A 56226-nucleotide genomic window follows, 5' to 3' on the forward strand; every position below is an offset into this window, starting at 1 on the left:
ACCAGGTTCTTGGTGCCGATCGCGGCGACGACCTCGTCGCGGAAGGCCCGGATGGAAGTGTCCGGTTCCTGCGCGACGTACTGCGTCGCCGGGCGGGACACCGCGTCGGTGACCAGCGGGCGGGCATCCAGCTCCCACTTCTTGCGGCCGCCGTCGAGCAGCTTCACGTCGCCGTGACCGTAGAGCTTGAAGTACCAGTAGGCGTATGCGGCGAACCAGTTGTTGTTGCCGCCGTAGAGGATGACGGTGTCGTCGTTGCTGATGCCCCGCTCGGAGAGCAGCGCCTCGAACTGGGTCTTGTTGACGAAGTCCCGGCGGACCTGGTCCTGCAGGTCGGTCTTCCAGTCAATCTTGATGGCGCCGGCGATGTGGCCGGTGTCGTAGGCCGAGGTGTCCTCGTCGACCTCGACGAAGACGACGCCCGGGGCGTCGAGGTTCTTCTCGGCCCACTCGGCCGAAACGAGTGCGGTGTCGCGACTCATCGAATCACTCCCTGGTGAGGATGGATGGTGAGCCAACGCGCGAGTATCGATGGGTGTGGCTGTCGCACCACGCGCGGGACCCAGCGGAAGGACGGGATCACGGGTTCGTGCGACGGCGCCGCTGCCGGGCGTTCGGTGGGATAACCGGAGGGTGCGAGAACCCTGTGCCGGTGGCCGCCGTCAGGCGGCCGGAGACAGCCCCGCCGTCAGATGACGGGGCGACACAGGCAGGTGGCCACGCGACACAGGTCGACCGCGCGCCGTTTGGTGAGGTGGGTCCCCATGGCCAGGGAGCTTACCAGCCAGTGACCGTGCTGCCACTGATCCGACCACCATCCGGGAATCGCCAACGCCACCGGCGGGTTCGACGTCCCACCGCTGGTCTCGGATCAGCCAGCGGAGTTGATCGGCACGTTCTTCGCGTCGGCGGTGACCGCCAGCCCCTCCGGCAGCGGTCGGACCTCCCGGACAGCGAGCTGGAACGGCAGGTCAGGCAGAGGCACGTCGATGGAGATGCCCTTGGCGTAGTTGCTCAGCAAGGCGCGCGCCAACGGCAGGTTGGGCAGGCCGGCCGCGTCCAGATCGTTGAAGCGGAGGGCGACCGCACCGTTGTCGGCGACGGTGACGTCGGCGGTGCCGCTGACGGTGAGCTTCTGACCGAGGATGTCGACGGGGGCGGTGACGGCGAGCTTGCCGTTCTGCTCGCCGAGAGTGAGCCCCGGCCGCTTCAGCAGCGCGGCCAAACTGTCGTAGCTGATCGTGCCCGTGCCATTGACCGTGTCCGCGACGATGTCCCCCTGCCCGGTGCGCAGGGTGTCCAGCGAGGCTCGCACATTCCGGGCGTCCACATCGAGCACCGGCAGCCGTACGGTGTCACCCTCCACCGGGGCCTGCACGTCCCGCAGGTTGATGGTGATCCGCTGGTAACGGCCATCCAGCACCTGGGTGAGAAACGGAGTTCCGGCCACTTCCACATCGGGCTCGGCGGACTGCGCACCCTGCTTGGCGACCTCCTGACGGACCCGGTCGGCGATGGTCCGCTCAGCCACCCCGACCGCCACCCGGTCGGCGACCACCAGCAACCCGGCTACCAGCAGCAGCAGGACGAACAGGCCGATGAGCAGCTTGCGGCCGCGCCGTCGGGGCCGCGTCCCCTCCGCCGGATAGTCCTGCGCCACCGCCGCCTCCTGTCTTCGCCCGCCGCGCCGCGACGAGTCGTCCTTACCGGGTGCCGCAGGGCGGCGCACCCGTAGGTACCCGACCGGCTCCGGGCTCAACCGTGACTCAGAGGAAGAGCATGCACATGGCGTACGCGGCCGGCGCCGCCAGGGCGAAACCTCCGAGAGGGCCCTGCATGTGCCGGGCCACCCACATGGTGGGCGGTTCGCCGGCCATCAGCCGGCCCGCTTCCGCGTACCCCACGGCGAGGTCGGAGAGGACGGCGGTGACCGCCGCGACCAGACCGATCACGGCGGCCCGGGTCGGCGTGAAGGGAGCCACCAGGTAGCTGCCGAGGAGCCCGCTGGTCAGCGTGCCGACCATCGCGCCGGCGACCACGCCTGCGGCGCCCCGGGGCACCTGCGGGGCCAGCCGCGGCCAGGGCAGCACGGCGTCGGTGAGCCGGGCGACGGTCAGCGCGACCCCGCTCGCGGTCAGGCAGACGGTGATCGCCTGGGTGCCGGCCGGGATCCGGCTGAGCACGATCAGGGTGCCGAAGGCCACCACCCCGACCACGATGAGCAGCGTGGCGCCGAGTGAGTCGGTGACCCGGACCCGGTCGACCCGGCGGACCAACTGGCCGAGCACCGCAGCGAGGAACCCGCCGGCGGCGAGGTAGCCGAGCGGCGCCAGGCCAGCGATGTCGCTCTGCACCGCGGCGATGTCGGCGAGCGCCGCGACCGCGGCGCTGATCCCGGCGACCACCAGCAGCGCGGGCGGGCGCATGGCCATCGTCCAGGCGAGCACGAACAGCAACTGGACGCCGAAGATGATGAAAGCGAACGGCAGCCGGTGACCGGGGCCTGACGTCTGCGCGCCGAGCACCAGGCCGACACCGAGCAGAGCGGCGAAGCCGGCGATGGTCAGCGCCAACTGACGGCGCACCTCGACCGGGGGTATGACCTCCTCTTCCGGCTCGTCGATCTCGTCTTCGGATCGACGGGCCGGCTCGCCGGCGCGACGGGCACGACGCGGCCCACCCCGTTCGCGGCGATCGCCGTCGGTGGTGGCCGGACCGGTACGCGGCGCGGGCGGCTGGCCGCGGGCCGGTGCGGCCGGGCCCGGGTGGGGCCCGGCGGGCCACGATTCGCGGCCGGCCTCGGGCGAGGTGGAGGGAAACACGACCCGATCGTGCCAGACCGACCGCCCGGCGCGGCGGTCAAGGGTTTCAGCAACGTTAAAATCTGCGCCACGATCAGGGGCAAGATGGACAAACGGGAAATGGCCTGACGGTGCGGCCGAGGCGATCCGTTACGCTCGACCCGTTACCCGCCCGTCAGCGACGCCGGGACCACGCAATTTCTCAGCACACTCCGTCGTGAGTGTGACTGGTCGCGTGCGGCCGTGCGCCGCCGGGACGGAGGTGATCGTGGAGATCCTGCTGCTGGTGACTGCGCGCGCAGGGGAACCGTCGGCTGTGCTGCCGGCACTCGACCTGCTGCCGCACTCGGTGCGCACCGCGCCGCGTGACGTCCGCACCCTTGTCGCAGGGCCCAGCCCGGACGCGGTGATGGTGGACGCCCGGTCGGAGTTGAGCGAGGCCCGAGCGACCTGCCGAATGTTGCACGCCACCGGGCTCGGTGTGCCGCTGGTCGCGGTGGTGACCGAGGCCGGCCTGATCGCACTGAACGCCGACTGGGGCGTCGACGACGTCATCCTCGCCTCGGCCGGTCCCGCCGAGGTGGAGGCGCGGCTGCGGCTGGCAGTGGGCCGGCTGAGCAACGCGACCGCCGGTGCGGGCGGCTCGATCCGGGCCGGCGAACTGACCATCGACCCGGACACCTACGCGGCCAAGCTCAAGGGACGCCCGCTCGACCTCACCTACAAGGAGTTCGAGCTGCTGAAGTTCCTGGCCCAGCACCCGGGTCGGGTGTTCACCCGGGACCAGCTCCTGCGCGAGGTCTGGGGCTACGACTACTTCGGCGGCACCCGGACGGTGGACGTGCACGTCCGGCGGCTGCGCGCCAAGCTCGGTTCGGAGTACGAGTCGATGATCGGCACCGTTCGCCAGGTCGGCTACAAGTTCGTCGTTCCGCCGTCGCGGTCGCTGCCCGAGGCGGAGCACGCGCCCCTGCCGGTCTGAAGTATTCCTGTATGCCCTTTTTGCGCAGCTTGGCAGTTCTATTCTGACTGCCGGGTTTGTCGGAGAAAGGGGCGACGGTGCGCGCAGTGACCACGGGGGCGACGGACCGGCCTGACCGGCCAGCCAGGCGGAAGCCGTGACGCGGGGCAGTTCGACCGCGAGGGCGACGGGAATCGTGACGCTGGTGGTGGCGGCGCTGCTGGGCTCGGCGTACGTGCTGGGCCGCAGCCTCGTCCCCGACCAGAGCCAACGGCACGCCACGGGTGCCACCACGAACGCCGACGGGCCGCACTACGCCGACCAACCCAGCGGTGGTGAGCCGACCGCCGTCCCGAGTGCCAGCGGCAGCGCCAGCCCCCAGGCCCGCCCCGCCGAGGCCGGTCAGGACGGGACGGGACGAGACGCCGGAGACGACAAGCTGTTCGGCGCGCACGCCACCACCGGCTCCCCCCGGCTCGCGCTGACCTTCGACGACGGGCCGGACCCCCGGTACACCCCGCAGGTCCTCGCCACGCTGCGCGAATTCGACGTGCGGGCCACGTTCTGCGTGGTCGGTGAGAACGCTCAGGACCACCCCGACCTCATCCAGGCGATCGTCAACGACGGGCACACCCTGTGCAATCACTCCTGGCACCACGACGTCGGCCTGGGTGCCCGATCGGCCGACGCGATCCGCGCCGACCTCCTACGCACCAACGCGGCGATCCGGGCGGCGGTGCCGAACGCGCCGATCGTCTGGTACCGCCAGCCGGGCGGCGCCTGGACGTACCCGGTGGTGTCGGTGGCGCGGCAACTCGGCATGACCCCGCTGCACTGGTCGGTGGACCCGTCGGACTGGGAGCTGCCCGGCGCCGGCAAGATCACCGCGACGGTGCTGACCCAGGCCGAACCGGGTTCGGTGGTGCTGCTGCACGACGCCGGTGGGGACCGGCAGGGCACGGTGGACGCGCTGCGCCGGATCTTGCCCGACCTGATCGCGCGGTTCCAGTTGGAGGCACTGCCCACCGACCCGACCTGAGCCGCGGCTTTACTCGGCGACGGTCCGGGCGTCACGACACGCAGCGGATACGGTGACGGGATGAGCAGCGCGGAGCCGACCAGCGACCAGGTGACCCGGACCGACCGACTGGCGCCGGCGGACATCGCCGACGTGCTGGCCCTCGCCAGCTCCGCGGGCGACACGGACGGCGCGGACCCGCTCGACGAGCACGTCCTGCTCCGACTGCGTGACCCGGGCGCCCCGGCCCTGCACCTGATCGCCCGGGCCGACGACGGCACCCTCACCGGCTACGCGCACCTGGACACCACCGACCCGGTCGGCGGGATCGGGGTCGAGCTGGTGGTGCATCCCGCGTACCGGCGGCGGGGCACTGGTCGTGCGCTGGCCCGGGGCGTGCTCGCCTCGGCCACCGGGCCGCTGCGGGCGTGGGCGCACGGCGACCACCCCTCGGCTGCGGCGCTCGGCGTCGACCTCGGGTTCACTCGGGCGCGGGTGCTCTGGCAGCTGCGTCGGCCACTGGCTGCCCCGCTGGGCGAGCCGCGCCTGCCCGACGGGGTGACGCTGCGGGCGTACCGACCCGGGGCGGACGACGCGGCCTGGCTGACCCTCAACTCGCGCGCCTTCGCCGAGCATCCCGAGCAGGGGCGCTGGACCTCGGACGACCTGCGGGCCCGTCTCGCCGAACCGTGGTTCGACCCGGCCGGCTTCCTGCTCGCCGAGGAGACCGCGACCGGTCGACTGCTCGGCTTCCACTGGACCAAGGTGCACGAGCGGCCCGGGTCGGCCCGGATCGGCGAGGTGTACGTGCTGGGCGTGGAGCCGACCGCGCACGGCGGCGGGCTCGGCCGGGCGCTGACCACCGCCGGGTTGGCGTACCTGCGGGACCGGCGCGGCCTGGACCGGGTGATGCTCTACGTGGACGACTCGAACACCGGGGCGGTCGCGCTCTACGAGCGGCTTGGCTTCGCCCGCTGGTCCGCGCACATCAACTACCACCTCGGCTGAGCGTCGGCCATCGTCGCAGCCGGGTCACCGGCGGGTAACGGGCGGGCTTCGGCGGGATAACGGCGAACCGGAAATATGCCCATACTTCCGACAGGTGTACCCCGGTTCACTTAACGGACAACTCGTCCTCAGCAAGCGGTCACCTCGGCGGCCGTACGTGTTCACCTTGCGTTCACTTGCGACCGGCGAACCGGCTACCTGGCACTTCTAACTTTCGTGTCAGCCGGTCAATGCCGGTCCTCGGGCCCCGGGATCGGGGCGCCAAGTCAGACGCGAAGGGAAACCCCTCAGGTGAAGCTCCAGCGGTACGGCACTATTGCCTGCCTCGCTCTTGCCGCGACGCTCGGCCTCAGTGCATGCGGCTCGGACAACAACGAGCCCGCCACCGGCGCCAGCGCTTCGGGCTCGACCGCCGCGGTCGACTGCGCTACCGGAACGCTGAACGCCCAGGGCTCGTCGGCGCAGAAGAACGCCATGGCCGAGTGGATCAAGGCGTACCAGCAGAAGTGCCAGGGCGTCACGATCAACTACGAGCCCTCGGGCTCCGGCGCCGGCATCCAGGCGTTCACCGCCGGGACCGCCGACTTCGCCGGCTCCGACTCCGCGCTCAAGCCGGAGGAGCAGCCGAAGGCCGACGCCAAGTGCGTCGGTGGCAAGGCCATCCACCTGCCGATGGTGATCGGCCCGGTGGCCGTCGCCTACAACGTCAGCGGCGTGGACAACCTCCAGCTCAAGCCGGCCACCCTGGCGAAGATCTTCGCCGGCAAGGTGACCAAGTGGGACGACGCCACGATCAAGGCTGACAACCCGGACGCCAAGCTCCCGTCGACCACCATCCAGACCGTCCACCGTTCGGACGAGTCGGGCACCACCGACAACTTCACCAAGTTCCTCTCGAAGACCTCCGAGGCGGACTGGACCCTGGGCAACGCCAAGGCCTGGAAGGCCCCGGGAGGCACCGGCGCCAAGGGCTCGGACGGCGTGGCCAGCTCGGTCAAGGGCGCTGACGGCTCCATCGGCTACATGGAGTGGTCGTTCGCCGAGAACGCCGGACTGAAGATGTCCAAGATCGGCAACGGCGCCGGCGAGTTCGCCGCGCTGACCGCCGAGGCTGCCGGCAAGACCATCGCCGGCGCCAAGGTCGAGGGCCAGGGCGACGACCTCAAGCTGTCGATCGACTACAACACCAAGGAGGCCGGGGCCTACCCGATCGTCCTGGCGACGTACGAGATCGTCTGCAGCAAGGGCCTCGCGGCCGACAAGCTCAAGCTGGTCAAGGGTCTGCTGGGCTACGCCGCCAGCGCCGAGGGCCAGAACTCGCTGACCGACCTGGGCTACGCCCCGCTGCCGGAGACGGTTCGCACCAAGGTCGAGACCGCGGTCAAGAACCTTTCCTGACCCGACCCCACCACCTCCGCAACCGAATCGAGCGAGCAGATGGGTGAAACCCCTCACCGCTCGGCCGACGCCGGCACCGGCGGGACGCGCGTGACGCAGAGTCACGAGTGGCCCGCCGGTGCCTCGGCGCGTGTGGCCGAGGCACCAGTCAGCACCCGTTCCCCGGGCGGCACCGGGCTGGGCGGCGGCGGCGCGCTGCCGCGCAGCCGAAAGTTCGGCGCCGAGCGGGCCTTCCGCGGTCTCACACTGGCCGCTGGCACCGCCGTTCTGGTCATCATCGCCGCCATCGCGATCTTCCTGATCGCCAAGGCGGTGCCGGCCCTACGCGCCAACACCGAGAACTTCTGGTCCTACGAAGGCTGGTCCCCCAACGAGACCCAGCCGAAGTTCGGCATCGGCACACTCGCTTTCGGCACCGTGCTCAGCTCGGCGCTGGCGCTGCTCATGGCGGTGCCGGTGGCGCTGGGCATCGCGCTCTACCTCTCGCACTACGCGCCCCGTCGGCTGGGCACCGCGCTCGGCTTCCTGGTCGACCTGCTCGCCGCCGTGCCGAGCGTGGTCTTCGGCCTCTGGGGGCGGGACATCTTCATCAACCCGGTCCGGGACTTCTCGGTCTGGCTGAACGAGTACTTCGGCTGGATCCCGATCTTCGGCGGCGACGGCCCGTTCGGTAAGTCGATCATGCTGGGTGCCCTGGTGCTCGCGATCATGGTGTTGCCGATCATCACCTCGCTCTCCCGCGAGGTGTTCCTCCAGACGCCGACCGCCAACGAGGAGGCCGCCCTCGCCCTGGGCGCCACCCGCTGGGAGATGCTCCGCACCGCAGTGCTCCCCTACGGCCGCCCGGGCGTCATCGCCGCGGTGATGCTCGGCCTCGGCCGGGCGCTCGGCGAGACCATCGCCCTGGCGCTGACCCTCGGCATCACCTTCGGCATCTCGTTCAACCTGATCCAGAACGGCGGCAACACCATCGCCGCCAACATCGCCAACGCGTTCGGCGAGGCGAACGAGACCGGCCGGGGCGCGTTGATCGCCTCCGGCCTGGTGCTGTTCACCATCACGCTGATCGTCAACATCACGGCACGGGCGATCATCTACCGCCGCCGGGAGTTCACGGAGTCGGCCGCATGACCACAACCGTCACCTCCCACCGCACCCGCCCGCCGGCCCAGCCCGCCTCGCTGCGGGCGCGGCGGCTGCCCTGGTACGCCGCACCGGCCATCGCCGTGGCGGCCCTGGCGCTCGCCGCCGTGCTCGTCTACGGCATCGACATCGGCGGCCCGGTCCTCGTGGTCGTCCTCGGCGCGATCCTCTACCTGGTCGGGCTCTTCGTCGCGGCCAACGCGGTCGAGGGTCGCCGTTCGGCCCGCAACCGCACCTGGAGCGCGCTGATCCACTCCGCGCTCGTGCTGGCGGTGCTGCCACTGGTGTCCGTGGTCTGGACGCTGGTCAGCAAAGGCACCGAGCGACTGGACGCCAACTTCTTCCAGACCTCGATGAACAACATCGGGGCCCGAGACGCCAACGGCGGCGCCTACCACGCGATCATCGGCACACTGGAGCAGGTCGGCATCGCCGCCCTGATCACCGTGCCGCTCGGCATCCTGTGCGCCATCTACATCGTCGAGTACGGCCGGGGCAAGTTCGCCTTCGCGATCCGGTTCTTCGTGGACGTGATGACCGGCATCCCGTCGATCGTCTCCGGCCTCTTCGTGCTGGCGTTCTGGGTGCTGGTCGTGTCGCCGTGGTTCAACGACGGTCGGCCGAGCTTCTCCGGCTTCGCCGCCGCGCTCGCGCTGAGCGTGCTCATGCTCCCCACCATCGTCCGGTCCAGCGAGGAGATGCTCCGCCTCGTCCCGGCGCCGCTGCGCGAGGGCGCCTACGCGCTCGGCGTACCCAAGTGGAAGACCATCCTGCGGGTGGTGCTGCCGACGGCGCTGCCCGGCATCGTCACCGGCGTCATGCTCGCTATCGCCCGTGCGGCCGGCGAGACCGCGCCGGTGCTGCTGGTCGCCGGCGGCGGTGCCGCGATCAACACGAACCCCTTCGAGAACAACCAGTCGTCGCTGTCCCTCTTCGTCTACCAGCAGGCCGGTGACGCGTCGAAGTACGCGCCGGCACGGGCGTGGACCGCGGCACTCACCCTGGTCGCCCTCGTGCTCATCCTGACGATCGCGGCGAAGCTGCTGGCCCGTCGCAACAGGCTCAGCCGATGAACCCCGGAGGTACCACCATGGCCAAGCGCGTCGCAGCCTCGAACGTCAACGCCTACTACGGCGGGTTCAAGGCGATCGAGAACATCAACCTGACCGTCGAGCCGAAGACGGTCACCGCCCTCATCGGCCCGTCCGGATGCGGCAAGTCGACGTTCCTGCGGTCGATCAACCGGATGCACGAGGTGCTGCCGGGTGCCCGGGTCGAGGGCAGCCTGACCATCGACGACCAGGACATCTACGACCGGGACGTGGACGTCACCGCGGTCCGGCGCATGATCGGCATGGTCTTCCAGCGGCCGAACCCGTTCCCCACCATGAGCATCTTCGAGAACGTGGTGGCCGGGCTGAAGCTCAACGGGGTCCGCAAGAAGTCGATCCTGGAGGACGCGGCCGAGAAGGCGCTGCGCTCGGCGAACCTGTGGGACGAGGTCAAGGACCGGCTGGGGAAGCCCGGCGCGGGCCTCTCCGGCGGTCAGCAGCAGCGGCTCTGCATTGCCCGGACCATCGCGGTCGAGCCGCAGGTCGTGCTGATGGACGAGCCGTGCTCGGCCCTGGACCCGATCTCCACGCTGGCGATCGAGGACCTGATGTTCCAGCTCAAGGACAAGTTCACGATCATCATCGTGACGCACAACATGCAGCAGGCCGCCCGCGTGTCGGACCGGACCGCCTTCTTCTCGATCGAGAAGACCGGCGACCCGGGCCGGCTGATCGAGTACGACAACACCCAGAAGATCTTCAGCAACCCGAGCGTGAAGAAGACCGAGGACTACATCACGGGCCGCTTCGGCTGAGCCCCTCCCTCCGCCCACCCCCTCCTCCCACCCTCCCCTCCCCTCCTCCCCCTCCTCCCACCCCCACCCGCCGTCGATCTAGGAAAGATCGCTGTGCTCAAAGATCGACTGGCTGCAACAAGCCCTAGATCGACGGGCCGTAGGGGCGGGGAGGGGGCGGGAGGGGCGGGAGGGGCGGGAGGGGGCGGGAGGGGCGGGAGGGGGCGGCGCGGGTTCAGCCGAGCACGAAGCGGGGTTCGCCATCCGGCGGCAGATCCAGGCGCGGGCTGATCGGGCTGGCGGCGTCCCGGTCGGCCGCCGCTCGCGCCACCCCGGCCAGGTCGCCGGCCGCCGCCACCTGAGCCAGCGTGACCAGGGTCGGCGGCAGCATGGTCAGCTCGCCGGCCTGGGCCCGGGCGAGGGCGTCCGCCGGCCGGATCCACAGCGTGTGGTCGGCCTCGCCGGAGACGTCACGGGTCCGCTGCCCCGCCGGCAACAGGGCCACGAAGAAGTACGTGTCGAAGCGGCGCGGCTCGAATTCGGGGGTGATCCACCGGCTCCACGGCAGCAGCAGGTCCGACCGCAGCGTGAGTTGACGGTCGGCGAGAAACGCCGCGAAGCCCAGCCGGCGCCCCTCCAGGTCCTGCCGGGCCGTCTCCCAGTCGTCGCCGCTGACGTCGCCCACCACGGTCGCCGGGTCCGGGCCGGCGAGCAGCACGCCGGCCTCCTCGAAGACCTCCCGGGCGGCGGCGCAGACCACCGCCTGGGCGGCGTCCGGGGCCACCCCGAGGCGGCCCGCCCACTCGGTCGGTGCCGGGCCCGACCAGTCCAGGTGTGCCTCGGAGTCGGAGCGGTCCACCCCGCCGCCGGGGAAGGCGTACATCCCGCCGAAGGTCATGGCGGCGACGCGGCGGATGACGTACACCTCGAAGTCGGCGTCGGTCGGACGCAGCAGCAGCACGGTGGCCGCGACCCGGGGCACCGCCGGGGTGCCGCCCTCGGCCTGGAACCGGCGGGCGTGCTCGACCAGGGCGGCCGGGGCGGCGAAGCCATCGCTGTCGATCGTCATGCCGCGAGCCTAGTTCCCCCGACCGGCCGCACCGACCCGGCTGGTACGGCGATCAACGCGGCTAGCTGGTGTGCCAGACGCCTCCGCCCGACCACTCCCCGCTCTCCCTTTGCTCTGCTTCAACCCAGGCAACGGGAACGTGCGGTAACTGTTGCCTGGGTTGAAGCAGAGCAAAGGACGCGTGCAGGGGGTGGCGGACTACCGAGCGGCACAGGGGGCCGGCGGATGAGCACCGGGCAGCGGGCGGTTCACCTGGCTCGGCTAGCGTTTCGGTATGACTCGTTGGGGCATCCTGGCCACCGGCCACATCGCCAGCCGTTTCGCCGAAGACCTCCGGTTGGTGCCGGACGCCGAGCTGGTCGCGGTCGGCTCCCGTAGCGCGGAGAGCGCGCAGCGCTTCGCCGACACGTACGGCGCGAAGCGCGCGTACGGCTCCTGGGTCGAGTTGGCCGCCGACCCGGAGGTCGACGCGATCTACGTGGCGACCCCGCATTCCGCGCACTACGAGGCGGCGATGACCTGCCTGACCGCCGGACGCGCGGTGCTGCTGGAGAAGCCGTTCACCCTCGACCTGGCCACCAGCACCGAGCTGGTGGACACCGCCCGCGCCGCCGGGGTCTTCCTGATGGAGGCCATGTGGATGCGATTGAATCCGATGATCCTGCGCGTGGCTGAGCTGATCGCGGACGGGGCGATCGGCACGGTGAGCAACGTCCGGGCCGACTTCGGGGTGTCCGGGCCGTTCCCGCCGGAGCACCGGATGCGCAACCCGGCGCTGGGCGGGGGCGCCCTGCTCGACCTGGGGATCTACCCGATCAGCCTGGCTCACCTGCTGCTCGGGGTGCCGCAGCACGTCCGTTCCTGGGCGCAGCTCGGCCCGGAGGGGACGGACGAGAACACCGGCATGCTGTTCGGCTACGACACCGGAGCGCTGGCCACGCTGAGCTGCGGCATGGTCGGGTCGAGTGAGCTGTCCGCCTCGATCACCGGCAGCACCGGCCGGATCGACCTGCCGGAGCCGTTCTTCCGGCCCGGTTCGCTGACCCTGCACCGGGCTGGCGCCGAGCCGGAGACGATCACCGCCGATGGGGTCGGCAACGGCTACCAGTACGAGGCGATCGAGGTGCAGCGCTGCCTGGCCGCCGGGCTGACCGAGAGCCCGCTGGTGCCGCACGCCGCGACCCTCGAGGTGATGGCGCTGCTGGACACGGTCCGCGAGCAGATCGGCGTCCGCTACGTCTGAACAGAGAAGGCCCCTTGTCAAGGCGAGACCTTGACAAGGGGCCTTTCACGAAACGGCGGTCAGCCGAAGAGCGGCCGGACCAGCAGGTAGGCGACGCAGGCGATCAGCGCCGCGGCCGGGAACGTGATGATCCAGGCGAGCACGATGTTGCCGGCGACGTTCCAGCGGACGGCGGAGAGCCGCTTGGTCGCGCCCACGCCCATGATCGCCGAGGTGATCGTGTGGGTGGTGGAGATCGGCGCCTTCAGCACCAGGGCGTTGAAGTAGAGCACCGCGCTGGCGACCGTCTCGGCCGCGAAGCCCTCCGGCGGCCCCAGGTCGATGATCTTCCGACCGAGGGTGCGGATGATCCGCCAGCCACCGGCGTACGTGCCGAGAGCCAGCATGGTCGCCGAGGTCCAGAACACCCACCCCGGGATGTGCGTCTTGCTCTCCTGGAAACCACCGGTGTAGAGCGCCAGCACCACGATGCCCATGGTCTTGGCCGCGTCCTGCATGCCGTGGCCGACCGACATGGCCGCCGCCGAGACGGTCTGCGCCCACCGGAAGCCCCGGTTGAGCTTGCCCGGCTGCCCCTTCCGGAACAGCCAGAGGATGGCCAGCATCAGCAGGTAACCGAGGGTGAGACCGACGATCGGTGACAGGATCATCGGCAGAATGACCTTCACGCCGATGTTGCCCCACTGCACGATGCCGCCAGCGGACAGCAGGGTCGCGCCGACCAGGCCACCGAAGAGCGCGTGTGAGGACGACGACGGAAGGCCGAAATACCAGGTGATGAGGTTCCAGGCGATCGCGCCGAGCACCCCGGCGAAGACCACCCCGAGGCTGCTCACCCCGGTGGGGAGCGTGACCAGGTTGTCGCCGACGGTCTTGGCCACCCCAGCGCCGAAGTGTGCGCCGACGAAGTTGCCGACCGCGGCGAGCCCGAGGGCGATCCGGGGGGTCAACGCCCGGGTGGAGACACTTGTCGCGATCGCGTTGGCAGCGTCGTGGAAGCCGTTGGTGTAGTCGAACGCCAAGGCGACCGCGATCACCGCCAGTACGGCGATGAGTTCGGGAGACACCGGCTCAGGACTCCTTGACGGCGATGGTCTCGACGGTGTTGGCGACGTGCTCGAAGGCGTCGCAGGCGGCCTCCAGCTCGTCGGCGACCTCCTTCATCTTCAGCACCGTCAACGCGTCGTACTCGCCGGAGAAGAGGCGGACGAGCAACTGCCGGTTGATCCGGTCGCCCTCGTTCTCCAGCCGGTTGCACTCGATCCAGTAGTCCTCGAGATCCTTCATCGACTTCAGCCGGGGCATCGCGTCGGCGGTCAGCTTGGCCTGCTGGTCGAGAACGTTCACCATCTCGTGCAGCTCGCGGGGCAGCGCCGGAAGCTCGGTCAGCCCGTACAGGTAGAGCAGGTCGCCCACCGCTTCCAGGTGGTCCATCACGTCGTCCAGCAGCGAGCCGAGCCGGTAGATGTCCTCCCGGTCGAACGGGGTGATGAAGGTCGAGTTGATCTTCTTGTACAAGTCGTGGGTGATCTGGTCGCTGTCGTGCTCGACCTCGGTCAGCCGCTCGCTGACGGACTGCACGTCCACGCCGGGCAGGGCCAGCTCGTTGAGCAGCGCGGTGCCCCGGACCAGGTTCTGCGCGGCCCTGGTGAAGAGCTCGTAGAAGGCGCCCTCGGTGGGGCGGAAGGAAAACTTCACAGCACAGACCTCGTCGCGTCGGTGGAAGGGTGGCGGCGCCCGTCGGGCACCCGCTCGGTGAATGCTAAGAAACGACAGAACCGCGAATTCGGCGGCCCACCCCTGGCCAGGCCGCATTCACCGCTCGTTCACCTGCTGTTCATCTCGGCCGTCCCACCCGCACCCGCTCCCCCAGCGAGCAACCGCTCCCGCTCGTGCGCCACGTCGAAATCGGCAGCCGGATACCCCAGATCGAGGGTGTCGAACGTCTCACGCAGCAACTGGGCCACCGCCCAGTCCCGGTACCACTTACGGTCCGCCGGCACCACGAACCAGGGTGCGGCGTCCGTGCTGCACTGGCTGAGGGCCTCGGCGTACGCGGCCTGGTAGTCGTCCCAGTGAGCCCGGGAGTCGACGTCGGAGGGGTTGTACTTCCAGTGCTTGTGCGGGTCGGTGAGCCGTTCCAGCAGGCGCTTGCCCTGCTCGGCGTACGAGATGTGCAGCATCACCTTGATCACGGTCACGCCGTCGCCGGTCAACTCCCGCTCGAACGAGTTGATTTCCTCATAGCGAGCCCGCCAGATCGCCTCCGGCACCAGCGCGCCGACGCGAGCGATCAACACGTCCTCGTAGTGCGAGCGGTTGAACATCCCCACGTACCCCGGGGGCGGCAGCTCCCGACGGATCCGCCAGAGGAAGTCGTGCCGCAACTCCTGCCGACTCGGCGGCCCGAACGAACGGATGTGCAGGCCCAGCGGGTTCATCGCGCCGGCCACCCGCTTGATCGTGCCGTCCTTGCCACCGCAGTCCATCGCCTGGAGCACCAGCAGCACCCGGCGCGCCGGGCTCTCCGACCCGGTCTTGGCCATCGCGAACAGCATCTCCTGCTGCCGGCCCAGCTCGCCGCCGACCAGTTCCACCTGCTCTCGTGCCCAGGCCTTACGGTGCTCTCCGCGCCCGACCGTACCCGGCAGGCCCGGCGTGGACCGTGGGTCGATCGCGCCGAGATCCACCGGTGCCGTGACCCGCAGCAACTCCCGCACGGAGCCGCCGTCCGGCGCCACGATCTGCCCTTGCTGGGGTGCGCTCATCCACGGATCATCGCCCACCCGCAGGCCTTCCGCCCGTCGAGGGCCACCCCCGGGGCTGGACAGGCCGTCCGGCCCGGGGCTGCCAGCGCGTCCAGTCGGCGGAAGGATGTACGCCAGGACGGTGCCGACCGGGGAGGGTGGTGCGTCGTGCGGGACCTGGCGACGGAGTTCGAGGCCGAGCGGGGGCGGCTGCTCGCGGTGGCCCACCGGATGCTGGGCAGCCGCAGCGAGGCGGAGGACGCGGTGCAGGAGACCTGGCTGCGCTACGCCGGGGCGCTCGCCGACCCGACGGCCCGCGCCGAGGTCCGCGAGCTGTCGGCGTGGCTGACCACCACCTGCGCCCGGATCTGCCTGGACGTGCTGCGCTCGGCCCGGGTGCGGCGGGAGGCGTACCCGGGGCAGTGGCTGCCGGAACCGGTGGTGACCCCGTTGGATGACGGGTACGCACCCGACCCGGCGGAACGGGCGGTCCGCACCGACGAGGTCGGTACGGCGCTGCTGGTGGTGCTGGAGCGGCTCGCACCGGAGCAGCGGGTCGCTCTCGTGCTGCACGATGTGTTCGCGGTGCCGTTCGCCCGGGTCGCCGACGTGCTCGGCACCACCGAGGTGGCCGCCCGACAGCTCGCTTCCCGGGCACGCCGGGCGGTCACCGCGCCGGACGTACCCCGGCACACCGCCGACCCGGTCGAGCAGCGCCGGGTGCTCGAAGCGTTCGTCGCCGCCACCGAGTCCGGCGAGCTGGACCAACTGCTCCAGGTGCTCGCGCCGGACGTGGTCTTCGTCGGCGACTCGGGCGGGCACTTCCCCTCGGCCCGCCGGCCGGTGCTCGGCGCGGACGCCGTGGGTCGGTTCACGCTCGGCCTGTTCGGCCGGGCGGGCCGGTACGCCAACCGGGTGCTGGCCCGGCTCGTGCTCGTCGACGGCGTGCTCGGCCTCCAGATGGAGACGGTGCACAGCGACGGGCGGCCGATCCGCCTGGTCACCGCCTTCGCGGTGGACCAGGGCCGGGTCACCGCCATCTACAACCAGCTCAACCCGGAGAAACTGGCCGACGTGCCGCCGCTCGGTGTGGGCGACGGGTGGCCACCGCGCTGGTGAGCCGGGCCGGCCGGGCGTGCGGCGTCAGACCACCAGGGCCAACCACTTGCGGTACGTGGTGGCGAACGGCTCGGTGCCGTCTCCGAGCGCTCCGAACAGCCGACGGGCCGCGGCTTCGGCCTCGACCACCACGTCGTCCGGGTAGCCGAACCGAGCCCGGTGCTCGGCGAACTCGTCCTCGTCGAGCAGTTCCACCAGGCCGGTGGCCCGACGCCGGACTACGTCCAGGTCCAGGTCGATCAGGTGGACGGTGTCCTCGGATTCCCAGCGGGCCGGGGTGGCGATGTCGCAGTAGACCTCGCTGGTGCGGGGCGGCGGGTTGAACATGGCCGTCCACCAGGCGCGGTGTGGCACCAGCAGCACGAACGGAATCTTCTCGATCGACGGTCGGCCGTGGTAGACCGATTCGGTGCCCTCGGGCACGCCGAGCCAGACGCCGAGGTCGTCCTCGGTGAGGCGGCGGGCCGGGTAGTCGCGGTGGGCGCTGCCGTCGTACTTGCGGTAGATCACTCGGACCACGTCGCTCGGCATGATTCGCACCCTAACCGATACTGCCCACGCGTCGTAGCGCGGCCGTAACCGGACGGCATCGACCGTACCGACCGACCTGGCCGGCATCGCGCCACGCGGCGGATGGGCGCGGTCGGTGTCGGCGGCGCCGGGTACCGTCGCACGGTGACTCCGCCCCGCACCGCCACCGGTTCCGCCACCCCGTCGGCCCGTGCCAAGGGCCGGCGGCGGGGTGCCCGGCCCAGTGGCACGGAGCTGCTGGCGGCGGCGGTCGGCGCGGTCCCCGGTGGTGCGGAACGCCCCGGCCAGCAGCAGATGACCGTGGCGATCGAGGAGTGCGTGGCCGGCGGCGAGCATCTGCTCGTGCAGGCGGGCACCGGCACCGGCAAGTCGCTGGCCTACCTCGCGCCGGCGCTCACCGTGGACGGCCCGGTGGTGGTCTCCACCGCCACCCTGGCGTTGCAGTCCCAGCTGGTCGACCACGACCTGCCCCGGCTGGCCGACGCCGTCGAGCCGATGCTGGGGCGTCGGCCCACCTTCGCGGTGCTCAAGGGCCGCCACCACTACCTCTGCCTTGCCCGGCTGGACAACTCCACCGAGGAAGAGCCGGAGGACACCCTCTTCGACGCCCCGGCGGCTCGCCCCGGCGGCGGGACGAAGTGGCTCGGTGAGGCGGGCCGGTTGGGCAAGCAGGTCGAGCGGCTGCGCGACTGGGCCGAGCGGACGGCCACCGGCGACCGGGACGAGCTGGACCCAGGCGTCGACGATCAGGCCTGGCGGCTGGTGTCGATGCCGGCCCGGGAGTGCGTCGGGGCGACCCGCTGCCCGTTCGGGCAGGAGTGCTTCGCCGAGGCGTCACGGGCCCGGGCCCGTGAGGCCGACATCGTGGTCACCAACCACAGCCTGCTCGCGGTCGACATGCTCGCCGACCGGCACATCGTGCCGCCGCACAAGCTGCTCATCGTCGACGAGGCGCACGAGTTGGCCGACCGGGTCTCCTCCGCGGCTCAGGCGGAGTTGGTGCCGGAGCTGATCGACCGGTCCACCCGGCGGGCCCGCCCGCTGCTGCGGCCGGAGACCGCCGAGGCACTCACCGCCGCCGGTGACGCCCTCGCGGTCGGGCTGGCCGAGGCACCGGCCGGGCGCATCACCGCCGGGCTGCCGACGCCGTTGCGGGAGGCGTGCACGCTGCTCGACGCCGCCACCCGCAGCGCCCTGGACGCGATCGGCGACATCAAGTCCGACGACCCCGACCCGGTCCGCAAGCAGCAGGCCAAGGCCGCGCTGGACGAGCTCTCCACCACCGCGCAGCGGCTGTTGGAGGAGGCCGACCACGACGTGGCGTGGGTGGAGAAGAACGACAGCGGCAGCCGCCGGGCACTGGTGGTCGCGCCGCTGTCGGTGGCCGGCACCCTCGCCACCCACCTGTACGACGAACGCACCGTCGTCGCCACCTCGGCGACCCTGGCGCTGGGCGGCCGGTTCGACACGGTGGCCCGCGCCCTCGGGCTGGACGCGCCGCCGCCCGCGCCGCCGACCCCCGCCGCAGCCGCACTGGCCGCCCGCACCGGGCCTGGCCGCCCGGCCGCCGAGACGCCGGGCCGTCGGCTCGCCGGCGACGTCACCCCGAGCGCCGTCGTACCGGCGACCGAAGGCCCCGGTTGGCGGTCGCTCGACGTCGGTTCGCCGTTCGACTACGCCCGGCAGGGCATCCTGTACGTCGCCGCGCACCTGCCCCGACCCAGCGTCTCCGGGCTGCCCGACGCTGCCGGGGAGGAGCTGCTCGGGCTGGTCGAGGCGCTCGGTGGTCGTACTCTCGGGCTCTTCTCCTCCCGGCGGGCCGCGCAGCAGGCGGCGGAGCTGCTGCGCGCGCGGACCGACCTGCCGGTGCTCCTGCAGGGCGAGGAGGCGTTGCCGCTGCTGGTCCGCCGGTTCCGTGAGGAGCGCGCCAGCTGTCTGTTCGGGGTGATGTCGCTCTGGCAGGGGGTGGATGTGCCGGGTGACGCCTGCCAGCTCGTGGTCATCGACCGGCTGCCCTTCCCGCGCCCGGACGAGCCGCTGGCGGCTGCCCGCGCCGCGGCTGTGGACTCGGGCGGCGGCTCCGGCTTCGCCGCGGTCAGCGTGCCGATCGCGGCGGTGCGGCTGGCTCAGGGCGTGGGCCGGCTGATCCGGGCGACCGGCGACCGGGGCGTGGTCGCGGTGCTCGACTCACGGCTGGAAACGGCCCGAGGCTACGGGCCGTTCCTGCGCCGCTCGCTGCCACCGTTCTGGTACACCACCCGCCCCGAGGTGGCCCGGGGTGCCCTGGAACGCCTCGCCAAGTCCTGACCTGACCGCACCGCTGCGGCGGGTTGGTCAAGGGGCTTGCGAGGCGACGACCACGGCGTCGGGCGGGGTGTCCGGGACCCGTCGGGCGGCAAGCCGGCGGACCGCGGTGTTCAGCACCGCGATGAGCGGCACGGAGACCAGCGCGCCGGTGATGCCGGCGAGCACGACACCAGCGGCGATGCCGATGATCACCGCGAGCGGGTGGAGAGCGACCGCCCGTCCCATGATCAGCGGCTGGAGGACGTGGCCCTCCACCTGCTGCACACCGATCACCGCTCCGAGGATGATCAACGCGGTGACCGGGCCACTGTCGACCAGCGCCACCAGCACCGCCACGCCGCCGGAGAGCGCCGCACCGACGATCGGGATGAACGCGCCAAGGAAGACCAGCGCGGCCAGCGGGAAGGCGAACGGGACGTCGAAGATGACCAGGAAGATGCCGATGCCGACCGCGTCGATGAAGGCGACCAGCACGGTGGCGCGGACGTAGGCGCCGAGCGTGTGCCAGGAGGCGCGGCCGGCGTCGTCGACCTTCCACCGGGCGGCGACCGGCAGCAGCCGGACCAGGAAGCGCCAGATGCGGTTGCCGTCGCGCAGAAAGAAGAACGTCGCGAAGAGCACCAGCAGCGTGCCGGTCAGCACCTCGGCCAGCGTGGCGGCGGTGCTCAGCGCGCCGCTGGTGAACTTCGAGGTGTTGTCGTTGATCCAGGCCTGCGCCTCGTCGATGTAGCGGTCGAGCTGGGTGTCGGAGAGGTGCAGCGGGCCTGTCTTCAGCCAGTTCTGGATCTGCCGGACACCCTCCGACGACTTCTCGCTCAGCTCCGGCACACCGCGAATGAACTCGTTGACCACCAGCGTCAGCGTGCCGATCACCGCGGCCAGGCCGCCGACCAGCACCACCGCCGTCGCCATCGAGCGGGGCAGTCGGATCCGCAGCAGCCAGCCGACCGCTGGCGCGAGCAGCGCAGAGAGCAGCAGCGCGATGGCCAGCGGAATGATCACGATCTTGATCGTGCCGACGACCCTGAGCAGTGCCCAGGCGACCACGCCGATCACGATCAGTCGCCAGCACCACGCGGCGGCGATCCGCAGCCCGTGCGGGACGTCAGCGTCGTCCCGGCTGGAGGTCGAGCTGTGCAGGTCCACCGGAGGTTCGGCGCCGACGACCGAGGCGCTCGGCGGCGCGGTCGGCCCCGGCACGGCCGGCGACGCCACCCGGGCCGCCTCCGACACCTCGCTCAACGCGTCACTCGACGTGCCCTCGTCGGCGCTGGCCGACTCCTGTCGCGACTGGTAGGCGCGGCGGAGCCGCCCGCGTACCCGCTCGAAGCGGCTCAAGCGCACCTCCTGGCAGAGAAACCGGTCCGCCCACTACGACAGGTCGGACAGCATACGTCCGTTCCCGACACCGTAGGGCAGTTCCGCTACACAATGCCCCGGCCACCTCCGGCGTAACCACCAGCGGGCCCGCCGTCGGCGGCACGGTAGCGTCTGCGGCGTGACCGCCGACAACGATCTTGACGCCGGCCTGCCGATCCGCCTGCTGCACGACCGTGTGCTGGTGCGGATGGAGGGCAGCGAGGGTGAACGACGCTCCACCGCCGGCATCGTCATCCCGGCGACCGCCGCGGTCGGCAAGCGCCTCGCCTGGGCCACCGCAGTCGGGGTGGGGCCGAGCGTCCGCGCCATCGTCTCCGGTGACCGGGTGCTCTTCGACCCGGACGACCGCTCCGAGGTCGAGCTGCACGGCCGCGGGTACGTGCTGCTGCGGGAGCGGGACGTGCACGCCGTGGCCGCCGAGCGGATCGAGAACGACCCCACCGGCCTCTACCTCTGACGCACCTCCCCCGGCCACCAAGCCCCGCCGCGCACCGTTTGCCCGGCCGTACGACGGGAAGCCATCCGGCGACCGTGGCCCTGGGGAGGGACGATGCCGGTATTCGTTAAGAAGTTGTTGACCTGGGGCAGTGTCGCGTTCCTGATCTACTTCGTGGCCTTCCGGCCGGAGGGCGCCGCGCAGATGTTCAAGGCGATCGGGGCGGCGCTGATCACGATGTTCCAGGGCCTCGGTGACTTCCTCACCACCCTGATGACCTGAGCCCACCCTGATGACCTGAGCCCACCCTGATGACCTGAGCCCGCCCTGATGACCTGAGCCCGCCAGCCGGGGGGCCGCACGTCGTCAGGGCCGCAGCTCGTCAGGGGTGGCTCGGCGGCCAGGGCGCTGCCGGTCGCGGGACGGGCCAGCCAGACGGGGCGTACCCCACCGGAGGCGGAGCAGGGGCCAGCACCACCGGGATCGGCACCACGGGCTCGTCCGGCGCGTCCACCGGGCGCTGCGTACCGTCCGGGAAGCGCAGGTGGTAGCGGCTGCCGTCCCAGACCCCCGCCGGGGCCTGCGGGTCCCGACCGACGAAGAACGACCGGTACGCGCTGATCGCGTCCAGCAGCTCCCGCTCCTCGCGGGCGGTCCGCTCCTGGTCGGCCGGCTTGCGGTCCAGGCCGCGCAGCGTCCCGTCGCGCAGCAGGGCCAGCCGGGTGGCGGCGAACTGGTAGCCGCGCATCGCCCGTACACCGGCGTCGCCCGCCACCCGCCGGGCCCAACTGCGGGCCGCGTGCCGCCGACCGAGGCTGCTCAGCGCGGCCACCTCGGGCGGGCTCAGCCAGCCGGCGCGTACGTAGTCCGGCAATGTCCGCTCGGTGAGCCGCCCCTCCCAGGCGCGCAGCCACACCGCCAGCCCGACCATGCCGAAGAAGACCGGCACCATCAGGCCCAGGAAGCCGTACAACATGATCACCGCTTCGCCGGTGGCCTGGGTCAGCGTGGGCAGCAGGTTCCACGTGCCGTGCAGCATCATCGCCAGCAGCAGGCCGCCGATCGGGGCGAGCACCCGGACCCGCCGGTCGGCCGTCCGAGCCGCGATGCCCAGCCCCACACCGGTCATCGAGGTGAAAAGCGGATGGGCGAACCCGAACAGCAGGATCCGGACGATGAAGATCGCGATGACCTGCTGCGTGCCGGTCGCCGGGCCGTACCGGTCGGCGCCGGTCGCATAGCCGTATCCGCCCAGGTAGAGGATGTTTTCCACCATGGCGAAGCCGACCGCGGAGAGCCCGCAGTAGACCAGGCCGTCGGTGATCCCGGACCACTCGCGGCGGCGGAACACCAGCAGCAGGATCGGGCCCAGTGCCTTGGTCAGCTCCTCGATGAACGGCGCCACCAGCACCCCGGTGAGCGCGGACGGCAGGCCCCAGTCCGCGAAGCGGTTGGCGGCGAAGTCGTTGACCGTGAGCGAGGCGGCGGTGGAGACGAACGCCCCCCAGGCGAAGCAGAAGATCAGATACTTCAGCGGCTCCGGTTCGTAGCGGTCCAGCCAGAGGAAACAGGCGACCAGCACCGGCACCGGCAGGATGGCGGCGACCACCCCGATCAGCAGGGCCCGCACACCGAGCGACTGGCCGAGCGTGAAGACCATGAACACCGCGCAGGCGGCAATGAACAGCACCACCCCGGCCAGCACCAGGAACCGCCGCCAGCCCAGTCGGCGCAGCGGCATCCGGGGTGCCTCGCCGACGGACGGGGCCGTGGGTGCGTGCGACGACGGCAGCGGTGAACCGGGCGGGGTGTCGGCCATGCGGTCAGCGTAGCCATCCGCTGCCGTCTGGTCCGGGCGCATCGGTAGCCGCTATGCTGCCGGCAGGTCACGAGTGCCAGCGTTCAGCCCCGGCTTGCTGGCCGGCAACCCTCGTCGAGTTCGCGGTGGGGTGCCCCGGGTGATGACCGGGCCCAGCCCGATCGGTGTGCTGGGCAAGCGCGGACCCCGTCCCGACATGCACCCGGGGTCCCTGACCCCGGAGGTTCCGGCGTGTCCGTCACTCTCGTTCCCTCACTGCCCACCCACTTCGACGCCGCGCCCACGCCGGTCTCGTCGCGGCCACTCGACGTCCTCGGTGTGCCGGGCGAGATCAACCTGGACTACGCGGCCAGCGCGCCGTGCGCCCAGGCCGCCGCCGACGCGGTGGCCGAGCTGCTTCCCTGGTACGCCAGCGTGCACCGCGGGGCGGGCGCGCTGTCCCGGCGCTGCACCCTCGCGTACGAGCAGGCCCGGCAGACGGTCGGCGACTTCTTCGGCGTCCGCGCCGACGATCACGTGATCTTCACCCGCAACACGACTGACGCGCTCAACCTGCTGGCGCGGGCACTGCCGGCCGGCACGACGGTTGTCACCTTCGCGGGCGAGCACCACGCCAACCTGCTGCCCTGGCCGCGCGGTTCGGTGCGGCTGCCGGTGCCCAGCGACCCCGCCGGGGCGGTACGCGACCTCGCCGCCGCCCTCACCGAGCTGCGCCGGGGCAACAGCCCGGCACTGCCGGTGCTGGTCGCGGTGACCGGTGCGAGCAACGTGACAGGTGAACGGTGGCCGGTCGCCGAACTGGCCCGGGTGGCCCACCGGCACGGTGCCCGGATCGTGCTCGACGCCGCGCAACTCGCCCCGCACGCCCCGGTCGACCTGCGCGCGCTCGACGTCGACTACCTGGCCGTGTCCGGCCACAAGCTGTACGCGCCGTTCGGTGCGGGTGTGCTGGTCGGCCGGGCGGACTGGCTGGACAGCGCTCCGCCGTACCTGGCGGGTGGCGGTGCCACCAGTCACGTCGGGCCGGCCACCCACGACGTGACCTGGACGACCGGTCCGGCCCGGCATGAGGGCGGCACCCCGAATCTGCTCGGCGCGGTCGCGCTGGCGGCGGTGTGCGGTGCGCTCGACGACGCAGACCGGGCCGCGCTGGCCGCCCGCGAGCAGTCGCTGCTGGCCCGGCTGCGGACCGGCATCGCCGCCCTGCCGCACGTGGTGGAGCTGCGCACCTTCGGCCCGGACGCGCCCCGGGTCGGCATCGTCTCGTTCGTGGTCGCCGGATGGGACTCCGCCGACGTGGCCGCGCGGCTGGCCACCAGGCACCGGATCGGCGTACGCGACGGGTTGTTCTGCGCCCACCCGCTGGCCCGGCGGCTGCTCACCGAGGCGGCGGGGCGTACCGGCCGGCGGGACCTGCCACCCACCGCGCTGCGCGCCAGCATCGGCCTGGGCAGCACGACCGCGCAGGTGGACCGGCTGCTCGCCGCGCTCGCCGAGCTGGGCTGAGGCCCGCCCGCTGGTGGCCCCCGCTCAGCCGACCGGCGGGGCGGTGGGTGGCTTCGGCGCCTCGCCGGGCTCGGCCGGCTCACCGACCGGCCGTTCCTGCTCCCCGAAGGCGGTGCGAATCCACCGGTTCGCCTCCTCCTGCTCGATCCCGGAGGCCACCAGCAGGTCGCTCGCGGTGGTCCGGATCTGGGCGACCACCACACTGCCGGAGAAGCCGACCCCGGCACCGTACGCCCGGCCGGCTTCGCTGACCGCCCGCAGCGACCGCTCCCGGGCCTTCTGCGGTTCCTCGCCGGCGGCGAACTCGTGTTTGAGCAGCCGGACCGACTCGGCGAGATGGCCGATGGCGTCCGGCATCGGATCGGGCACCGGCTCCTCGTCCTCGACCAGCGTGACGGCCCGGCGAATCAGCGTGCCGGTGTTGCGCATCGCCCGGTCGACCGGGTCGGCCGCCTCCGCGTAGTGGATCAGCTCACTGCGACGGTGCCAGCGGGCCGGGGAGAGGGTGGCCGTCTCCTTCGCGCCCTCGATCGCCTCGGCCAACGTGGCCAGCTCCTCCTTGTTGTCGCGCAGCCGATCCAGCGCCCGCTGGATGCTGGCGCGGTCCCGGCTGCGCAACCCGTCCGCGGTGGCGTCGAGCTGGGCGGCGAGCAGGTCCAGCGCCGGCCGCGCGGCCCGGTTGATCACCCGGAGCGGGTTCAGCGGCAGCAACACCGCCGTGACCAGCAACGCGATCCCACCGCCGAGGAACGCGTCGACGAAGCGTGGGATCTCCAGATCCTTGGTGGACGGGCTCAGCGTCACGATCAGCACCGCCGTGGCCGCCGCCTGGATGACGATGGCCACGCTCGCCCCGGCGAAGATCGTGAACAGGATCGCCACCGTGACCACCAGGCCGAGCTGCCACGCCCCGGTGCCGAGCAGGTAGATCAGGAAGTCGCCGATGGCCACCCCGATCCCCACCCCGGCGATCAACTCCACGGTCCGGCGGAACCGCTGGCCGACCGACGCGGCCAGGGTGCCGACCGCGGAGATCGGCGCGAACACCGGTTGCGGGTTGCCGAGCACCTTGTGCGAGATCAGGTACGCCAGCCCGGCGGCAAGCCCTGCCTGCACCGCCAGCCCGCCGGCCATCCGCACCCGGTGCAGCCGGTCGTGCAGGGTGGCGCGGCCACGATGGCGCAGCTGTTCGGTGGCCTCGGCGATCCGCGCGCCGTCGATGTCCACCAGCCCGTCGCGTAGCGCGGTACGTCGCACCATCGGAGGACGCCTGTCCCGGGCCACGGCCATGGGCGCGACTACCCGTGGCAGGCCCGCTGAATCCTGCCGCGCCACGCGCTGCGGGCGCGATGCGGCAGACTCGACTGGTGGTTGATCTCCTGGATCGATGGCGGGTGGCGGCCCGGGGCGCCGGTGCGAGGCCGGACGCGGGTTTGACCAGGGCCGGGGAGCTGTTGCTCGCCCGGTGGCGGGAGCCGCACCGGCACTACCACACGGTGGCCCACCTGACGGCGGTGCTCGACGTGGTGGACCAGCACGCCGGGCTGACCGACCGGGCCGACGTGGTCCGGCTGGCGGCCTGGTGGCACGACGCGGTCTACGACCCACGGGCCGACGGCGACGCCAACGAACGGGACAGCGCCGCGCTGGCCGAGAGCGTGCTCACCGGGCTCGGGGTGCCGGTGTCCACGGCAGCCGAGGTGCACCGGCTGGTGCTGCTCACCGCCGGACACGCGGTGGCACCGGGCGACCGGGACGGCGCCCTGCTCTGCGATGCGGACCTCGCCGTGCTGGCCGCGCCGCCAGCCACCTACGAGCGTTACGCGGCGGCCATCCGGCGGGAGTACGCCCATGTGCCGGAGCCGGCCTTCCGGGCCGGGCGGGCCGCGGTGTTGACCGGCCTGCTGGCACTGCCCGCGCTGTTCCGGCTGCCACAGCTTCACGGCCGCTGGGAGGAGCCCGCCCGCGACAACGTGCGCCGTGAGCTGGCCACGCTCACCGGGTCGCCGGGGGGCGCGGGCTGACCAGGTGCTGTGACGGCCTGACCAGGTGCTTCGGCGGGCCGACCAGGTGCTTCGGGCGGCGCAGGCCGGCAGCGCGGAGCAACCGGACCAGCTCCCGACTCGGCACCACCTGGGCACCGAGCCACACCGCCGCCGCGAACCGCTCGGCCGGGATGTCGTAGTGGTCCCGGTCGAAGCCGCGCCGGGGAGCGCCGAGCGCCTCAGCGAAGGCGTGCAGCTCGGCGTACGAAACGTCGCTGATCAGGTGCGACCAGAGCCGACCGCGCCACGGCCAGGCAGGCCGGTCCAGGTAGAGCATGGTGCCCAAGCTATCCCGCGCAGTCGATCATGTTGATGATCGCCGGCCGGCGACCTAGCCTCGGCTGCATGGCCCCCACCACTCTCCTCGACGACCTGCGCGCCGCGCTCGGTGACGACGCCGTGCTCACCGACCCGGACCTGCTGCGGATGCACCAGCGGGACGAGGCCGACCTGTGCGCCGCCGGCACCCCACTCGTGGTGACGCGTCCGCGCAGCACCGAACAGGTGGTCGCCGTGGTCCGGGCGGCGGCGCGGCATGGCGTACCCGTGGTGCCGCAGGGCGCGCGGACCGGGCTGGCCGGCGCGGCGAACGCGGTGGACGGCGCGGTGGTGCTCAGCACCGTCGCGATGGCCGAGATCCGGGAGATCGACCCGGTGAGCCGGATCGCGGTGGTTCAGCCGGGGGTGGTCAACGCGGCGCTGGCCGGGGCGGTCGCCAAGCAGGGCCTCTGGTACCCGCCGGACCCCGGGTCCTGGGAGTCGTCCACGATCGGCGGCAACGTGGCCACCAACGCTGGCGGCATGTGCTGCGTGAAGTACGGCGTGACCACCGAGTATGTGCTCGGCCTGGAGGTGGTGCTCGCCTCCGGTGAGGTGCTGCGCACCGGCCGGCGTACGGCCAAGGGGGTGGCTGGCTACGACCTGACCCGGCTCTTCGTCGGCTCGGAGGGCACCCTCGGGGTGATCACCGAGGTGACCGTGGCGCTGCGGCCCGCACCGGCCGACTCGCTGACCCTGGTGGCGGTCTTCCCGTCCACCGCGGCGGCCGGCGCGGCGGTGGCCGAGATCGCGGCCCGTGGGCTCACTCCCAGCCTGCTGGAGCTGCTCGACCAGACCCACCTGCGGGCGATCGAGGCGTACCAGCCGATGGGGTTGCGGACCGACGCCCAGGCCCTGCTGCTGGCCGCCGCGGACACCGGCACCCGGGCGGCGGACGACCTGGCCGACCTGGCCGAGGTGTGCGAGGCGGCCGGCGCCGACGAGGTCTACGCGGCCACCGACGCGGTGGAGGCGGCGGCGCTCCTACAGGCCCGCCGGCTGGCCCACCCTGCGATGGAGAAGTTCGCCGCCGACGCCTACCCGGGCGGCAACGGCGGTCTGGTGATCGACGATGTGGCGGTGCCGCGCGGGTCGCTCGCCGCCCTGCTGGACGGGGTGGCCCGGATCGCGGCCGAGTGCGAGGTGCCGATCGGCGTGGTGGGGCACGCCGGGGACGGCAACATGCATCCGAACATCGTCGTCGACCGGGCCGACCCGGCGAGCGTGGAGCGGGGCCGGCGGGCGTTCGACGAAATCATGCAGCTCGGCCTGGACCTGGGCGGGACGTGCACCGGGGAGCACGGGGTCGGGCTGCTCAAGCGGGACTGGCTGGCCCGGGAGATCGGGCCGGTCGGCGTCCGGGTGCACCAGGCGATCAAGTCGGCTCTGGACCCGGCTGGCCTGCTCAACCCCGGCAAGGTGCTCTGACCTGCGCCGGTGCGGCGGCTCAGCCGATGATCTCGGCCGGGGTCGCCTGGGTGAGCAGCAGCAGGATCTCCCCGGCGACCGGCGTGCGTTCCTCACCTGGGCAGTCCTGCGAGGTGATCAGCCCGGTCGAGGTGAGCAGGCTGGACGTCAGGGCGTCGATGCAGGTGGTCCGGTATCTCCGGGCCTGATCGGTCTCGGTGGCGAGCGTCGGGTCCGCGAGCAGCACCTGGAGCCGTTCGGTGAGCTCCGGCGCGAGGGTGCCCCGGGAGGTCACCCCGTCACCGGCGCAGTCGAGGCACTGCCACGCGCCGTTCCGATCGACGCTCAGGGTGCGCAGCGGGCCGTCGGCGCCGAGCCGCTGAAGCAGGCTGACCTGGCCTGCGGCAACCGTGGTGGGGATCTCCAGCTGCGTTCCGCCACCCGCCGCGCCAGCGGTCGGTTGCGCCACCGGCGTGCCCCCCGCGTCCCGGTCGAACAGCGAACACCCGGTCAGGGCACCGACGAGCGCGGCGGCAAGGAGGGGGGCGAGTAGACGAGGGCGCGCGCGGGGGAGCACGCGCGGAAACCTACCCCACCGTAGGTAGGACCGAAACCACCATCCGGGCCGGTAACGATGGTTACCACTCGGTAACGTTCCAATTCGTCACCGAGCGGACGGACGCAGCTCAGCCTGATCGTCGTCGCCACCCCGGTCGGCCGCGTAACCCCGGACGTCCGGCGCGCCGAGCCGTGCCGCGTCCGCCGCGGCGTCGTCCGGCATCAACTGGGACTGCCGCTCCGCCTCCACGCGGGCGCGGTAGTGCTCGACCTCGCGTGCCCGGGTGGCCGCGTCCCAACCGAGCACCGCGCCCATCAGTTCGGCGGTGTGCTCCGCCGACTCCAGCCCTCGGTGGCTGGTCTCGAAGGAGATCCGGGTCCGCCGGGTCAGCACGTCCTCCAGGTGCAGCGCACCCTCGGCCCGCGCCGCGTAGGCGACCTCCGCCGCCAGATACTCCGGAGCACCGGCCAGCGGAGAAGCGAGCAGCGGATCGGCGTCGATCAGCGCCAGCAGGTCCAGAGTGAGGGTGCCGTACCGCTCCAGCAGGTGCTCCACCACGCCCACCGGCACGCCGTGCCGGCGGGCCAGGTCGGCCCGGTCCCGCCACATCGCCGGGTACCCGTCGGCGCCGAGCAGCGGCAGGTCGGCGGTCCGCGACGACCGGGCGCCGCCCAACCGACGCACCGCCCGGTCGACCACGTCGGCGGCCATCACCCGGTACGTCGTGTACTTGCCGCCGGCGACCAGCAGCAGCCCGAGCATCGGCTCGAAGACCGCGTGCTCCCGCGAGAGCTTCGAGGTCGAGTCGGCCTCTCCGGCCAGCAGCGGCCGCAGCCCGGCGTACACCCCCTCGATGTCGGCGGTGGTCAACGGTCGGTCCAGCACGGTGTTGACCTGCTGCAACAGATAGTCGATGTCGCGGGCGGACGCGGCCGGGTGGGACCGGTCCAGCCGCCAGTCGGTGTCCGTCGTGCCGATGATCCAGTGCCCGCCCCAGGGGATGACGAAGAGCACCGACTTCGCCGTACGCAGGATGAGCCCCGTCTCGCCGGTGATCGCCGAGCGGGGCACCACCAGGTGCACACCCTTGGAGGCGCGCACCCGGATGCCGGGCCGCAGGCCCACGTCGTTGAGCATCCGGGACATGTCGTCGCTCCACACACCGGTGGCGGCGATGACGGTACGGGCCTGCACCTCGAACTCCGCGTCCGGTGAGCCCTCCGGCGCCTCCAGGTCGCGGACGCGGACGCCGGTCACCTCGCGCGCCTGCCGGATCAGCCCGACGGCGCGGGCACTGCTCACCACCGTGGCGCCGAGGCTGGCCGCGGTACGCGCCAGGGTGACCACCAGACGGGCGTCGTCGACCTGCCCGTCGTAGTAGCGGATCGCCCCGGCCAGCGCGTCGGCCCGCAGGCTCGGGAAGATCCGGCGGGCCCCCTCCCGGGTCAGGTGCCGGTGCAGTGGCATGCCCCGGCCACCGCCGAAGACCCCGGCGAAGGCGTCGTAGGTGGCCACACCGGCGCCGTAGTACGAGCGGCGGAAGATCCGGGCCGGCAGGTCCCGCAGGCCCCGCCCGGCCGGCAGCGGCACCAGGAACGGCACCGGGCGCACCAGGTGCGGCGCGAGTCGGGTGGCCAGCAGGCCGCGCTCGGTGAGCGCCTCGTGGACCAGGTGGAACTCCAACTGCTCCAGGTAGCGCAGGCCACCGTGGATGAGTTTGCTGGACCGGCTGGAGGTGCCCGCAGCGAGGTCGCGCGCCTCCACCAGGGCCACCTTCAAGCCCCGGGAGGCCGCGTCCAGGGCGGCACCGGCACCGGTCACCCCACCACCGATGACCAGCACGTCGAAGCGCTCGTGGCGCAGTCGACGCAGGTCGGACGCACGGCGGACCGGCGAGAGCTGACCGGCGACGGATCGGGAGATATTGGGGTCGCGCACCCGTCCACCGTAACCGCCGCGCCAGCGTGCCGACATTCGCCGCCCGCCCCGTACTGTGCGAGGCATGCAGGTCGGGCCGCCGTCACCCGTTGGTCAACCACCGCCTTACCCGCTGCCGCCGGGGCGGGCCAGCCCATGGCCGGTGGTCGCGGCCGTGCTGGTCGGCTGCTGGACGGTTGCGGTCACCGTGGCCACCCAGACGGGTGGCTGGGTCACCGATCAGGTGCTGCTGGGCTTCGGGCAGGACCGGGTGGGCTGGCTCTGGCCGGTGCTCGGCCTGGCCACCGTCGTGCTGGTTGGCGCACCTGCCCTGCTGCTGGCCGTGCTGCCCCGGTCGGCCGCGGTCCGGGCCACCGGGAGGGTCTGGCTGATCGGGGCACTCGCACTCGGGGTGCTCACACTGCTGCGGGTCGTGCCGCCGGTGCACCACGAGGCGTACCTGGCCGGGCTGGCCGGCGCGGCGCTGCTCAGCGCGCTCGCCGTGCGCTGGTCGGCGCGCCGGTGGGCGTACCCCGGACCAGCCGGCTCTGTCGTCGGCGCGGCACCCACCGGGGACGGCGACGCCGCGCGGCCCGAGGCCGTTGGAAGCCCGGAGCCGGTCGAGCGCCAGCGGGGCTCGCGCCGGCCCGGCCCGGTGCCGCTGCTCGCGGTCGCCGCCGGGTTGGCGCTGCTGCTGCCCTGGGCCTGGCTGGGCGCGCTCGGTGGGCTCCTGGAGACCGCACTCGCGCTGCTCGCGGCCGCCGCGCTCGGGGTGCTGGCCGCGACGCTGCTCGACGCCACATTCTGGTCCCGGTTCGCGGTCGGTCGGCCGCCCCGGCCGGCTCGGCTGGTGCTGGTCGGAGGCCTGGTCGCCGGGGTGGCGCTGCTGCTGCTCGCGGCCGGCACCGGCCAGTCCGGCGCGCAGTTGCCCGCGCTGCTGATCCTGCCGCCGTCGGGCTTCGCGCTGGCCGCGCTGTGGTCCGCCACCTGGCGGCCCGCCGCCGACCCGGCCGACGCCACCCGCGCTGGTCGAACGGCGACCGGCTGGCTCGTGGGCCTGGCCGCACTCGGCCCGCTGGCCTTCACCGACCCGGAAGAGATCACCCTGCTGCTGGTCGGCACCCGGGACGTCCCGTTCTGGGTCGCGGTCGCCGCCGGTGCCGGGCTCGCCGTCGCCGTCCTGGTCGCCATCGGGTACGCGGTGCTGCTCGCCCGGCCGTCGGCACGCACCCCGAGCCGTCGGGTGGCAGCGGTGGCAGCGGTGGTGCTGCTGGTGACGTTCGGCGTGGTCGACCTCGGCCCCGGCCAGCCGGGTCTGTACGGCGAGCGGCTGCTCGTGGTGCTGCGCGCGCAGGCCGACCTGACCGGTCTACCGGCCGGCGCGCCGGGTCGGGCCGGGCGGGACGCCCGCGCGGCGGAGGTCTACCGGCGACTGGTGACCACGGCCGAGCAGAGCCAGGCCGACCTGCTCCGAGGGCTGACCCGGCTACGACTCGACCCGGTGTCGTACTACCTGGTGAACGCGGTCGAGGTGGACGGCGGCCCGGCGGTGCGGGCCTGGCTCGCCCGCCGACCGGAGGTGGCGCGGGTGCTGGTCAGCCAGCGCCTGCGGCCGCTGCCGGCTCCGGCCGGGCAGAGCCGGGGCACCGCGCCCAGGCCCACCGGCCCGGAGTGGAACATCCGGCAGATCGGCGCCGACCGGGTGTGGTCCCAGCTCGGGGTGACCGGCACGGGCATCGTGGTCGGCAGCTCGGATTCGGGGGTCGACGGCACCCATCCGGCACTGCGAGCAGGGTTCCGGGGTGGGAACGACTCCTGGTACGACCCGTGGGACGGCACCCGGAACCCGACCGACCAGGGCGGGCACGGCACGCACACGGTGGGCAGCGCGGTCGGGCGGGACGGCATCGGGGTGGCGCCGGACGCGCAGTGGGTGGGCTGCGTCAACCTGGACCGCAACCTCGGCAGCCCGGGGCACTACCTGGACTGTCTCCAGTTCATGCTGGCGCCCTTCCCGGCCGGCGGCGACCCGTTCACCGACGGCCGTCCGGAGCGCGCCCCGCAGGTGCTGACCAACTCGTGGGGCTGCCCGCCCATCGAGGGGTGCGACCGGGGCGTACTGCGACCGGCCACCGCCGCGCTGGACGCCGCCGGGATCTTCGTGGTCGCCGCGGCCGGCAACACCGGCCCGTGGTGCGCGTCGATCGACGACCCGCCAGCCCCGTACGCGGACGTGCTGACCGTGGGTGCGGTGGACGCGAAGCGCCGGGTCGCCGAGTTCTCCTCGCGCGGGCCGGTGCCGGGCGGCACGGGTAAGCCGGACGTGCTGGCGCCGGGTGTGGGCGTGGTGTCGGCCATGCCGGGCGGCACGTACGCCGCGCTGGACGGCACCTCGATGGCGACGCCACAGGTGGCCGGGGTGGTCGCGCTGATGTGGTCGGCGAACCCGGCGTTGGTCGGCGATGTGAGCCGGACCCGGCAGATTCTGCGGGACACCGCCACGGCGGCGACACCGACCTACCGCTCCGACAGCCCGACCGACACCTGCGGTGCTCCGTCGAACGTCACCGGTGCCGGCCAGGTCGATGCCTACGCCGCCGTTCGTGCCGCCCAGAAATAGGAAGGTTCCCTTCCTGAAACGAGAGGCGGGGGCGCGGACCGGCACCCGGTGATTTAGGGTCGGCGACCATGGACGCCGAGATCACCGTCACCGAGTTGACCCCCGACCTGGCCCCCACCGTGATACGGCTCTGCGAGCAGGCTCTCGACCTACCCGAGGACGCCGCCGAGGCGGCCCCCATCGTGGACGTGCTCTGGCCCCGGGCCGCCGCCGACCGGGCGGTGGTCGGGCTGGGCGCGTACCGGGGTGCGGATCTGGTCGGGGTGCTGATCTGCTCGGTGTCGTCGACCGATCCGGGTGTCGGGCATGTGGACCTGGTCGCGGTCCTCCCGGATCAGCGCCGCCGGGGCGTCGGCCGGGCGCTGATCCAGAGGGCCGAGCGGGTGCTCGCCGAGCGCGGGGTGACCGAGGTGCTGCTGGTCGGGAACCCGCCGTACTACGCGTGGCCGGGCATCGACGTCCGCTACACGCCGGCGGTCTGCGCCGCCGCCGCGCTGGGCTACGAGCAGGACCGGACCGCCTGGAACATGACCGCGGACCTGTCGTACGACGGGTCGCCGGCACTGCGGTCCACCGAGGCGGCCGAGCGGCGGTTGGCTGATCAGGGCGTGACCGTACGCCGGGCGGAGCCGGCGGACCTGCCGGCGCTGGTCGAGTTCGCCCGGTCCACCTTCGGCGGCACGTGGGACGGCGAGTTGGCCGGGTCGGTGGGTCGGGACGGCGCCGGTTGCCACCTGGCGGAGCGGGGTGGCGAGGTGCTCGGCTTCGCCGCGTACGGGTCGTCCCGGCCGAGCTGGTTCGGGCCGATGGGCACCGCGCCGGCCGCCGAGGGGTCGGGCATTGGCGGGGTGCTGCTGCGGCGCTGCCTCCGGGACCAGCAGGCGGCAGGGCTGGACCGGGCGCAGATTGGCTGGGTGGGGCCGGTGCCGTTCTATTCCGGCAGCGCGGGCGCCCGGATCGAGCGGGTCTTCTTCCTGTACCGGCGGGCAGTCGGCGCAGAATAAAGGGCGAATGGGATATAGACCCAGATAGCGCCATTCGGCCGCATCGGCCATCGACGCCCCCTACCGTTTCGGTAGAGGAGGCAGCCATGACCACGGATGAAGACCAGACCGAGGACGGCCCGCCGATCACCTGGAAACCGGTCGGCGAACTCCCCGGCCAACTGCCGTTCGACCGGCTCGACTACGGCGACGCCGAACAACTGGCCGAGATGGCCACCGACGGCGAGTCGCCGGTGGCCGAGGAGCCGCAGGAAATGGTGGACGCGCCGATCCAACTGCTTCCGCCGTACGACCGGGCGCAGAAACGGCGCAACCAACGCCCACTGCCGACCTGACGACGAACGGGGCGGACCGCGTCAGCGGCCCGCCCCGTTCTGTGTCGGAACTGGACTCAGAAGTCCATGTCCCCGCCACCCGGGCCAGCCGGGGCAGCCGGGTTCTTCTCCGGCTTGTCCGCGACGACGGCTTCGGTGGTGAGGAACAGCGCCGCGATGGAAGCGGCGTTCTGCAGCGCCGAGCGCGTCACCTTGGCCGGGTCGATGATGCCCGCGGCCAGCAGGTCCACGTACTCGCCGTTGGCGGCGTTGAGGCCGTGACCCGCTTCGAGGTTACGGACCTTCTCCACCACAACGCCGCCCTCGAGGCCGGCGTTGACGGCGATCTGCCGCAGCGGGGCGTCCAGCGCGACCTTGACGATGTTCGCACCGGTCGCCTCGTCGCCGACCAGGTCGAGCTTGTCGAAGGCGGTCTTGCCGGCCTGAACCAGCGCGACGCCACCACCCGGGACGATGCCCTCCTCGACGGCGGCCTTCGCGTTGCGAACGGCGTCCTCGATGCGGTGCTTGCGCTCCTTGAGCTCGACCTCGGTGGCCGCGCCGACCTTGATGACCGCAACGCCGCCGGCCAGCTTGGCCAGCCGCTCCTGCAGCTTCTCCCGGTCGTAGTCGGAGTCGCTCTTGTCGATCTCGGCCCGGATCTGGTTGACCCGGCCCTGGATCTGCTCGGCGTCACCGGCACCGTCGACGATGGTGGTCTCGTCCTTGGTCACCACGACCTTGCGGGCGCGGCCCAGCATGTCGAGGCTGGCGGCGTCGAGCTTGAGGCCGACCTCCTCGCTGATGACCTGGCCACCGGCGAGGATGGCGATGTCGGTCAGCATGGCCTTGCGGCGGTCACCGAAGCCCGGCGCCTTGACGGCGACCGACTTGAAGGTGCCACGGACCTTGTTGACCACCAGGGTGGCGAGAGCCTCGCCCTCCAGGTCCTCGGCGATGATCAGCAGCGGCTTGCCCGACTGCATGACCTTCTCCAGGATCGGGAGCAGGTCCTTCACCGACGAGATCTTGCTGTTGGCGATCAGGATGTACGGGTCGTCGAAGACGGCCTCCATACGCTCCGGGTCGGTCATGAAGTAGGCCGAGATGTAGCCCTTGTCGAAGCGCATGCCCTCGGTGAGCTCCAGCTCCAGCCCGAAGGTGTTGCTCTCCTCGACGGTGATGACGCCTTCCTTGCCGACCTTGTCCATCGCCTCGGCGATGATCTCGCCGACGGTGCTGTCGCCAGCGGAGATGGAGGCGGTGGAGGCGATCTGCTCCTTGGTCTCGACGTCCTTGGCGAGCTTGGACAGCTCCTCCGAGACGCTCGCGACCGCAGCCTCGATGCCCCGCTTCAGGGCCATCGGGTTGGCGCCAGCGGCCACGTTGCGCAGGCCCTCGCGAACCAGGGCCTGGGCCAGGACGGTCGCCGTCGTCGTGCCGTCACCGGCAACGTCGTCGGTCTTCTTGGCGACCTCCTTGACCAGCTCAGCGCCGATCTTCTCGTACGGGTCCTCGAGCTCGATCTCCTTGGCGATGCTCACACCATCGTTGGTGATGGTGGGGGCACCCCACTTCTTCTCGAGCACGACGTTGCGGCCCTTGGGGCCGAGGGTCACCTTTACGGCGTCGGCGAGCTGGTTCATGCCCCGCTCGAGGCCGCGGCGAGCCTCTTCGTCGAAAGCGATCATCTTGGCCATACGGCGTTGTCCTCCTGGACACTCACGGGCCACCCGAGTTGTGTGTCCCGGATGGGCCGCCTGGTGTGCGCACCTTGGGACGTCGCCACCTGGCGACGACGACGTCCTTCGGCCGGGCCGGATAGCCCGCGACGACCGGCCATGTGCTGCCCCGGTGTCTCCACACCGGCACAACCTGGCCCCACCGTCCCGACCGTTGGCACTCACGGTATGCGAGTGCCAATGACTTGTTTAGCACTCTCCCCTGCCGAGTGCAAGCACGATGGGGCCGCTCAGCCGAGTTCCGCCGCCAGTCCGGCGCTGTTCACCGGCGCCTCATGAGCCCGCTGCTCGGCGTACGTGACCAGCAGACCGACCATCTGGGCGAGATGCGCCGGCAGGGCCAGAACCGCGGTGACCCCGATCACCGCCACCGCCCCGACCGCGGTACCCGGCGACGCGAATGGATCCGTACCGAAGGCCGAGGTGCCCGCCCCTTCCAGGGCGCCAGCGATCACACTGACGATGATCACCGCCAGGGCCACCAGGGCCACCCGACCGAGCAGCAGGCCGAGCCGGTCGTGGAACATTCCGAACGATCGACCGATCGGGTTGCGACGTTCGAAGAGATAGACCGGGCCGGCCATGCTCAGCGCGAACGCCAGGTAGATGCCCGGCAGCACGCAGAAACAGACGCCGACGCCGATGAGCACACTGATCAGCAGGGTCCAGCCCCACAGCCCGAGTGCCCGGCGGAGGCCGTAGCGCAGCGCCGACTCCAGGCTGGCCGGCTGGCCGGCCGCCTGCTGAGCGATCACCCAACTGCCGGCGGCCCACCCGACGGCCTGCACCAGGCCGATCAACAGGCTGCCGCCGACCAGCACCACGAGAAGGCTCACCAGTTCGACGGCGAAGTTGTCCGGCAACACGGCGGTCGGGTTCGCCTCGATCTGGGCGTCCCAGTTCGCCGACGGATCAACCCCGAGGGAGATCACCGAGAGCACCGCCGCCGGCAACACCTGGGTGAGCAGCATGATGGGCACCAACTGCCGCCAACCCCGGCGCAGCGCTCCCCCGCACCGGTTGAACCAGCCGGCGAGACCGGCACCGGGCGGGGTCACCAGGGCGTCGTTCGGGTCGAACCCATAACCCGGCGGATACCAGGCAGCCTGCGGCCCCGGATACCACGGCTGCCCACCGTAGGGACCCACCCCGGGCGGGTAGCCCCCGGTCGGCGGGAACACCCAGTGCGGGGGCGGCGGACCCCAGGCGCCCTGCGCGGGATCCCAGCCGGGCGGCGGGCCAACCGGGCCGCCCGGCGGTACGCCCGGCCCCCACTCGGGTGGCGTACCCGGTGCCGCGCCGGAACTGCCGGCGGGCGAGGTCGGGTCGGACGGGCCCGGCTCCCCCGACCCGGAGGGAGGGGTGGGCGGGGGTGGCTGGTCGGTCATGAACGCTCCTCAGCATCGGCTGGAACGGTTCACGATCTTCCCGGCTGCGCGCCCGTGCCGCTGCCCCGACTCGCGGGCCGATCGGGTAGGGAAACTCAGGCGATGACGCGTACGTGTTCGGCCTGCGGACCCTTCTGGCCCTGGGCGATCTCGAACTCCACCCGCTGACCGTCGTCCAGCGCCTTGTAGCCGTCCATCTCGATCGCGGAGAAGTGGACGAACACGTCCTGACCGCCGTCGACGGCGATGAAGCCGTAGCCCTTTTCGGCGTTGAACCACTTCACGGTGCCCTGTGCCACGGTGCACTTCCCTCACTCGGCGCGGCGTTGGCTGACCCGGCGCACGGCGCGGCCGGGCGCCCTCGGATCACCGCCTCAGCAATCGATGACGGCCATTGAAGCAGGTGACCGAAATCGCACGTTACACGAGCAGCGACAGCCGCGCACGGCCACAAATCAGGCATATTTCGGGGAGTGATAGAGCCGGCGGCGCGAGGCGACGGAGATCGGGCGCAGCTCGGAAAAAGGCGTTAACCCCCTGTGGTAGGCATGCAGACATGACCACCGAAACCGGCTCAACCGCCGTTCGCCAGGCGGAGATCCGTCGAGTCCGGCCGGAGGACGCCGCCCGGATGCGGGCGCTGCGCCTGGAGATGCTCGCCGACGCGCCGCTGGCTTTCCTGGAGACCCTGGCGGACGCGGCGGCCCGACCGCACACCGAGTTCGCCGCCCGGGTCGCGTACACCTCAGCCGGTCCGAGCAACGCGCAGTTCATCGCCGACCCGGGCGGCCGACTGGTCGGGCACGCCGGTGGCACGGTCGCCCCGAACGAGCCCGGGCTGACAGTGATCTACGCCGTGTACGTCACGCCGACCTGTCGGGGCAACGGGCTGCTCGGCGAGCTGATCGACGGCGTGGCCGCCTGGTCGCGAGCCTGCGGCCGGCCGGAACTGCTGCTGGAGGTCGTGGTCGGCAACGACCGCGCCTACCGGGCCTACCAGCGCCTGGGCTTCATCGACACCGGCGTACGCGTCCCGCACCCCACGATCCCAGCCCTCAACGAGCTACAAATGCGCAGAAGAGCCTAAGGGTGATCAAGAGGTTTGCGTCAAAGCGAGCACCGTTTCTGACGCAAACCTCTTGATCACCGCGGGAGGCGCAGCGACTGCGATCAGACGTGACGCCGGGACTGCACTATGCGGAAGCGGTTGGAGACATAGGCCCCGTCGGTCAACGCCGAGTTGGCCGCCGCGTTGGCCCCACTGCCGTGGAAGTCGGAGAACGCCGCCGACTGGTTCACGAAGACCCCGCCGGTGAGGTTGCAGGACAGGTGCACCCCGACCTCGATCGCCACCGCCTCGGTGGCGTCCAGCACCGCCTCGTCCGTGGAGTAGACCCCGGCGGTGAGCGCGCCCTTCTCGCCGACCGTCCGGCGCAGCAGCTCCAGGCTGTGCGCGGTGGAGTCGGTCGCGATGGCGAACGAGATCGGCCCGAACCACTCCCGGCCGTACGTCTCCGCGTCGTCCGCGGTCAGCTTCACGATCGTCGGGGTACGCACCACCGCGTCGGCGTACGCCGGGTGGGTCACGGCCCGTGACTCCAGCACCGGCTCGCCGACCTTGGTCACCTCGGCCAGCCGTTCCAGCACCCCGTCGTTGACGATGGCGCCGGTCAGCTCCACGCCTCGGGCCGGGTCGGCGGTGAGCTTGCCGACCACCGCGGCGATCCCACCGGCCACCTCGTCGAAGCTCTTGTGCCCCTGGTCGGTCTCGATGCCACCGGCGGGGATGAGGATGTTCTGCGAGGTGGTGCACATCTGACCGCTGTAGAGGGTCAGCGTGAACCCGAGGTTGCGGCACATGCCGGCGAAGTCGTCGGTGGAGTCGATGACGACCGTGTTCAGACCGGCCTTCTCGGTGTAGACCGACGCCTGCCGGGCGTGCGTCTCCAGCCAGTCGCCGTACTCGGTGGAACCGGTGAAGTCGACGATCCGGATGGAGCGGTGCAGGGCCAGGTCACTGGCGAGCTTCTCACCGGGCGCCTCGGCCGCCAGCATGATCAGGTTCGGGTCGAAGCCGGCCTCGGCGAGCACCTCCCGGGCGTACTTCACGGTGATGGCCAGCGGCAGCACCGCGCGCGGGTGCGGCTTGACGATCACCGGGTTGCCGGTGACCAGCGAGGCGAACAGCCCGGGGTACGAGTTCCAGGTCGGGAAGGTGTTGCAGCCGATCACCAGCGCCACCCCACGCGGCACCACGTGGAACGTCTTGGTCATCCGCAGCGGGTCACCCTTGCCGGCGGCCTTCTCCCAGCCTGCCGTCCCCGGGTGCCGGGTCATCTCGGCGTACGCGTACGCCAGCGCTTCCAACGCCCGGTCCAGCGCGTGCGCGCCGCCGGCCTGGAAGGCCATCACGAACGCCTGCCCGCTGGTGAACTGCACCGCGTTGGCCAGCTCGAAGATGTGCTTGTGCAGCCGGTCGAGGATTTCCAGGCAGACCCCCACCCGCGCCTGCGGGCCGGCGTCGCGCCACGCGGGCAGCGCGGCGGAGGCGGCCTCGACCAGCTCCCCGGTTCCGGGATGCGGGTACCGCACCGCCAGCTCCACCCCGAACGGGCTCGTCTCAGTGGCGACCCGAACGCCTGCGCCCGGCTGGTCGAGGGGGAAGTCACCACCGAGGTACGCCTCGAAGGCGGCCTTACCGTCGGCGGCGGCGGTCTCGCCGTACACCCGGGGGCTGGGGGATTCGGGATAGGCGGACCAGTAGCCCCGCTCCGTGATCGCGGTCAGCGCACGGTTGAGGGTGTCGGCGTGCCTGTCGTACAGGGGCTGCGGGGTCTCCGTCATGCCCGCAATCATGCCTGAGGACCCACCGTGAGCAGTAGCGCCGATACCCGTCAGAGGGTGAGCTGCCAGTTGTTCCAGGAGTCCACAGGGCGGAAGCCGAGCTGTTCGTTGATCGCCACCATGTAACTGTTGCTGGCGGCGTTGAAGGTGTCGATGACGCGTACTGCTGGCTCGTGGGTGAGCAGGTGGTGCAGGTTCTCGGCCTTGGCGATGAGGCCGAGCCGGTGCCCACGGTGGGCCGGGTCGACGATGGTGATCTGCTGGAAGGCGTGCCAGTCGGTGGACGCGCTCACGTCCAGCAGGGTCCAGGCGACCAGCCGGCCGGACGCCTCGTGTCGCATCCCGAGGTGGTAGCGCCGCCGACCCCGGGCGTCCAGGGCGCGCTCGTTGCCGCGGATGCGCTCGGCGTCCACCTGCTCCGGTTCCCACTGCACGTCACCCATGGGGGCGTCCATGAGGAGCCGGCCGTCCAGGTAGGCGATGTCCGTGACGTACTCCTGCGGGGTCGCCCCCTGCCAGCAGACCGACTGGTAGCCCTCGGCCCGCGGGCGGGCCTCGGCGAGCGCCGCCCGCAGCGCGACCCGGTCGATCTCGCCGACGTCGAGCCGGCGACGTACCTCGGCCAGCGCGGACTGGGCGCCGGTCGAGGCGGCGAACGCGTCACCCGCCACCGAGCGGGCCGGCCCGTCGGGCAGCGCGGAGACGGTCATCGCGACCACCCGCTTGCGCCCGTGCTCGCGGAGCAGGCGCACCCCGTACTCGTGCAGTGCCCGGCCGACGCCCCGCCGCCGCAGCTCGGGATGCACCACCAGCTCGGCGGTGGCGTTGTCGGTGTTGTCGAGCTGCGGCAGGTCCAGCTCAAGGTAGCCGGCTGGCACGCCATCCAGGCGGGCCAGCGCCCAGAGTGACCTGCCGCCGGGCATCGGCGTGTGGAACAGCGCGTCGAAGCGGCGCCGGCAGAAGGGCGGGAAGTCCGGCAGATCGACGTCGTTGGCCGCCGACCCGATCCGGTACGCCTCGTCGACCGAAGTCCCGTCGGCGCCGTCGAACGACGCGATCGTGATGCTCATGGCGCTGAGCGTGACCCGGGAAAAGCGATCAGGCCAGCGAATATTCGCTGGCCTGATCGAACGTGGTCGGGAGGGACACTCGCACAACGCCTCCGGCGTTGGGTCGCAAGAACTTCAAAAGTCTTCGGCGAAATGCCCTCCCGCACGGAGCATCTTGCGCCGTCCGGTTCCTGCCGTCAAGTCCGTAGCGGCGGGTTTTCCACACTCACAGCGAAAACCCAGTTACCCGGCGGATCGCCCGATCCCCCCAACGCATGATCCACTCCGTTTCCCTGATGTCGCGGTATCCAGGCCGCTCGGACACCCCGCTATCGGCAAAACCGAGTCGATCATCGAGCGTCGCGCGTCCGGAGGGACGGCGGGGGTCAGCCGAGGAGGCCGGCGTCGCGGGCGGCGCGCAGCGAGGGCTTGATGTGGTGGGTCGGGCCGACCTGCCCAGCCACCGCGTCGATGGTCTTCAGCCCTTCGCCGGTGTTGAACACGACGGTCTCCGCCGTCGGGTCGAGCCGACCGGACTCGACCAGCTTGCGCAGCACCGCCACGGTCACCCCGCCGGCGGTCTCGGCGAAGACGCCGGTGGTGCGGGCCAGATCGCGGATGCCGGCGCGGATCTCGTCGTCGTCGGCGTACTCCATCCAGCCACCGGTGCGGCGGACCGCCTCCAGGGCGTAGAGGCCGGCGGCCGGATCGCCGATGTTGAGCGACTTGGCGATGCCGGTGGGCTTGACCGGGGTGATCGTGTCGGTATCGGCGTGCAGGGCGACGGCGATCGGGTTGCAGCCTGCCGACTGCGCACCGAAGACCTTCCAACCACCGGCCGGCGCCTCGACCAGGCCGATCTCCACCAGCTCCGAGAACGCCTTGTCAATCTTGGTGAGCAGCTCGCCGCTGGCCATCGGAATGACCACCTGCGCGGGGATCCGCCAGCCGAGCTGCTCGGCCACCTCGTAGCCGAGCGTCTTGGAGCCCTCCGCGTAGTACGGCCGGACGTTGACGTTGACGAAGGCGGTGTCCTCGAATTCGTCGGTCTCCACCAGCTCGCCACAGAGCCGGTTGACGTCGTCGTAGGAGCCGTCGATGGCGACCAGCTCGCCGCCGTAGACGGCGGTGGTGATGACCTTGCCCTGTTCGAGGTCGCTGGGGATGAAGACCACCGAGGGCACCCCGGCGCGGGCGGCGTGCGCGGCCACCGAGTTGGCCAGGTTGCCGGTCGACGCGCAGGCGAACCGGGTGAAGCCGAGCGCCTTCGCGGCGGTGAGCGCCACCGAGACGACCCGATCCTTGAACGAGTGGGTGGGGTTGGCGCTGTCGTCCTTGACCCAGAGCGGCGCGGTGATGCCCAGCTCGGCGGCGAGGTGCGGGGCCGCCACGAGCGGGGTCAGCCCCGGGTCGAGGGTGACCCGGCTGGCCGGGTCCTGACCGGCGGGGAGCAGCGCGGCGTACCGCCAGATGTTCTTCGGGCCGGCCTCGATCTGCTCGCGGGTGACGGTGGCCAGCGCGGCCGTGTCGTAGTCGACCTCCAGCGGGCCGAAACACTCGTAACAGGCGTGCTGGGCGGCGAGCGGGTAGCGGGCCGAGCAGGCGCGGCAGACCAGGGCGCGAGCGGGGCTGGCGGAGGTGTCGATGCCGGAGGCGGGGAGCGTCGACGTCATGTCGAGGAGTCCTCTCATCTTTCCCCGCATCGCACGGTGCGGCGGGGACGGAATTGGCACCTGCCCCGCGGGGCGCTCAGCGGTGAGCGCGCGGGGTGGTTGCCGGGGCGTCGTCGGGCCGTATCCCTCAGCCCCTCTGGATGAGGTATGCAGTTGTGCCGTCGAGTCTAGGCAACGTCGGCGGCGGCCTCCACCGCAGATCCCAGTGAGTGGGTCAGCGGACGCTCACCGCCGCCGGGTCGATCACCGCGATCGGGTCCGTGACCGCCGTCGTCCGGGGCAGCGACGAAGGCCGAGGGCGGGTCCGCGTGGCGAGGTTCGCGGCGACCAGGGCGGCGATGGTGATCGCGGCCCCGACCAGCTCGACGGGCTCCGGGCGGTAACCGCGGGTGATCTGCACCGCGAAGGTCGTCACCGGGACCAGGTTCATGAACAGGGCGGCGTTGGCGGAACCGAGCCGCTGCACGCCGGTGTTCCAGGCCAGCACCGCGATCACGGCGGCCACGATCACGGCGTACGCCAATTGCGGGGCGATCGCCACGAGGTCGGCGGCGGCCGGCGCGTGCTGCCAGCCGACGGCGTCGGCGCCGATGCTCGCGGCCAGCATGGCGGCCGTTCCGGCGAGCGCGGTCAGGGTGGTGAAGCGCAGCGGCGACCAGTCGCCGAAGCGGCTCGCACCGTGCGTGTAGATGCCCCAGCCCAGCACCGCGCCGATCATCATCAGACCGCCGAGGCCGAACTGGCCGAGCCCGGCCAGGCTCCCGCGGGTGATCACCAGGCCGACGCCGAGGAGCGCCACCAGGGAGAGGGCCAGCAGAAGCGGCTTCGGGCGTACGCCGTCCCGCACCCAGCGGACGAGCTGGGTGATCACCGGCGTGGTGGCCACGAAGAGGGAGATCTGCTGCGGGGCGGCGTGTTCGAGCGCCAGGTTCGTGAGCAGGTTGAAGCCGGCGAAGCCGACCACACCGAGTACCACCACCTCGACCCCCCGGCTGCTGAGCCGGAGCGCGGCCGAGCCCTCGCGGAGCAGCAGGATGCCGACCAGGACGACGGCGGCGAGGAGGTAGCGGGCGGTGGTCAGGTTGAGCGGATCGACCCGGGTCAGCGCACTGGCCAGGACCGGGAACATCACTCCCCAACCGAGCACGGCGAGCAGCGGGTAGGCGGCGGCGCGGGATCGCATCCTCAGCTCCAATGTTCGAGTATCGTCGAACCAACGACACCGACCATAGGAGCTTGTTAGATAGTTGTCGAACAACGGTTACACTGGTCACATGGAGCTGCACGAACCAGACCTGACCGGCATACCGGTCACCACTGTGCTGGCCGCACTCGCCGACGACGTGCGGCTACAGATCGTCCGGGCACTCGCCGAGGGTGGCGAGTCCGCCTGCGGCAGCTTCGACTTCGGCGTCTCCAAGGCGACCCGCAGCCACCACCTCAAGGTGCTGCGCGAGGCCGGCCTGACCCGCACCCGGGCCGCCGGCACCAGCCGTCTGGTCCGGCTCCGCCGCGACGAGCTGGACAAGCTCTACCCCGGCCTCCTCGACGCCGTCCTCACCCCTCGCCTGCCGGCCTGACGCCGCGCCGTCCCGCCCGCCAGGGCGTCGCCGGAGCCGCCTCGTCGAGGCTCCGGCGACGCGTGGGCACGAGTGCGGTCAGACGGATACCGGGCTGGGCTCGGCCACCGACGCCGATGGAGCACCGGCGCGCCGCCGGGCGAGCAGCGTGTCGAGCGCCCAGGCACCGGGGCCAAGGGCTGCAACCAGCAGGAACGACCAGCAGAAGAGCGCTGACAGCTCACCCCCGTTGCGCAGCGGCAGCAGGTCGTCCGGCTGATGAACGACGAAGTAGGCGTACGCCATCGAGCCGGACGCGAGAAGCGCGGCCGGCCGGGTGAAGAGCCCGACCAGCACCAGTACGCCGCAGACCAACTGGATCAGAGCGGCCCACCAGCCCGGCCAGGTGCCGAGCGGTACCGCCTTGCCGGTCATGGGGTTGCCGCCGAACAACCCGAAGATCGAGGACAGGCCGTGCAACGTGAACAGCAGGCCGGTCACGATGCGGAACAGGGACAGGGTCGGCCCGCCGAGCCGAGAGACGTTCATGGAGACCTCCATCGAAGGAACTGAATACCTTCAATGGTGGGGCATGAAGACATCGAAGTTCATAAATTCCTTGCTAGTGGGAAAATCCCCGCCCCAAACATGCCAGGGCTGCGCCCCCGGCAGCGGACAAACCCGGCGGCAGATGCGCGGCGCGGATGCCCCGAGCTGCACTTACGCCCAAGATTGACCCGAGTGCCGACCCGGCCAGCGCGACCATGGGAGCGCTCCCGAACTGACCGTACCGCCTACCGGGTGGCCCGTACAGCCGTCGCGCTGCCCCAAGAATGGGGCGGATGGCTTGGGCGGCCTTACTGCGTCGCCCGCGATGGCGTAGCCGTCGGGCGAGCGGAGGATCGAGGCGGCATCCGATCTACGACGAGCCGCCGCTCTCCGCGACGTACGTCCCCTTGCCCTGGTGACCTTCCACCAGGCCACGGTCCCGAAGGATACGAAGTGCCGCCTGAGCGGTTGAGACGCTGATCCCGTACTGGTCGGCGAGCTGCGCGTACGTGGGTAGCTTGTCCCCCGGCTTAAGTTCTCCGGCGCGAATCTGGGCGGTGATCGCCTCGACAACGCGTACGTAGTCGGCGGTTCGGTTGGCCATCAGGTGGTACTCCTCGCTCGGCACCACCATCTGACCATGGAACTTCATCAGCTACAACACCGTCGTTGACTTAGGTAACTACGTCAACTAGCGTCTCTTACGCGGGACTCCTCGCTCGGCAGCCAGGCGTTCCGCTTCCCCCGGGCTGACGCCCGGACTGCCGGGGCAGGGCGTATGGCGGCTCAGATGTCCCCCATCTGAGGCTGACTGCCGCGCTGCCCCGGCGCCCCCGCCAACCGACGCGGAGGTCCAACGTGAAGGTGCCCGAAGTGCCAACGGCAGGCGCCTACGGGGGCGCTGAGGTCGTACACCGAGGGGTTGTTCGGATCGACCGCCTGAAGCCGGCCCGGGGCGGGTGCGGGGCTCCGGCCGGGGATGTCCAGGCATCGACCGGCCGACCCCGCCCGCCTCGGCGCCACCCCAGTCACGACGAGGGAGGGCCATGACGGAGTACGAGGTGCAGCCCCGCTGGATTGTGCACCTGCCGACGACGCTGACCAGCGTGGACGGCGCACGGGCGCTGGCCGAGGCGCTACGGGACTCGCTCGTACATGTCACCGCCATCGACTTCGGCGAGACGACCCTGAGCGAGGAGGACCGTCAGTTCCTGCGTACCCGAGTGTGGTGCGACGACCGCCTGCCCGGCGGCTCGCGGTGCACCCTCCGCACCAACCACCTTCCGCCCTGCTCTCCCGATGGGCTGTAGGCAATTACCGGGCAGCTCGACAGGGCTCGCGGCAGCCGGGGCCGGGCGGCGGTGCGACGCCGACGTGGGCGAGGATTGGCCGATGATCTCCCGGGATGCGGCAGCATGGCGACGGATCAGCGCGGCGGGAGCCGCAGCTCTTCTGCTCGGTGCCTGCACGCCCGCCGACCATCGGAGCCAGGCCGGGGACGGTCCGAGCCGGCTACCGACCACGCCGGGTCCGTCGGCGAGCATCGACCCGTGCCCGGCGTCCGGCGTGCAGATCCGGTCGACCGGGTCGGACGCCGCGATGGGCCTACGGGCCCTTGGCCTGGAGCTCACCAACTGCGGCGACCAGCCCTACCAGCTCGACGGGTACCCGGTGCTGCACGTGTTCGACGAGCAGCGCGGGCCGATCATGCTGCGGGTGGTCAATGGCGCCAAGGAGATCACCTCGGGCTTCGACCAGCCGCCCCGGAAGGTCACCCTTGCTCCCAACGAGCGGGCCACCGCCGTGGTGCTCTGGCGCAACCTGGTGACGGATTCGACCGTGGTGGCCACCAACGGTGAGTACCTGACGGTGGCACCCGCTGCGGGGCAGCCGGACGAAGAGGTCGACCCGGACGGGCCGATCGACCTCGGCAACACCGGCCGGATCGGCGTCAGCGCCTGGAAGAAGGCCGACCCGTCGACGCCCGTGCCGACGCGGCCGGCCCCACCGCCGGCGCCGAGCGCGGTGCCGTCATCGGTGAGCCCGCCCGACAGCAGGTTGTGAGACCAGCCGGCAGTGAGGTCAGCCGCACCAATGACCGCCGCAATGATCGGCTCCGTTTCGTTGAAATTGGGGTGTCCGAGCGCGAGGGACACCCCAATATCAAGGAAGCCGAGTCGATCAAGCCCAAGGAAGCCGAGTCGATCAAGCCCGGTCGGGCCGGCTGTGAGACCGACCCGTCAGGACGTGATGTCCTTGCGGGTGAAGCGCCAGAACGCCAACCCCCAGAACACCGTCGCGTAGCTGATCGCCGAGATGCAGCCGCGCACCACGTCGTCGGTCTGCACCGGGGTCGAGAGCAAACCCAGCCAGGCGTTGCTGAAGTGGGTGGGCAGGAAGTCGCGCACCGCGCCCAGGGCGGTGATCTGGTCCAGGATGCTGGACAGGATCCAGAGCAACACCGCACCACCCACCGCGCCCAACGCGGCGTCCGTGGTCACCGACAGCAGGAACGCCAGCCCGGCCACCACCAGCAGTACGACCGCCAGGTAGCCGAGCACGGCCAGCAACCGGAGCAACCCCTCGGTCGGCTCCAACTCGGCGGCGACCGTGCTGCGCAACGGCGACCAGCCGTAGCGCAGGGTGCCAGCCAACAGCGCCGTGCCGGCCAACAGCACCAGAGCCAGTCCCGAGTACGCGAGCGCGACCACCAGCTTCACCGTCAACAACCGGGCCCGGGGCACCGGGATCGCCAGCAGGTAGCGCAGGCTGCCCCAGCTCGCCTCGCTGGCCACCGTGTCGCCGCAGAACAGCGCGACGACCACCACCAGCAGGAACGACGCCGATACGAAGATCGCGAACAGGGTGAAGTTGAGCCCACCTCCGGTAGCCAACTCGACCAGGCTGGAGAACTCGTTGCGGCCGTTGTCGTCGTCGCCGCCCGAATCGAACTGGAACGCGACAAGGATGATCAGCGGCAGCAGCACCATGAACCCGAGCGCCAGCTGGGTCCGCCGCCGGGACGCCTGCCGACGGAACTCCGCCGCGAACGGCATCGTGGCCGACGGCCGGTAACCCCGGGCCGCTCCGGCCGGGTCGGTGACGCCCTGCGGCGTCTCGACGGAAGAGCCTGCCATCACCGGTCACCGCTTCCCCGAGAGTTCTCGCCCACCAGGGCGAGGAACGCGTCCTCCAGGCGCCGCCGGGGCACCACCCGGTCCACTCCGATGCCGGCACGCACCAGCTCAGCCACCACGTCGCTGCGGGCCGTGCCGTTGGTGTCGACCACCAACTGGCCGTCGCTCTCCGGCAACACGCGGACCCCGTGCAGCCGGTCCAGCACCGCCCGCGCCGCCACCGGGTCGCTGACGTCGAAGAGCACACTCGGCGACTCGCCCACGATCTCCTCGACCGGCCCGGACGCCACGATCCGGCCCTTGTTCACCACCACCGCGTGCGTGCAGGTCTGCTCCACCTCGGCCAACAGGTGGCTGGAGACCAGCACCGCCCGGCCGTCCGTGGCGTACCGCTGGAGCACCCGGCGCATCTCGGCGATCTGCGGCGGGTCCAGCCCGTCGGTCGGCTCGTCCAGCACCAGCAGTTCGGGGAGGCCGAGCATGGCCTGGGCGATGGCGAGGCGCTGGCGCATCCCGTGGCTGTAGTTCTTGATCTTCCGGTGTACGGAGTCGCCCAGCCCGGCGATCTCCAGGGCCGCGTCGAACTGCGCGTCCTCCCACGGCCGTCCGGTGGCCCGCCAGTACGCCTTCAGGTTGTCCAGACCCGACAGGTGCGGCAGGAAGCCGGGCCCCTCCACCAGCGCGCCGATCCGGGACAGCACCGGCGAACCGGGCACCAGCCGGCGACCGAAGACGTAGATCTCCCCGGCGGTCGGCTGGGTCAGCCCCATCAGCACCCGCAGCGTGGTGGTCTTACCGGCACCGTTCGGCCCCAGCAGACCCACCACCTGACCCGGGTGCACCTCGAAGTCCACGTTCGACACCGCGACGAAGCCGTCCGCGTACTCCTTGCGCAGTGAGCGCACGGCCAGCGGGGTATCCGCGTACTCCGGATGCACCGAGCGGTCCTGGCGACGGTGCCGCCGGCGGACCACGGCGACGACCACGACGAGGCCGATCGCGATGGCGGCGAGCAGGCCGGCGAGCACCCAGCGCCAGAGCGTCGCCGCGGTGGGGATCGGCTCGCCGCTGACCGTGGGCAGGGTGACCGCGCCGTCCGCCGCCACCGTGTAGACGGTCGGCTGGGCAGGCGTGGTGTACGCCTGGTCGGAGCTTGCCACCACCAGGCGCAGCCGGTGCCCGGCCTCCACCCGTCGGACGATCCCCGGCAGCGTCACGGTGACCGGGCGGGCGTCCTGCACCTGCTGCGGCAGGCCGGTGAGCCGGATCGGGGCGACCAGCCCGTTCGGCAGAGTGGCCGCGCCGTCCGGGTCGACGTCGTAGAGCTTGACGAAGAGCACCGCTTCCCCGGTCGGCGACGCGGCTCGCACAGTGACGGTGGGTGCACCGGCCACGTCAACGGCCTCGGTCAGCGGCGCCGACTCGAACCGGGCGTGCTGGCCGGGCACGTCGCCAGCCACGCCGTCCAGCAGTGAGGCGAGCCCGCCCGCGAACGGGATCGAGGAGATGGCGGCCGGGTTGCCGTTCGGCGGGTTCGCGATGGGCTGCGCCGGCCCGGCGACCGGGACGTCCCGGCGAGCGGTGCCGGTGAGGCCCGGGTAGTCGGCGCGGCGGAAGCCGGTGGCGACGAGACCCCGGTCGAGCGCGTCGAAGCCGGCGATCCGCGACCAGGTGAAGTCGTCGCCGGGCGCGTCGCCCTCACCCTTGACGTAGTGGTCGAGCCACTGGACGGTCAGGAACTTCACCCGGTCCGAGTCCGAGCGGGGGCCGGCGCCGCCGTCGTGCCCGCCGGTGAACCAGGCGACCCGCACCGGGGTGCCAGCGGCGGCGATGCCGCGCGCGTTCGCGTCCGCCTCACCGAGTGGGAAGAGCGTGTCCGCCTCGCCCTGTACCAGCAGGGTGGGCGCCTTGATGCGGTCCAGCACGCCCGCCGGGCTGGAGCGGCGCAGCAGGTCCACGGCGGCCTGATCGGCCTGGCCGGCGGTGGCGATCCGCAGGTACGCGGCGCACACGTCGGCGGCGAACCGACCGCAGGACGGGTCGGCGGCACCGGCCGGGGCGCCACCGGGTCCGGTGCCCGGGCCGGCGCCCGGTCCGGGGCTGGGCGGGCCGGCCGACGCCGGAGCGCCCTGCGGTTGGGCGGCGGTGCCGCCGGAGAGTCCGGCCGGGCCGGAACCCACGTTGCCCCCGCCGCCGAAGAAGAGGCCAGCCCAGCCCTTCTTGAACACACCCTCGGTCGGTGCCCCGCCGGTGCTCTCCGGCAGGAACGCCCGGGACAGGTCATTCCAGGTGATCATGGGGACGATCGCGTCCACCCGAGGGTCCTGGGCGGCCAACAGCAGCGCCAACCCACCGCCGTACGAGCCGCCGACCACACCGACCTTCGGGTCACCGGCGGCGTTGGTGGACACCTCCGGTCGCGCGGCCAGCCAGTCCAGCAGCCGCTCGGCGTCGCGCACCTCGTAGTCCGGGTTGTCCAGGTGGATCTCGCCGCCGCTGCGCCCGAAGCCCCGCGCGGTCCAGGTGAGCACGGCGTAGCCGCGCCCGGCGAACTCCTCCGCGTCGGAGCGCACCGACTCCTTCGTGCCGCCGAACCCGTGTGCCAACAGCACTGCCGGCACCTTCCGACCGGACGAGGCGTCACCCGGCAGGTAGAACGTCGTGTCCAGGTCCACCGGCTGGTCGCCGGACGGTCCGGAGCGGACGGTGAGCATCGCGCTCTCGCTGCGTACGCCCGGTCCCTTCGGCCACACCGCCCAGGTCACGGCGGCGGCCACCAGCACGACGACCGCCCCTGCGGCGATCGCGCGGCGACGGGTGGGCAGGGCACGCCGGAACCACGCGGCCGGCGACGGCGATGTCATGCGGCACACGGTACGGCCCGCAGCCTGAGCGTTGGCTGAGATCCGCCGTACGTCCGTCCGGTTGCCCCGATCGGTGATCGATGAGATGCGAGCGCGCAACGTCCGACGCGGCCCAGTGAGTTGAGTTCGGATCCCGTGAATTCCGATCTTCGGCGGATATCCACATCGATCCCTCCATGTCACACCCACTGATGAAACAGAACGTGCTGGCAACGCGGACAAATGGTGACATCGCTTGAACTGACGCGAACCTGACTCATCGACCAAGGGCCGACCAGCGGGACATTCGGCTAGTTTTCCGGTCCGGTGCACGGGACTCGTCGGTGAAACCCGACACTGCGCCGATCCGCGCCCCACGCCGAGGAGACACACACATGACAGTCCCCGCGCCGCGGGCCCGTCGACGGTCGTCCACGCTGGGCCGACTGCTGCCGCTACTGCTCATCGGGGCACTGCTGGCACCGGTGGGCCTGCTCCTCACGACTACCTGGCGGCAGACCACCGACGACCGGGACCTGGCCGCCCGGGAACGGCTCGGCGTGCAGTACCTCACCGCTCTGGCCACGGTCACCGACGCCCTCGTGGAGGCCCAGTCCGCCGCAGTCAACGGTCGCCCCGTCGCCCGGGAGGCGCTGAACCAGGCGGTCGAGAAGGTCGCCGCGGTGGACGCTCGCATCGGTGTCGAGCTGCTCAGCCAGGAACGCTGGGCCGGGGTACGCGCCAAGCTGGAGGCGCTACGTGCCCCCGGCACCGCCGACCCGGAGTCCGCCTACACGGCGTACAGCGAGGCCACCGACCTGCTACTGGCCCTGCACGACAAGGTCCGAGAAAGCTCCGGGCTCGTACGCGATTCCGAGGCCGACTCCTTCTACCTCCAGGACAGCGCCGGCCAGGAACTGCCCGAGGCGGTGGTGGCCGCCAGTCGGCTCGCCGATCTGGGCACGCTGATCTCCCGCCGGCCGGCCGCCGAGCAACCCCGTGGCCTGATGGAGCTGACCGGCCTGCGGGTGGCCGCCCTGACACCCGCCACCGACCTCGTCGACAACCTGCGCTCCGCCGTGGACGGCTCGGAGAGCACCGATCTCGGTGCCAACGTGCTGACCCCGCTGGACACCTACCAGCGCTCGGTGGAGGCGCTGGCCGCCTACTCCGCCCCGGCCAACGGCACGGGCGTGTTGGACCCCGGCCAATTGAGTGCTGCCGCGCTCAACACGCACCGCGCGGCCCGCCAGCTTCAACCGGTCATCCTCGCGGAGCTGGACGCCTTGCTGGTCGAGCGCATCGACAATCTCGACCGGGACCGCTGGCTGACCGCCGGAGCGGGGGTACTGGCCGGGCTGCTGCTGAGCTGGCTCGCCGCGCTGCTGATCACCGCCGCTCGTCGGGCCCGGCGTCGGGCCGCCATGGCCGCGACCCACGCGGAGACCCCCGACACCCCTTCGCAGGGCGACCCCTGGCAACCGGCGGCCCCCGACCCGCGAGCGCTGCAACCGATCGGCGCGGCCCGCGACCCGGAGACCGCGCAGTGGGGGGCATTCGATGCTGCTCGGTAGGCTCCGCATCCGCGGCAAGCTCGCGCTGCTCGTGGTGATCCCGCTGCTCAGCATGGTCGGCCTGGCCGTGCCCGTGATGCTCGACCGGGTGGCCGCGGCACAGCGGGCCAGCGACACCGCCGACCAGGTCCGGCTCGCGAGCCGGGTCGGCAGCCTGGTCCAGGACCTTCAGCAGGAACGAATCCTCTCGGTCGGCTTCCTGCTCGGCCGGGTCGAACGGAGCGAGCTGATCCTCACGTCCGCCGACGTGGACGACCGGGTGGCCGACCTACGGGCTGGAGGGAACGACGCGCTGACCGACCGGGTCGACCGCGCCCTGGACGGGGTGTCCAGCCTCGTCGACCTGCGCACGGCCGTGCTGGCCCGGACCGCGAACCCGGGCCAGGTGATGGAGGCGTTCAGACCGGTCAACGTGGGGTTGATCGACTCACTGCGCCTGGTGTTCGGTGTGGACACCGAAACGCAGGCGGGCCGTCAGGTGCTCGCCCTCGACGGTCTGCTCCGCGCCGACGAGGGCCTGGGCGCCTGCGCCACCCTGAGCGTCCTGGTCAAGGCGATCGGCACCCCGGACACCAGCGCCGCATACGTGGCGTGCATCGCCGGGCTCCAGGTCGACAGTCGACGCTTCCGCAGCCTGATCACGCCAGAGCAGCTCAAGGTGGCTCAGCTCAACGACGCGGCCGTTGCCGCGCGTACCAGCGCGGACTTCCTGACCACCAGCGCCCGGGACCCGGCCGGCGCGGTTCGGGACGTGCCGCTGGAGGCGCTCTTCCCGGCCGTCCGCACGATGATCCGCCTCGGTCAGTTCGTGGAGAAGAAGCTCGTCGCCGACGTGCTCACCGAGGTGAACGCCGAGCAGCGGCGCGCGCTGACCGCCGCGTACCTGGTCGGTGCCGCGGCGGCGCTGATCCTGGCCCTGGTGGTGCTGCTCAGCGCGGCGGTCGCGCGGACGGTGGCCCGACCGCTGACCCGGCTCACCCGCTCGGCCGACCGGGTCGCCCGGGTCGCCGAGGCGGAGCTGGTCCGGGTCACCGACGACGAGGCGGAGAGCCCTCAACCGGTCCGGCTGGAGCCGGTGGACATCCGGGGCACCGACGAGATCGGCGACCTGGCGCGGGCCTTCGACCGGGTGCAGAGCACCGCCGCGCAGCTGGTCGAACGGCAGGTCGCCGGCCGACGCAACGTGGCGCAGATGTTCGGCCACGTCGGGCGGCGCACCCAGAACCTGGTGGGCCGGCAGATCGCGTTGATCGACCGGTTGGAGCAGCAGGAGGTCGACCCGGGCCGACTGGAACACCTCTACCGACTCGACCACATCTCCAGCCGGTTGCGGCGCAACGCCGGCAGCCTGGTGGTGCTCTCCGGCTCGGCCGGGGCCGACGCGCACACCGCGCCGGTGCCGCTGGCCGACGTGGTCCGGTTGGCGCTCGGTGAGATCGAGGACTACACCCGGGTGGAGGTGCGGGTGCCGGCGGGCATCTCGGCCGCGCCAGCGGTGGTCGGCGATCTCATCCTGGCGCTGGCCGAGCTGATGGAGAACGCCACCGTCTTCTCCCCACCACACACCCGGGTGCTGGTGGCCGCCGAGGCGTCCGGCCTCGGCGCGCGGATCACCGTGGTGGACCACGGCATCGGCATGGGCGAGCAGCGGCTGGCCGAGGAGAACGTCCGGTTCACCCGCCGGGAACGGCTCGACCTGGCACCGACCGAGGTGCTCGGTCTCTTCGTGGTGGGCCGGTTGGCCCGCCGCCACGGCTGGGAGGTGGGCTTGGCCGCGACCGCCGGCGGTGGGGTGACCGCACACCTGGAGATCCCGTCGGCGTCACTGGTGCTGCGCCGCGCCGAGCGGGCCGGGGCCACCGTGGCCCGGGCCGCGGTGCCGGAACGAGACCGCCGTACGGCGGCAACCCCCGACCCCGACCAGGGCGCACTGGCCCTCACGGCAGCCGTGGCCACGCCAGCTGGCTTCGACTCGGACCTGCTCAGCCGGGCCACCCGCAGCCTGGGGGCCGGACCGTCCTGGAACGCGTTCGGCGCCGGTCAATCGGAGCAGGCCGTTCCCACCCCCGAGGGTTTGGAACCATCAGGCACGCCGGCCGGGCCGCGGGTCCGACAGCGGGTGCCCGGGGCCAGCCTGCACGCCACCGCCGCTCCGACCCGGCCGGTGGACGCCACCGGCGCGGACCCCGCCGCCGCCCGCGCGCTGGTCGAGGCGTTCCAGGCCGGTGTACGCCGGGCCGAGTCGGCCAGTGCCGGGTCGGCTGCGATGGACCCGAGCGTGACCGGCGACCTGCCGAGCACACCCGGAGGGGCCGGCCCCACGGTGGCGGACAGTGCCGACTCGGCCGATGCCACACAGAGTCGGCCCCGGCTGAACCGACGGGTGCCGGGGGCGAACCTCACCGTCGTCCCGGCGTGCCAGCCACTCAGTACACACCTCGGTGACCCGGCCGAGGTCCGCAATCTCATCACCGAGTTCGAGGCGGGCGTCGCCCGCGCTCTCCGCGAAGTCAGCCCAGACCGCCGGAACGAAGAAGGATCATCACGGTGACCAGCCCCTTCCTGCACGACAACGTCGACCAGAGCCAGCCCAGCACCAGCGGGGACCTCAGCCCCGAGGCCCGTACGTTCAACTGGCTGCTGGACTCCTTCACCTCCAGCACCGCCGGGGTCCTGGAGGCGATCGCGGTCTCCTCGGACGGCCTGCTGATGGCCATGTCGGCGATCAAGGATCGGTCCAACGCGGAGCGGTTGGCCGCCGTGGTCTCCGGGATGACCAGCCTCGCCGGCGGGGCGGCCAGTTGGTATGCGCTCGGCGGTCTGAACCGGGTGATCGTCGACATGGCCGACGGCTACCTGCTGATCAGCGCGATCAGCAGCGGTTCCGTACTCGGGGTGGTCGCCGACCGGTCGGCGAACCTGGGCACCGTCGCGTACGAGATGACGCTCTTCGCCGGGCGGGCCGGTGGTGCCCTGACCCCGCGGCTGATCGTCGAGTTGAAGAACGCCGTCCAGCAGTGACCCCCGACGTCGCCGGCGAGGACCCGGACCCGGATCCCCGGGTCCGGATCCGCCCGTACCTGCGCACGCCACCCCCGACCGGGGACGGCGCGGCGGCGACACCAGCACTGCCGGAGCCGGAGCCGGACGGTGGTCGGCCGTCCGGCCCCCGTCCGTTCGTGCTCACCTCCGGGCGGGTGGCGGGTGCCGACCCGGCGATCGGGCTGGAGACGCAGGTGACCGCCCGCACGGAGAGCGGCTGGTGGGCCGGCCAGTCCGGCGCCCTGCTGGCACCGGAATTCCAGGCGATCATCGCGCTCTGCGCCGAGCCGATCTCGGTGGCCGAGATCTC

Annotated in this window: 52 protein-coding genes and 2 riboswitches (2 of these 54 only partly in view); of the genes, 26 read left to right on the forward strand and 26 right to left on the reverse strand. The window is 71.8% G+C overall.

Going from position 1 to position 56226, the window contains the following annotated elements; translation table 11 throughout:
- The 4 genes from PCA76_RS30130 to PCA76_RS30140 form a co-directional block, all read right to left on the reverse strand.
- Positions 1–482, reverse strand: partial view of a sulfurtransferase gene (locus PCA76_RS30130; RefSeq protein ID WP_272613797.1) — the 5' portion only. 367 nt of this gene lie to the left of the window's left edge; the window shows 482 of its 849 coding nt (coding positions 1–482); its start codon is at positions 480–482; its stop codon lies beyond the left edge, outside the window.
- Positions 483–688: 206 nt separating this feature from the next.
- Positions 689–766: an Ms5788A family Cys-rich leader peptide gene (locus PCA76_RS32705; RefSeq protein WP_310503780.1), complete on the reverse strand. Its 78-nt coding sequence runs from the start codon at positions 764–766 to the stop codon at positions 689–691.
- 105 nt (positions 767–871) lie between these two features.
- Positions 872–1660: an LmeA family phospholipid-binding protein gene (locus tag PCA76_RS30135; protein ID WP_272613798.1), complete on the reverse strand. Its 789-nt coding sequence runs from the start codon at positions 1658–1660 to the stop codon at positions 872–874.
- Positions 1661–1766: 106 nt separating this feature from the next.
- Complete coding sequence (locus PCA76_RS30140) at positions 1767–2822, reverse strand: hypothetical protein (RefSeq protein WP_272613800.1); 1056 nt, start codon at positions 2820–2822, stop codon at positions 1767–1769.
- A gap of 241 nt (positions 2823–3063) precedes the next feature.
- On the opposite strand from PCA76_RS30140, the gene PCA76_RS30145 reads away from it, so the two are divergent.
- From PCA76_RS30145 to pstB, 7 genes are all read left to right on the forward strand, one after another.
- The gene (locus tag PCA76_RS30145; protein ID WP_181518701.1) at positions 3064–3783 is read left to right on the forward strand and encodes a winged helix-turn-helix transcriptional regulator; all 720 of its coding nucleotides are present in this window, start codon (positions 3064–3066) and stop codon (positions 3781–3783) included.
- 175 nt (positions 3784–3958) lie between these two features.
- Positions 3959–4801 (forward strand): polysaccharide deacetylase family protein, encoded by an 843-nt coding sequence (locus PCA76_RS30150; protein ID WP_272613801.1) that lies wholly within the window; start codon positions 3959–3961, stop codon positions 4799–4801.
- 60 nt (positions 4802–4861) lie between these two features.
- Complete coding sequence (gene mshD, locus PCA76_RS30155; RefSeq protein WP_272613802.1) at positions 4862–5788, forward strand: mycothiol synthase; 927 nt, start codon at positions 4862–4864, stop codon at positions 5786–5788.
- Positions 5789–6079: 291 nt separating this feature from the next.
- Complete coding sequence (gene pstS, locus PCA76_RS30160) at positions 6080–7186, forward strand: phosphate ABC transporter substrate-binding protein PstS (protein ID WP_272613803.1); 1107 nt, start codon at positions 6080–6082, stop codon at positions 7184–7186.
- Positions 7187–7225: 39 nt separating this feature from the next.
- Positions 7226–8317, forward strand: coding sequence for a phosphate ABC transporter permease subunit PstC (pstC, locus tag PCA76_RS30165; protein WP_099848928.1), 1092 nt, complete (start codon positions 7226–7228; stop codon positions 8315–8317).
- Positions 8314–9402 (forward strand): phosphate ABC transporter permease PstA, encoded by a 1089-nt coding sequence (pstA, locus tag PCA76_RS30170; protein WP_272613805.1) that lies wholly within the window; start codon positions 8314–8316, stop codon positions 9400–9402. The genes pstC and pstA overlap by 4 nt, the downstream gene beginning before the upstream one ends.
- Positions 9403–9419: 17 nt before the next feature.
- Entirely contained in the window at positions 9420–10196 is a 777-nt protein-coding gene (gene pstB, locus PCA76_RS30175; RefSeq protein ID WP_272619733.1) for a phosphate ABC transporter ATP-binding protein PstB, read from the forward strand.
- A 214-nt stretch (positions 10197–10410) separates the two neighbouring features.
- Here pstB and PCA76_RS30180 read toward each other — a convergent pair whose 3' ends face one another.
- Positions 10411–11244: an NUDIX hydrolase gene (locus PCA76_RS30180; RefSeq protein WP_272613807.1), complete on the reverse strand. Its 834-nt coding sequence runs from the start codon at positions 11242–11244 to the stop codon at positions 10411–10413.
- A gap of 274 nt (positions 11245–11518) precedes the next feature.
- Between PCA76_RS30180 and PCA76_RS30185 the strand changes: the two genes are divergently transcribed.
- The gene (locus tag PCA76_RS30185) at positions 11519–12487 is read left to right on the forward strand and encodes a Gfo/Idh/MocA family protein (protein WP_272613808.1); all 969 of its coding nucleotides are present in this window, start codon (positions 11519–11521) and stop codon (positions 12485–12487) included.
- Positions 12488–12546: 59 nt separating this feature from the next.
- Here PCA76_RS30185 and PCA76_RS30190 read toward each other — a convergent pair whose 3' ends face one another.
- From PCA76_RS30190 to PCA76_RS30200, 3 genes are all read right to left on the reverse strand, one after another.
- The gene (locus PCA76_RS30190) at positions 12547–13554 is read right to left on the reverse strand and encodes an inorganic phosphate transporter (protein ID WP_272613810.1); all 1008 of its coding nucleotides are present in this window, start codon (positions 13552–13554) and stop codon (positions 12547–12549) included.
- A 4-nt stretch (positions 13555–13558) separates the two neighbouring features.
- A complete protein-coding gene (locus PCA76_RS30195) occupies positions 13559–14185 on the reverse strand; it encodes a DUF47 domain-containing protein (protein WP_053655020.1) in 627 nt (208 codons plus the stop codon).
- 128 nt (positions 14186–14313) lie between these two features.
- Positions 14314–15255: a PPK2 family polyphosphate kinase gene (locus PCA76_RS30200; protein WP_272613812.1), complete on the reverse strand. Its 942-nt coding sequence runs from the start codon at positions 15253–15255 to the stop codon at positions 14314–14316.
- A 147-nt stretch (positions 15256–15402) separates the two neighbouring features.
- On the opposite strand from PCA76_RS30200, the gene sigJ reads away from it, so the two are divergent.
- Positions 15403–16353, forward strand: a complete 951-nt coding sequence (gene sigJ, locus PCA76_RS30205; protein ID WP_272613813.1) for an RNA polymerase sigma factor SigJ — start codon at positions 15403–15405, stop codon at positions 16351–16353.
- 24 nt (positions 16354–16377) lie between these two features.
- Here sigJ and PCA76_RS30210 read toward each other — a convergent pair whose 3' ends face one another.
- Positions 16378–16884, reverse strand: coding sequence for a DUF402 domain-containing protein (locus PCA76_RS30210; protein WP_272613814.1), 507 nt, complete (start codon positions 16882–16884; stop codon positions 16378–16380).
- A gap of 102 nt (positions 16885–16986) precedes the next feature.
- On the opposite strand from PCA76_RS30210, the gene PCA76_RS30215 reads away from it, so the two are divergent.
- Positions 16987–19191: an ATP-dependent DNA helicase gene (locus PCA76_RS30215; protein ID WP_272613816.1), complete on the forward strand. Its 2205-nt coding sequence runs from the start codon at positions 16987–16989 to the stop codon at positions 19189–19191.
- 27 nt (positions 19192–19218) lie between these two features.
- Here PCA76_RS30215 and PCA76_RS30220 read toward each other — a convergent pair whose 3' ends face one another.
- Positions 19219–20529, reverse strand: coding sequence for an AI-2E family transporter (locus PCA76_RS30220; protein ID WP_272613817.1), 1311 nt, complete (start codon positions 20527–20529; stop codon positions 19219–19221).
- Between the two features lie 160 nt (positions 20530–20689).
- On the opposite strand from PCA76_RS30220, the gene PCA76_RS30225 reads away from it, so the two are divergent.
- Both PCA76_RS30225 and PCA76_RS30230 read left to right on the forward strand, forming a co-directional pair.
- Entirely contained in the window at positions 20690–21028 is a 339-nt protein-coding gene (locus PCA76_RS30225; RefSeq protein ID WP_272613818.1) for a GroES family chaperonin, read from the forward strand.
- A gap of 93 nt (positions 21029–21121) precedes the next feature.
- Positions 21122–21289, forward strand: a complete 168-nt coding sequence (locus PCA76_RS30230; RefSeq protein ID WP_272613820.1) for a hypothetical protein — start codon at positions 21122–21124, stop codon at positions 21287–21289.
- Between the two features lie 100 nt (positions 21290–21389).
- Here the strand turns inward: PCA76_RS30230 and PCA76_RS30235 are convergent, their stop codons facing one another.
- Positions 21390–22868: a PrsW family intramembrane metalloprotease gene (locus PCA76_RS30235; protein WP_272613821.1), complete on the reverse strand. Its 1479-nt coding sequence runs from the start codon at positions 22866–22868 to the stop codon at positions 21390–21392.
- Between the two features lie 23 nt (positions 22869–22891).
- Positions 22892–23012: riboswitch (SAM riboswitch) on the forward strand.
- A gap of 69 nt (positions 23013–23081) precedes the next feature.
- On the opposite strand from PCA76_RS30235, the gene PCA76_RS30240 reads away from it, so the two are divergent.
- Positions 23082–24332 (forward strand): aminotransferase class V-fold PLP-dependent enzyme, encoded by a 1251-nt coding sequence (locus PCA76_RS30240; RefSeq protein WP_272619735.1) that lies wholly within the window; start codon positions 23082–23084, stop codon positions 24330–24332.
- A 24-nt stretch (positions 24333–24356) separates the two neighbouring features.
- Here the strand turns inward: PCA76_RS30240 and PCA76_RS30245 are convergent, their stop codons facing one another.
- Complete coding sequence (locus PCA76_RS30245) at positions 24357–25592, reverse strand: FUSC family protein (RefSeq protein WP_272613823.1); 1236 nt, start codon at positions 25590–25592, stop codon at positions 24357–24359.
- 107 nt (positions 25593–25699) lie between these two features.
- Between PCA76_RS30245 and PCA76_RS30250 the strand changes: the two genes are divergently transcribed.
- Positions 25700–26356 carry an HD domain-containing protein gene (locus tag PCA76_RS30250; RefSeq protein ID WP_272613825.1) on the forward strand — a complete coding sequence of 219 codons (657 nt, stop codon included), beginning with the start codon at positions 25700–25702 and terminating at the stop codon, positions 26354–26356.
- On the opposite strand, the gene PCA76_RS30255 is transcribed toward PCA76_RS30250, so the two are convergent.
- Positions 26328–26654, reverse strand: a complete 327-nt coding sequence (locus PCA76_RS30255) for a DUF4031 domain-containing protein (protein ID WP_272613826.1) — start codon at positions 26652–26654, stop codon at positions 26328–26330. The genes PCA76_RS30250 and PCA76_RS30255 overlap by 29 nt on opposite strands.
- Before the next feature lie 68 nt (positions 26655–26722).
- On the opposite strand from PCA76_RS30255, the gene PCA76_RS30260 reads away from it, so the two are divergent.
- The gene (locus PCA76_RS30260) at positions 26723–28123 is read left to right on the forward strand and encodes an FAD-binding oxidoreductase (protein ID WP_272613828.1); all 1401 of its coding nucleotides are present in this window, start codon (positions 26723–26725) and stop codon (positions 28121–28123) included.
- 19 nt (positions 28124–28142) lie between these two features.
- Here PCA76_RS30260 and PCA76_RS30265 read toward each other — a convergent pair whose 3' ends face one another.
- Together PCA76_RS30265 and PCA76_RS30270 are read right to left on the reverse strand one after the other, a co-directional pair.
- Positions 28143–28679: a hypothetical protein gene (locus tag PCA76_RS30265; protein WP_272613830.1), complete on the reverse strand. Its 537-nt coding sequence runs from the start codon at positions 28677–28679 to the stop codon at positions 28143–28145.
- A gap of 87 nt (positions 28680–28766) precedes the next feature.
- A complete protein-coding gene (locus tag PCA76_RS30270; protein ID WP_272619737.1) occupies positions 28767–30584 on the reverse strand; it encodes a glycerol-3-phosphate dehydrogenase/oxidase in 1818 nt (605 codons plus the stop codon).
- A 79-nt stretch (positions 30585–30663) separates the two neighbouring features.
- Between PCA76_RS30270 and PCA76_RS30275 the strand changes: the two genes are divergently transcribed.
- The 3 genes from PCA76_RS30275 (at position 30664) to PCA76_RS30285 (ending at position 34537) form a co-directional block, all read left to right on the forward strand.
- Positions 30664–33198, forward strand: coding sequence for a S8 family serine peptidase (locus PCA76_RS30275; protein ID WP_272613832.1), 2535 nt, complete (start codon positions 30664–30666; stop codon positions 33196–33198).
- Between the two features lie 68 nt (positions 33199–33266).
- Complete coding sequence (locus PCA76_RS30280) at positions 33267–34202, forward strand: GNAT family N-acetyltransferase (RefSeq protein WP_272613833.1); 936 nt, start codon at positions 33267–33269, stop codon at positions 34200–34202.
- Between the two features lie 86 nt (positions 34203–34288).
- Positions 34289–34537: a hypothetical protein gene (locus PCA76_RS30285; protein ID WP_272613834.1), complete on the forward strand. Its 249-nt coding sequence runs from the start codon at positions 34289–34291 to the stop codon at positions 34535–34537.
- 56 nt (positions 34538–34593) lie between these two features.
- On the opposite strand, the gene groL is transcribed toward PCA76_RS30285, so the two are convergent.
- The 3 genes from groL to PCA76_RS30300 all read right to left on the reverse strand — a co-directional run bounded on the left by groL (position 34594) and on the right by PCA76_RS30300 (position 37945).
- Positions 34594–36216 (reverse strand): chaperonin GroEL, encoded by a 1623-nt coding sequence (gene groL, locus PCA76_RS30290; RefSeq protein ID WP_088950420.1) that lies wholly within the window; start codon positions 36214–36216, stop codon positions 34594–34596.
- Positions 36217–36488: 272 nt separating this feature from the next.
- On the reverse strand, positions 36489–37646 hold the full coding sequence (locus tag PCA76_RS30295) for a hypothetical protein (RefSeq protein ID WP_272613837.1): 1158 nt from the start codon (positions 37644–37646) through the stop codon (positions 36489–36491).
- Between the two features lie 95 nt (positions 37647–37741).
- Positions 37742–37945: a cold-shock protein gene (locus PCA76_RS30300; RefSeq protein WP_039909088.1), complete on the reverse strand. Its 204-nt coding sequence runs from the start codon at positions 37943–37945 to the stop codon at positions 37742–37744.
- A 257-nt stretch (positions 37946–38202) separates the two neighbouring features.
- Between PCA76_RS30300 and PCA76_RS30305 the strand changes: the two genes are divergently transcribed.
- The gene (locus PCA76_RS30305) at positions 38203–38733 is read left to right on the forward strand and encodes a GNAT family N-acetyltransferase (RefSeq protein ID WP_272613839.1); all 531 of its coding nucleotides are present in this window, start codon (positions 38203–38205) and stop codon (positions 38731–38733) included.
- A gap of 83 nt (positions 38734–38816) precedes the next feature.
- Here the strand turns inward: PCA76_RS30305 and paaN are convergent, their stop codons facing one another.
- From paaN to PCA76_RS30325, 4 genes are all read right to left on the reverse strand, one after another.
- Positions 38817–40490 (reverse strand): phenylacetic acid degradation protein PaaN, encoded by a 1674-nt coding sequence (gene paaN, locus PCA76_RS30310; protein WP_272613840.1) that lies wholly within the window; start codon positions 40488–40490, stop codon positions 38817–38819.
- 50 nt (positions 40491–40540) lie between these two features.
- Positions 40541–41560, reverse strand: a complete 1020-nt coding sequence (locus tag PCA76_RS30315) for a GNAT family N-acetyltransferase (protein WP_272613842.1) — start codon at positions 41558–41560, stop codon at positions 40541–40543.
- Between the two features lie 365 nt (positions 41561–41925).
- A complete protein-coding gene (gene thrC / locus PCA76_RS30320; RefSeq protein ID WP_272613844.1) occupies positions 41926–43212 on the reverse strand; it encodes a threonine synthase in 1287 nt (428 codons plus the stop codon).
- Positions 43213–43223: 11 nt separating this feature from the next.
- Positions 43224–43359, reverse strand: a riboswitch (SAM riboswitch).
- A gap of 67 nt (positions 43360–43426) precedes the next feature.
- Positions 43427–44395, reverse strand: coding sequence for a DMT family transporter (locus PCA76_RS30325; RefSeq protein ID WP_272613846.1), 969 nt, complete (start codon positions 44393–44395; stop codon positions 43427–43429).
- A 91-nt stretch (positions 44396–44486) separates the two neighbouring features.
- On the opposite strand from PCA76_RS30325, the gene PCA76_RS30330 reads away from it, so the two are divergent.
- Positions 44487–44792, forward strand: a complete 306-nt coding sequence (locus PCA76_RS30330) for an ArsR/SmtB family transcription factor (protein WP_272613847.1) — start codon at positions 44487–44489, stop codon at positions 44790–44792.
- 78 nt (positions 44793–44870) lie between these two features.
- Here the strand turns inward: PCA76_RS30330 and PCA76_RS30335 are convergent, their stop codons facing one another.
- Entirely contained in the window at positions 44871–45320 is a 450-nt protein-coding gene (locus PCA76_RS30335; protein ID WP_272613848.1) for a DoxX family protein, read from the reverse strand.
- A gap of 370 nt (positions 45321–45690) precedes the next feature.
- A complete protein-coding gene (locus tag PCA76_RS30340; RefSeq protein ID WP_272619739.1) occupies positions 45691–45924 on the reverse strand; it encodes a winged helix-turn-helix domain-containing protein in 234 nt (77 codons plus the stop codon).
- A 442-nt stretch (positions 45925–46366) separates the two neighbouring features.
- Between PCA76_RS30340 and PCA76_RS30345 the strand changes: the two genes are divergently transcribed.
- Both PCA76_RS30345 and PCA76_RS30350 read left to right on the forward strand, forming a co-directional pair.
- Positions 46367–46630 carry a hypothetical protein gene (locus tag PCA76_RS30345; RefSeq protein WP_272613849.1) on the forward strand — a complete coding sequence of 88 codons (264 nt, stop codon included), beginning with the start codon at positions 46367–46369 and terminating at the stop codon, positions 46628–46630.
- Positions 46631–46712: 82 nt separating this feature from the next.
- A complete protein-coding gene (locus PCA76_RS30350) occupies positions 46713–47384 on the forward strand; it encodes a DUF4232 domain-containing protein (protein WP_272613850.1) in 672 nt (223 codons plus the stop codon).
- Between the two features lie 176 nt (positions 47385–47560).
- On the opposite strand, the gene PCA76_RS30355 is transcribed toward PCA76_RS30350, so the two are convergent.
- Together PCA76_RS30355 and PCA76_RS30360 are read right to left on the reverse strand one after the other, a co-directional pair.
- Complete coding sequence (locus tag PCA76_RS30355; protein ID WP_272613851.1) at positions 47561–48457, reverse strand: ABC transporter permease; 897 nt, start codon at positions 48455–48457, stop codon at positions 47561–47563.
- Positions 48457–51321, reverse strand: coding sequence for an alpha/beta fold hydrolase (locus PCA76_RS30360; RefSeq protein WP_272613852.1), 2865 nt, complete (start codon positions 51319–51321; stop codon positions 48457–48459). Before PCA76_RS30360 ends, PCA76_RS30355 begins: the two co-directional genes overlap by 1 nt.
- Positions 51322–51695: 374 nt before the next feature.
- On the opposite strand from PCA76_RS30360, the gene PCA76_RS30365 reads away from it, so the two are divergent.
- The 4 genes in view from PCA76_RS30365 to PCA76_RS30380 are tightly spaced (each overlapping or abutting the next) and all read left to right on the forward strand, a layout consistent with a single transcriptional unit that may run on beyond the window.
- Positions 51696–52874, forward strand: a complete 1179-nt coding sequence (locus PCA76_RS30365) for a hypothetical protein (RefSeq protein WP_272613854.1) — start codon at positions 51696–51698, stop codon at positions 52872–52874.
- Positions 52861–55425, forward strand: a complete 2565-nt coding sequence (locus PCA76_RS30370; protein WP_272613855.1) for a sensor histidine kinase — start codon at positions 52861–52863, stop codon at positions 55423–55425. The genes PCA76_RS30365 and PCA76_RS30370 overlap by 14 nt, the downstream gene beginning before the upstream one ends.
- Positions 55422–55895, forward strand: coding sequence for a roadblock/LC7 domain-containing protein (locus tag PCA76_RS30375; protein WP_272613856.1), 474 nt, complete (start codon positions 55422–55424; stop codon positions 55893–55895). The genes PCA76_RS30370 and PCA76_RS30375 overlap by 4 nt, the downstream gene beginning before the upstream one ends.
- Positions 55892–56226, forward strand: the 5' portion of a protein-coding gene (locus PCA76_RS30380) for a DUF742 domain-containing protein (RefSeq protein WP_272613857.1). It continues 154 nt past the right edge of the window; 335 of the gene's 489 nt are visible here — the first part of the coding sequence; the start codon lies at positions 55892–55894; the stop codon falls past the right edge of the window. The genes PCA76_RS30375 and PCA76_RS30380 overlap by 4 nt, the downstream gene beginning before the upstream one ends.

This window comes from Micromonospora sp. LH3U1, from assembly GCF_028475105.1.
GTDB lineage: Bacteria > Actinomycetota > Actinomycetes > Mycobacteriales > Micromonosporaceae > Micromonospora.

Coding starts and splice junctions, on each gene's coding strand:
- PCA76_RS30280 (WP_272613833.1), top strand. CDS start 33,267: ATGGACGCCGAGATCACCGTCACCGAGTTGACCCCCGACCTGGCCCCC.
- PCA76_RS30325 (WP_272613846.1), bottom strand. CDS start 44,395: ATGCGATCCCGCGCCGCCGCCTACCCGCTGCTCGCCGTGCTCGGTTGG.
- PCA76_RS30335 (WP_272613848.1), bottom strand. CDS start 45,320: ATGAACGTCTCTCGGCTCGGCGGGCCGACCCTGTCCCTGTTCCGCATC.
- PCA76_RS30245 (WP_272613823.1), bottom strand. CDS start 25,592: ATGGTGCGACGTACCGCGCTACGCGACGGGCTGGTGGACATCGACGGC.
- PCA76_RS30230 (WP_272613820.1), top strand. CDS start 21,122: ATGCCGGTATTCGTTAAGAAGTTGTTGACCTGGGGCAGTGTCGCGTTC.
- PCA76_RS30350 (WP_272613850.1), top strand. CDS start 46,713: ATGATCTCCCGGGATGCGGCAGCATGGCGACGGATCAGCGCGGCGGGA.
- PCA76_RS30355 (WP_272613851.1), bottom strand. CDS start 48,457: ATGGCAGGCTCTTCCGTCGAGACGCCGCAGGGCGTCACCGACCCGGCC.
- pstA (WP_272613805.1), top strand. CDS start 8,314: ATGACCACAACCGTCACCTCCCACCGCACCCGCCCGCCGGCCCAGCCC.
- PCA76_RS30275 (WP_272613832.1), top strand. CDS start 30,664: ATGCAGGTCGGGCCGCCGTCACCCGTTGGTCAACCACCGCCTTACCCG.
- PCA76_RS32705 (WP_310503780.1), bottom strand. CDS start 766: ATGGGGACCCACCTCACCAAACGGCGCGCGGTCGACCTGTGTCGCGTG.
- PCA76_RS30235 (WP_272613821.1), bottom strand. CDS start 22,868: ATGCGCCCGGACCAGACGGCAGCGGATGGCTACGCTGACCGCATGGCC.
- PCA76_RS30200 (WP_272613812.1), bottom strand. CDS start 15,255: ATGAGCGCACCCCAGCAAGGGCAGATCGTGGCGCCGGACGGCGGCTCC.
- PCA76_RS30360 (WP_272613852.1), bottom strand. CDS start 51,321: ATGACATCGCCGTCGCCGGCCGCGTGGTTCCGGCGTGCCCTGCCCACC.
- pstB (WP_272619733.1), top strand. CDS start 9,420: ATGGCCAAGCGCGTCGCAGCCTCGAACGTCAACGCCTACTACGGCGGG.
- PCA76_RS30340 (WP_272619739.1), bottom strand. CDS start 45,924: ATGGCCAACCGAACCGCCGACTACGTACGCGTTGTCGAGGCGATCACC.
- PCA76_RS30185 (WP_272613808.1), top strand. CDS start 11,519: ATGACTCGTTGGGGCATCCTGGCCACCGGCCACATCGCCAGCCGTTTC.
- PCA76_RS30345 (WP_272613849.1), top strand. CDS start 46,367: ATGACGGAGTACGAGGTGCAGCCCCGCTGGATTGTGCACCTGCCGACG.
- PCA76_RS30315 (WP_272613842.1), bottom strand. CDS start 41,560: ATGAGCATCACGATCGCGTCGTTCGACGGCGCCGACGGGACTTCGGTC.
- paaN (WP_272613840.1), bottom strand. CDS start 40,490: ATGACGGAGACCCCGCAGCCCCTGTACGACAGGCACGCCGACACCCTC.
- PCA76_RS30260 (WP_272613828.1), top strand. CDS start 26,723: ATGGCCCCCACCACTCTCCTCGACGACCTGCGCGCCGCGCTCGGTGAC.
- groL (WP_088950420.1), bottom strand. CDS start 36,216: ATGGCCAAGATGATCGCTTTCGACGAAGAGGCTCGCCGCGGCCTCGAG.
- PCA76_RS30370 (WP_272613855.1), top strand. CDS start 52,861: ATGCTGCTCGGTAGGCTCCGCATCCGCGGCAAGCTCGCGCTGCTCGTG.
- PCA76_RS30330 (WP_272613847.1), top strand. CDS start 44,487: ATGGAGCTGCACGAACCAGACCTGACCGGCATACCGGTCACCACTGTG.
- PCA76_RS30295 (WP_272613837.1), bottom strand. CDS start 37,646: ATGACCGACCAGCCACCCCCGCCCACCCCTCCCTCCGGGTCGGGGGAG.
- mshD (WP_272613802.1), top strand. CDS start 4,862: ATGAGCAGCGCGGAGCCGACCAGCGACCAGGTGACCCGGACCGACCGA.
- PCA76_RS30180 (WP_272613807.1), bottom strand. CDS start 11,244: ATGACGATCGACAGCGATGGCTTCGCCGCCCCGGCCGCCCTGGTCGAG.
- pstC (WP_099848928.1), top strand. CDS start 7,226: ATGGGTGAAACCCCTCACCGCTCGGCCGACGCCGGCACCGGCGGGACG.
- PCA76_RS30215 (WP_272613816.1), top strand. CDS start 16,987: ATGGGCGCGGTCGGTGTCGGCGGCGCCGGGTACCGTCGCACGGTGACT.
- PCA76_RS30210 (WP_272613814.1), bottom strand. CDS start 16,884: ATGCCGAGCGACGTGGTCCGAGTGATCTACCGCAAGTACGACGGCAGC.
- PCA76_RS30305 (WP_272613839.1), top strand. CDS start 38,203: ATGACCACCGAAACCGGCTCAACCGCCGTTCGCCAGGCGGAGATCCGT.
- PCA76_RS30255 (WP_272613826.1), bottom strand. CDS start 26,654: ATGCTCTACCTGGACCGGCCTGCCTGGCCGTGGCGCGGTCGGCTCTGG.
- PCA76_RS30365 (WP_272613854.1), top strand. CDS start 51,696: ATGACAGTCCCCGCGCCGCGGGCCCGTCGACGGTCGTCCACGCTGGGC.
- PCA76_RS30285 (WP_272613834.1), top strand. CDS start 34,289: ATGACCACGGATGAAGACCAGACCGAGGACGGCCCGCCGATCACCTGG.
- thrC (WP_272613844.1), bottom strand. CDS start 43,212: ATGACGTCGACGCTCCCCGCCTCCGGCATCGACACCTCCGCCAGCCCC.